This is a genomic window from Mesorhizobium sp. WSM4810 (assembly GCF_055811235.1).
In genome coordinates this window covers 54717-110523 of sequence record NZ_JBVVQV010000008.1, presented here as the reverse complement: position 1 = coordinate 110523, position 55807 = coordinate 54717, and the positions used below count along the sequence as shown (strand labels likewise).

Genomic DNA, 55807 nt, shown 5'->3' with positions numbered 1-55807 from the left:
GCGATAAGCATCGGGACAGACAGCACAGCGCATGGCGAACCGCAGAGACAGCCGCATCGAACCGAGCTTCGAGGGACCGCCACGGGCGAAATCCTCGGCCGGTTTTTCGGTGAGCGAGGAGGATCGCGTCGTGCCGAGCAACCGCAAGACCTCTGCAAAGCGCCAATCGGCCAGGACAAAAGCGTCGCGTCGAGGACGCGGCAAAAGCCGGCGCGGCCTGTTCGGCGTGCTCGGCCGGTTGGCCTACTGGTGCTTCGTTCTGGCCATCTGGGGCGGCATCGCCACCGCCGGCATCGTTGTCTATTACGGTGCGAAAATGCCGGCGGCCACCACCTGGGCCATTCCCGACCGCGCACCCAATATCAGGATCGTCTCCGTCGACGGAAAGCTGCTTGCCAATCGCGGCATGAGCGGCGGCGAAGCCGTCGGCCTGCATGAAATGTCGACCTATATTCCCGAAGCCGTCATCGCCATCGAAGATCGCCGCTTCTATTCGCATTTGGGCATCGACCCGATCGGTCTGTCCAGAGCCATGGTGGCCAACGTTGTCGGCGGGCGTTTTTCGCAGGGCGGTTCGACGCTGACCCAGCAATTGGCGAAAAACCTGTTCCTGACACCCGATCGCACGCTGGAACGCAAGGTGCAGGAAGTGCTTCTGGCGCTGTGGCTCGAGCACAAGCACACCAAGGACCAGATCCTCGAAATGTATCTCAACCGGGTCTATTTCGGCTCCGGCGCCTATGGTGTCGAAGCGGCCTCGCGCCGCTATTTCGGCAAGAGCGCGCGCGACGTCACGTTGCCGGAGGCCGCGCTCCTCGCCGGCCTGTTGAAAGCGCCGTCGCGACTGTCTCCGGCGCGTGACCCGAAGGCCGCCGAGCGGCGCTCGCAGCTTGTTCTCGCCGCCATGCGCGACGAAGGCAAGATCAGCGCCAAGGAACTGACCACGGCGATGAGCGCGCCGGCGTCGCGGGTGGCATCCTACTGGACGGGCTCGGAAAACTACGTCGCCGACGCCATCGTGGAAGAACTGCCCGACCTGATCGGCGACGTGCGCGGCGACATCATCGTCGACGCCACCGTCGACCTGACGCTGCAGAAGCTCGCCGAACAATCGATCCGCCGGCTGATCGACGGCAGCGGCAAAAAGCTCAATGCCAGCCAGGGCGTGCTGGTGTCGATCGACAATTCCGGCGCGGTACGCGCCATGGTCGGCGGCTATGATTATTCGACCAGCCAGTTCGACCGCGCCTCGGAGGCGCGCCGCCAGCCCGGCTCGGCGTTCAAGCCCTTTGTTTACATGGCGGCGCTGGAAGCCGGCCGCACGCCCGACAGCGTGCGCAATGACGCGCCGATCAAAATTGGCAAATGGACGCCCACCAATTACGGCGGCAAGTATTTCGGCAAGGTGACGCTGGCGAGGGCGCTGGCGAAGTCACTGAACTCGGTGGCCGCCCAGCTGACCATGGAAGTCGGGCCTGACGCGGTCGTCGAGGCGGCGCATCGCATGGGTGTCCAGTCCGACCTCACGGCCAACACCTCGATCGCGCTCGGCACCTCCGAAGTGACACCGCTGGAACTGACGTCGGCCTATGTCCCCTTCGCCAATGGCGGCTACCGGCCGGATGTCCATTTCATCCGCCGCGTGACGACAGCCGGCGGCAAGGTGCTCTACGACAACAATGGCGGCGCCCCGCGCGTCATCAAGCCCGAGATCGTCGGCATGATGAACTCTATGATGATGGGCACCGTTGAAATCGGCACTGCCAGGAAGGCGGCCTTTGCCTGGCCGGCCGCCGGCAAGACCGGCACCAGCCAGAATTCGCGCGACGCCTGGTTCATCGGCTATACCGCCAATCTCACCACCGGAGTCTGGTTCGGCAATGACGATGGCGGTCCGATGAAGAAGGTCACCGGCGGCGCGCTGCCGGCGCAGGCCTGGCATGAGTTCATGGTCGCCGCGCACGAAGGCGTGCCGGTGCGGCCGCTGCCCGGAACATGGCGGTCGACGCCTGCCGATACGATCGTGCAGGACGAATTACCGCCCAACACGGCGCAACCGGCGCCGGTGCCGTCCGCTTCGGTTGGCCAATCCGCGCCGTCCGCCCAAAAAGCGTCGCCGCCTCGCGCCGTGCGTCCCGCCGAAACGGTCGATGCCGGCGGCTTCGGCATGCCGGGCGGTGGCGGCACCACCGCATCGATCAAGCGCCCGGTGCCGCCCGCCGATGTCGGCGGCCCGGTCAAGAAGCGGCAGACCTCGATCCTCGACATCCTCACCGGCGGCTGACCCCTCGTCATCGTTGCCGTGTTCCGCTACATCTGCGGGTTAAAGAGAGATCGTGAATGGCCGAGACCGACACCAGAAAGACCATCGTGCTGACCGGCGCCAGCCGCGGCATCGGCCACGCTACGGTCAAGCGCTTTTCGCGCGAAGGCTGGCGCGTCATCACCTGCTCGCGCCAGGCCTTTGCCGACGACTGCCCGTGGCCGGCCGGTCCGGAAGACCACATCAAGGTCGATCTCGCCGACCAGGAGGATGTCGGCATCGCGATCTCGGAGATCCGCCATCGGCTGGAGGCGCATGGCGGCCAACTTCATGCGCTGGTCAACAATGCCGGTATCTCGCCGAAGCTCAAGGACGGCAACAGCCGCATGAATTCGATCGACACGCCGATGCATGTCTGGCGCGACGTGTTCCAGGTGAATTTCTTCGCGCCGATCATGCTGGCGCGGGGATTGTTCAGGGAATTGGCGTCGGCCAAGGGCTCGATCGTCAACGTCACTTCGATCGCCGGCACTCGCGTGCATCCCTTCGCCGGCACCGCCTATGCGACGTCGAAGGCGGCGCTCGGCTCGCTGACGCGCGAAATGGCGCATGATTTCGGCCCGCACGGCATCCGCGTCAACGCCATCGCACCTGGCGAGATCGACACCGCGATCCTGTCACCGGGCACGGAAAAGATCGTCGAGACGATTCCGCTGCGGCGGCTGGGCACCACGGCGGAAGTCGCCGACATCATCTTCTTCCTGTGCTCACAGCAGGCGTCCTATGTGACGGGCTCGGAAATCCACATCAATGGCGGCCAGCACGTGTGAGCTTTTGATCGATCGTTGAGGCTGCCCCTCATCCCCCTGCCGGGACCTTCTCCCGAAAAAAATGGGGAGAAGGGGCTTGACCGCAACGCTGGCGACCCCCTCTCCCCGTTCTTCACGGGGAGAGGGTAAGGGTAAGGGTAAGGGTAAGGGTAAGGGTAAGGGTAAGGGTAAGGGTAAGGGTAAGGGTGAGGGTGAGGGGCGGCGTAGGCTTAGGCTGCTGAAGGCTTTCGGTGCTGCCAAAACCTCTTCCACGATCCCGCGCGCGATCTCGCGCTCACCCATGATGACCGTGTCGGCTCCGAGCCCCTTGAGATGCTCGACCTCCGCATCGGAGTGGGCGCGGGCGATGACGTTGATCTTCGGGTTGGCGGCGCGGGCGCGCAGCACGATCTGTCCCGCCTCGAAGGCGTTGGGGATGGCGAGGATCAGCCGCTTCGCGCCCTTGGGATTGGCTGCGGCGAACACCTCGCTATTCGCCGCATTGCCGGATACGGTTTCGATGCCGTCGTCCTTGAGCTTCGCCAGCGTCTTGTCGGCATCCTCGATGACGAGGAAGGGCAGGGCGGCCTCCTTCAATGACGCGCCGACAAGGCTGCCGACACGGCCATAGCCGACCAGGATGGAGTGGCCGGTAAGCGCTGTGCTGGGCGGCGGGCCGTCCTCTTTCACCGGTGCCGCAACCGAAGCCAACTGGCTTGGCTCCGTCGCGGGGCCGATCGGCTTTGCCTCATCGAGCGGCGCCGTCTTGCCGGCGCGCCTCTCCAGCCATGGTTTCATCCAGTCGACGGCAAGGAACATCAGCGGGTTGAGGACGATCGACAGGATAGCACCGGCGAGGATGAGGTCGCGTCCTTGTTCGGGCAGCAGCTTCAGCCCGACGCCGAGCTCGGCCAGAATGAAGGAGAATTCGCCGATCTGGGCCAAGCTTGCCGAAATCATCAACGCGGTCGCGATCGGATAACGGAAGGCGACGACGATGACGAAGGCCGCCAGCGATTTGCCGATGACGATGATGGCCAGTGCCGCCAGGATAGGCCAGCCATTGCTGATCAGGCTGAACGGGTCGAACAGCATGCCGACCGAAACGAAGAACAGCACGGAGAACGCGTCGCGCAGCGGCAGCGATTCCTCGGCCGCCCGATGGCTGAGTTCGGATTCGCTCATGATCATGCCGGCAAAGAATGCGCCCAGCGCCAGCGAGACGCCGAATAGCTTGGCCGCGCCGAAGGCGACCCCGAGCGCGATGGCCAGCACCGCCAGCCGAAACAATTCACGCGACCCGGTATGGGCGACGTAGTGCAGGATCCAGGGGATGACCCGGCGGCCGACCACCAGCATAACCACGACAAAGGCCGCGACCTTGGCCAACGTCATGCCGACGATGCCCCAGACGCCGAAGCTCGCCGGCAGCGACCTGCTGTGGCTCTCCACTTGCTGCTGGCCACCCAGCACGCCGGCCAACGCCGGCAGCAATACCAGCGCCAGCACCATGGCCAGATCCTCGACAATCAGCCAGCCGACGGCGATGCGGCCGCGCTCGGTCTCGATCAGCCGCCGCTCCTGCAAGGCACGCAGCAGCACAACGGTCGAGGCGACGGAAAGCGCCAGCCCGAACACCAGCCCCCCGCCCATCGACCAGCCGAGCATCCAGGCAAGGCCGGCGCCGAGAGCCGTCGCGAAGCCGATCTGCACGATGGCGCCGGGCACGGCGATGGCGCGGACCGACAACAAGTCCTTCATGCAGGCCGACGCCGAACATCAACAGGATCACGCCGATTTCGGCCAGTTCATTGGCGAGGCCGGTATCGGCGACGAAGCCCGGCGTGTTCGGCCCGACCAGGACGCCGGCGACGAGGTAACCGACCAGCGGCGGGATGCGGAAGCGATTGGCAATTGCGCCGAAGACGAAAGCCAGCCCCAAACCGGCGACGATGGTGGCGATAAGCGGCGTGTCATGCGGCATTGTCTATGGAGCGCCTTTCAAAATTACGATGTCGGATATGCACCGCCCGAAGCAGCCGCCTTGCAATATGGCGGCCCGGATGGCCGCGCGGCAACCCGCAAATGCCATGGACCGACGACAAGGGTGGCAGAAGGCGGGTCGCCTCGGGCTGGCAATGGTCGCTGCTAAAAAGAGATGGCCTGCGCGCCTGATGCCCGATCAGGCGGCCTGCAGCAGGTTTTCGATGTCGACGATGGTGTGGTTGGTCAGCGTCTTGGGAATTTCCGCTGTGATTTTCTCGGCAACTTCCTTGTGCAGTTTTCGACGCATGTCACCCAGTACCTGCGGCGGTGCGATCAGCACCATCTCCTTGAAGGCGCCGCGATGCGCGAGCTTGTACAGCCGCTCGGCAACTTCGTCGGCGAAACGCTCCTTGCCGAGGCGATGCCAGTCAGTGTCCTCGACTGCGCTGCGGTGGACGGATGGGCCGTCGCTGTAGCGACCCGGGCGGTCCGAACCTTGCTCTCGCGTTGCCGGATTTTCCTGTTCCATCTCCTGCACGACCTGAAGGTCGGGATATTGGGTGTCGCCGCGGTTCTCGAGGAACAGTGCCTTCTCGCCGTCGGCGACCACGACCCACAGTCCGCGTTTCAGCTTGAGGTTGTTCACCGGAGCGCTCCTTTTTCTGTTTTTCATGGTTTTCCAGGCCCCGTCTCTGGAGCCATTGCCGCAGCTGGACAGCCAGGCTCGGATTCGCACAGGCAAACGCGCGCCGAGGCAGGAATGTTCCGATGACGACAAGCACGGCGAGCAAGCCAACCAACGGGGATGACGGTGCTCAGCGCATGTCGGCTTTAATCTACTAGATTGGTAGAATTTAGAAAAAAGTGTTTTGTAATATATCTCGCTTGTCGCTAGAACGGCCGCAGATCAAGGCTCGCAACAGCGGCTTGGATCCGCTCCACTCGTGGGTGTGGAATTTTTTTCTCCTGCCTCTGGTGCTTGCGGAAAAGCGATTGCTTCGCACGAAGCGATGCGCGAGTGCGTTCCTTCTGTTTTTTCGCGCCCGCGCGTAAAACCGACAGCGTATTCAGGATTCCGCTCGTATGCCGCAGGCCGCCGCCAAGCTCAACGCCTTTCCCGTCTTTATGCGGCTCGCTGGCGAAGCTGTGGCCATCGTCGGCGGCGGCGAGGAGGCTCTGGCCAAGGCGCGGCTGATCGGCCAGTCGAGCGCCGTCTTGCGCATCATAGCCGATGCCCCCGAGCATGATTTGCTGGCCTTCATCGCCGCGAATGGCGCCGTCCACATCGCTGCCGCCTATGAGGCCGCGCATCTCGAAAGCGCGGTGATGGTGTTTGCTGCCAGCGGCAACGAGGCGCTTGACCGCCGCGTTGCCGAGGATGCGCGCCGGCTGGGCATTCCGGTCAATGCCGTCGACCGGCCGGAGCTGTGCGATTTCTTCACCCCGGCGCTGGTCAACCGCGCGCCGGTCGCCATTGCCATCGGCACGGAAGGGGCCGGACCGGTGCTTGCCCAGATGCTGCGCAGCCGAATCGACCGCATGCTGTCGCCGTCGCTCGGGCCGCTTGCTTCGCTTGCTGCCTCGTTGCGCGGCACTGTTGAGAGATTGCTGCCGAAAGGCAATGCCCGCCGCCGCTTCTGGAGCGAGTTTTTCGGCGGCGCGCCGGCCCGCGCCATGGAGGCTGGCCAGCTTTCGCAGGCGCACGGTGCCGCCGTCGACCTGTTGCTTTCGAACGCGCCGGCATCGGGTCACATTGCCCTGGTTGGCGCGGGTCCCGGCGCCGAAGACCTGCTGACGCTGCGCGCCCACCGGCTGCTGATGGAAGCCGATGTCATCGTCCATGATGCGCTGGTGCCGGAGGCGATCGTCGCCATGGGCCGTCGCGACGCCGAGCGTCTGCCGGTAGGCAAACGCAAGGGCTGCCACACCAAGAGCCAGGCCGAGATCAATGCGCTGCTGATCGAGCTCGGCCGCGACGGCAAGCGCGTCGTGCGGCTGAAATCCGGCGATCCGCTGGTGTTCGGCCGGGCGGGCGAGGAAATGGCAGCGCTGCGCGATGCCGGCATCGCCTATGAGGTGGTTCCGGGCGTCACCGCGGCCTTCGCCGCCGCCGCCGATTTCGAGCTGCCGCTGACGCTGCGCGGCGTGTCGTCGTCGATGGTGTTCACCACCGGCCACGACCTCAAGGGAAATTCGCTGCCCGACTGGGCCAAGCTCGCCATTTCCGGCGCCACGGTCGCCGTCTATATGGGCCGCTCGGTCGCGGCCGAGGTTGCCGGCCGGCTGATCGAGGCCGGCCTGTCGCCGGATACGGCGGTCGCCGTGGTCGAGAATGCCAGCCTTGCCAACCGCCGCCGTTTCCACGGCACGCTCGCCGACCTGCCGTCGCTGGAGATTCGCGCCGACCTTACCGGTCCGGTCATGACCATCATCGGCGATGCGGTCGCCGGCGCCAATTTTGAACGTTCCGAGCCGCTGGCGGCACACAGGCATGAAGGCGCGGCCCAAACAGCCGCCGAAGGAGCTGATCGATGAAAGTTCTGACAGCAAACCGCCTCGCCGACGGCGAGGCCGTCTGGTACGCCAATGGCGGCTGGGCCGAGACCATCGACAATGCCGATATCGCCTATGACAAGGCGGCTGAAGACCGGCTGGAGGCGATCGGCGCCACGGCCTCTGCCAACAATGAAGTGGTCGACGTCAATCTGATCGACGTGACCGTCGCCAATGGTGTCGTCGAGCCGGTCCGGCTGCGCGAAAAGATCCGCGCCGCCGGCCCGACCAACCGCAACGACCTGGGCAAGCAGGCCCGCCCGGTAGCCGCCCGGGCGGCGTAAACGACCACATTGAAGACAACGGGCGGACGCGCCCGGAAAGACCAGACATGTACCGTTACGATGAGTTCGATCACGATTTCGTCCAGGCCCGCGTCGCCGAGTTCAGCGATCAGGTCGCGCGGCGGCTTGCCGGCGAGATCACCGAGGATCAGTTCCGGCCGCTGCGGCTGATGAATGGCGTCTACCTGCAGTTGCACGCCTACATGCTGCGCATCGCGGTGCCTTACGGCACGCTGAACAGCAAGCAGTTGCGCATGCTTGGCCACATCGCCCGCAAATACGACAAGGGCTACGGCCATTTCACGACGCGCCAGAACATCCAGTTCAACTGGCCGGCGCTGTCGGACATTCCGGCGATCCTGGCCGATCTGGCGAGCGTCGAGATGCACGCCATCCAGACCAGCGGCAACTGCATCCGCAACGTCACCGCCGACCATTTTGCCGGTGCCGCCGCCGACGAGGTGGCCGATCCGCGTCCTTATGCGGAAATCCTGCGCCAATGGTCGTCGGTGCATCCGGAATTCTCGTTCCTGCCGAGAAAATTCAAGATCGCGGTGACCGGCGCGGAGCGCGACCGCGCCGCCATCCAGACGCATGACATCGGCCTGCATTTGAAGAAGAACGCTGCCGGCGAACTCGGTTTCGCCGTCTATGTCGGCGGCGGCCAGGGCCGTACGCCGATGATCGCCAAGAAGATCCGCGACTTCCTGCCCGAGGCCGACCTTCTGTCCTATTGCACGGCGATCCTGCGCGTTTACAACCTCTACGGCCGCCGCGACAACAAATACAAGGCGCGCATCAAGATCCTCGTCCACGAGACCGGCGTCGAGGAGATCACCCGCCAGGTCGAGGCCGAATGGCAGGAGCTGAAGGATGCGGATCTAAAACTGCCGGAAGCCGACATCCGCGCCATCGATGCCTATTTCGCGCCGCCGGCGCTGGTCGATCGGCCGGAAGGCGACGAGGCCGTCAAGCTCGCCCGCCTCGATTCGAAGAGCTTTTCGGAGTGGCTCGACCAGAACGTGGTGACCCACCGTCACCCCGATTATGCCGCCGTGACCATCTCGCTCAAGGCCATTGGCGAAGCGCCGGGCGACGCCTCCGACAGCCAGATGGAAGCGGTCGCCGACCTTGCCGAAAAATATGCTTTCGACGAGCTGCGCGTCAGCCATGAGCAGAACCTGATCCTGCCGCATGTCGCGCGGGCCGACCTCAAGGCGGTCTATGACGCGCTGGTCGACATCGGACTGGCGACCGCCAATTCCAACCTGATATCAGACATCATCTCGTGCCCGGGCCTCGACTATTGCGCGCTGGCCACGGCGCGCTCGATTCCGGTGGCGCAGGAAATCTCGCGTCGTTTCGCTTCGCTCGAGCGTCAGCGCGAGATCGGCGAATTGAAGCTGAAGATTTCCGGCTGCATCAATGCCTGCGGCCATCACCATGTCGGCCATATCGGCATCCTCGGCGTCGAGAAGAAGGGCGCCGAACTCTACCAGGTCACGCTCGGCGGCTCGGCCGACGAGAACACCTCGGTCGGCGAGATCATCGGCCGCGGCTTCAGCTCGGCAGAGATCACCGACGCCATCGAGCAGATCGTCGAGACCTATCTCGGCCTCCGGCTCGACAGAAACGAAAAATTCATCGACGCCTACCGCCGTGTCGGTCCCGCGCCGTTCAAGGAGGCGCTCTATGCTGGCGAAGCCAAGGCCGCTTGATCGTATCGTCGACGTCGAGGCCGGCATCGCCGCCGAAGCGGCGGGGCTCGATGCGCTCTATGGTCATCTGAAGCCGCTGGAGATCATCGAGCGGTCGGCCCGGGAATTCTTTCAAGGTGAAATCGCCGCAGTTTCGTCGTTCGGGGCGGATTCTGCAGTGCTTCTGCACATGATCGCCAAGATCGACCGGACGCTGCCGGTCATCTTCCTCGACACCGGCAAGCACTTCGAGGAGACGCTTGGCTATCGCGACGCGCTGGTTGCCGATTTCGGGCTGACCGATATAAGGGTGATCATGCCCGAAGAAGCGGCGCTCGAACGGATCGATCCGGCCGGTAATCTGAACGAAACCGACACCGACGCCTGCTGCGAGGTCCGCAAGGTCGAGCCGCTGGCGCGCGGCGTCGAGCCGTTCCGCGCTTGGTTCACCGGCCGCAAGCGTTTTCAGGCGACGACGCGGGCATCTCTGCCGGTGTTCGAGGCGGTCGGATCGCGCATTCGCATCAATCCGCTGGCGCATTGGACGACATCAGACCAGGCTAACTATATGCGCGCGCATGCGCTGCGTGAGAATCCGCTGGTCGCCTATGGCTATCTCTCGATAGGCTGCTTCCCGTGCACGCAGCCGGTGCAGCCGGGCGAGGATGCACGCAGCGGCCGCTGGGTGGGGCACGCCAAGACAGAGTGCGGCATCCATTTGTCGGGGCTGGAGAAGTCGCTGACCGACGCATCGCTTTAGGGTATGTCGATATTCAGGTGAGGCTGGCCTGCGAATGGCGGCACGTACCCAAAGTACGCTCCGCTCCGGTTCTCGGAAGCCACCATTCTCGGCTCGGCCTGTCCTGAATCTCAACACACCCTCGAGCGTTTTCAACTTTAGAATTTGGGGACTTGGGGATTTCTCGATGAGTGAATCGATAGTGAAAAACACCACCCGCCTCTGGACCCCGACAGGTTTTAGCGAGGACGAGTGGAGCCATGCCGAGAGCGCCGACGCACTGTCCGGCAATGGCCGCTTCATCCTGCCGCTGCAGGTGTTTCTCGACCTCGATCCGGCGGTGCGCCGGTCGGCGAAGGAGCGCCTCGGCGTGCTGCTTCAGCCCGGCGATCAGCTCGAAAAGATCGCGGACCTGCTCGACCAGATATCGCTGGTGGCGCTGGCCTTCCCGGCTTTCAGTGACGGCCGCTCCTTCTCCAAGGGCGAACTGCTGCGCAGCCGCTACCGTTTCGAGGGCGCGGTCCGCGCCACCGGACAGGTTCTGGTCGACCAGCTTCCGCATATGCTGCGCCTCGGCTTCGACGAGTTCGAAGTATCAAATCCAGTGTTGCTGAAACGGCTCGAGGAAGGCCGCACCGGCGGTCTGCCGCTGTCCTACCAGCCGACCGTGAAGCCGGAGGCCAAAGGCCCCAAATATTCCTGGCGGCGGGTGCGCACCGGTTGATCTCCCCACCGAGCAAGTCGCATCTGGTCGGACCACTTTGCCGATTCAATCTTTTATTTTCGGCATCCGCCCCTTAAGATACGGCCTATTATTTCGTGATCCGAAATAAATTCGCCACCAAGGGAGGAACCGGGAATGGCTGGTAAGAAGATATTGATGCTCGTTGGCGAGTTCAGCGAGGAATACGAGATTTTCGTCTTTGAACAGGCCTTGCATGCGGTCGGCCACACCGTGCATGTCGTGTGTCCCGACAAGAAGGCAGGCGATATCCTGAAGACGTCGCTGCACGACTTCGAGGGTCACCAGACCTATACGGAAAAGCTCGGCCACGACTACATCCTCAACAAGACGTTTTCCGAGGTCAATCCGGCTGAATACGATGCCGTCTATGCGGCAGGCGGGCGCGGGCCGGAATATATCCGCATCGACAAGCGCGTGCAGGCGCTGGTGCGGCATTTCCACGAGACCGGCAAGCCGATCTTCACCATTTGCCACGGCGCCCAGATCCTGATGGCGGTCGACGGCGTGCTGCGTGGCAGGGAAGTCGCGGCGCTGCAGTATTGCGAGCCGGAAGTCACGCTCGCTGGCGGCACCTACATCGATGTCGCGCCGACCGGCGCCCATGTCGACGGCAATCTGGTGTCGGCCAAGGGCTGGCCGGGGCTGGCCGCCTTCATGCGCGAATGCCTGAAAGTGCTTGGCACCGAGATCCGCCACGGCGAGATCCTGATGCGCGACGAACGCCAGGCGGCTTGAGCCACACATTATAAAAGCCGCCGCACCTGTGGTGCGGCGGCTTTACAGCGCCGCGCGTTCGTTTTTGGGATGTGCTTTATGCAGTCATCCGCGCTTCGCGAAACGATACCAGCTTGCTGCGGCTCTCATCCCACAGCGCCAGCTTGACGCAGCGCAGGCTGTCGAGAAGCGTGACGCGGCCGATTTCGCGCAGTTCCGGATAGTCCCTCAGGACCTCCTGGAGCCGATAGCACGGCACCTTGGCGGAGAGGTGGTGCACGTGATGGACGCCGATATTGCCGGTGAACCAGTTCAGTACCGGCGGCAGGTCATAATAGGACGAGCCGTGCAGGGCCGCATGCTGGAACTCCCATTCGGAGTCCTTTGCCCACTCTGTCTCTTCGAACTGGTGCTGGACATAGAACAGCCAGATGCCGGCAGAACCGGCGAGAACGACGATGGGCAAATGGACGACCAGGAACGCTTCGAGACCGACGAACCAGACAAGGGCGGCGGCGGCGACCGCGATGGCCGCGTTGGTGGCCATCGACGACACCCAGGGCGTGAGGCCGCCTCGCATCATGCCGACTGGCAGTCTCTGTTCAAAGATGAAAAGCCAAATGGGGCCGAGGCCGAACATGACGAGCGGATGGCGGTAGAGGCGATAGGCAAGGCGGCCCCGCCAGGACATTTGCCGATATTCCGCGACAGTCAGCGTCCTGATGTCGCCCGTGCCGCGCTCATCGAGATTGCCGGCGCTGGCGTGATGGGTTGCGTGGGCACGCCGCCAGCAATCGTAAGGCGTCAAGGTCAGGATGCCCAGCCCGCGGCCGATCCAGTCGTCGGCGGTGCGATTGGCGAAGAACGAGCCGTGGCCGCAATCGTGCTGGATCATGAAGATCCGCACCAGAAAGCCGGCGGCCGGAAGGATGAGGATCAGACCCCACCAATGGCCATAGGCATAGGCAGCCGAGGACAGTGCCCACAGCGTGGCAAAGGGGATGAGGGTGATGGCAAGTTCGACGGCGCTGCGCCGCCTGTCAGGTTTCTTGTAGCGCGCCAGGATCTTCAACCAGGCACGCTTGCTGTTCGCTACAGCTTCGGGGGAAATCATGTTCATCAGGAAGCATAGACGGACCATTTCGTCGCCGCAAGCCAGGCATCACGCAAAGTTACTGCGGGTAATTGTCGCGCGACGCGCAAGCTGCGGCAAAAGGCATGCCAATGGCGCGCAGCGACAGGCGTGTGTGTTGTCTATCGCCGGTTGCCAGCGGCGGCTACGCTGCTTTCGATGCCGTCCAGGCGGTCAAGCAATTCCCTGAAACGATCGGGAATGTCGTTCTCCGTCCGGAACGCCGGCAACGCGCGCAGAAAGTGCATCGTTGCCTCGGTGCCGAACTGGCGCCTGATGCCGGCCGCCAGCCTTTCACGTCTTTCGTCATCGTTGGGGGCGCCATTCTTACGGTCGCCGTCGTTGCGGGTCGCCATCTCAAAATCCTGTGTCGGTTTCGAAACTCTTCCAGCAGACGAATGGTTCCCCTATCGCAGCATCTTGGCAAGCAAAGCCGGTGGTTACAGTAAAATTTGAATTAATATCGAAAGGTCTCCATGATGCGTCGTCAAAAGCGCGAGCGGCCTGTCCAGTATCGCTTGCCCCTTGATTTTTGGCCGCCAAACCTCGATATCGGGCACAAAATCCACATCATTTGAAATGACGGGAAACGGCGATGAGCGACCAGGCAAAAGACGAACGCGCGCCCGATGAAGCCGAGACGGCCGGGGCTGCCACCGAACACACGCAAGGCAGCGCCGACGGCGACTATGAAGCGCTTGTGCGGCTGCTGAAGGAAAACGACGAGTTGAAGGACCGCGCGCTCCGCGTCGCAGCCGAGATGGAGAATCTGCGCCGCCGTACCGCCCGTGACGTGCACGATGCACGCGCCTATGCGGTTGCCAATTTCGCCCGTGACATGCTGTCGGTATCGGACAATCTGCGCCGCGCACTGGATGCGATCCCGGCTGAGTCCAAGGCGTCAGGTGATGCCGGTTTGAAGTCACTGATCGAGGGCGTCGAGCTCACCGAGCGCGCCATGCTATCGGCGCTCGAGCGGCACGGAGTGAAGAAGCTCGAGCCGGAAGGCGAGAAATTCGACCCGAATTTCCATCAGGCGATGTTCGAGGTGCCCAATCCGGAGGTGCCGGCCAACACGGTGGTCCAGGTCGTGCAGCCAGGCTATTCGATCGGTGAGCGGGTGTTGCGGCCGGCCATGGTCGGCGTTGCCAAGGGCGGTCCCAAGCATGTGGCAAGCGAAGCGCCGGTCGAGCCAGGGCCGGTGAATGAGCAAGCTGAGAAGGATGCGTAAGTTAAGGGAATAGGGCAGTAGGAGCAGTAGGGGCAGTAGGGTAAAGGAGCCGTACCAATCGTACGGCTTCGTGCTATTCATACATCCCTATTCACCCGCTCTCCTACTCCGCTATGCCCTTGAACCCGATCGAGCTTCTCGACTATGCCGGTGTCGCCGTCTTCGCGGCGACCGGTGCGCTGGCCGCTTCGCGCAAGCAGCTCGACATCATCGGCTTTCTGTTCCTGGCCAGCGTCACCGGCATCGGCGGTGGCACGTTTCGTGACGTCATCCTCAATCTGCCGGTCTTCTGGGTTACCAACTCTGGCTATGTGCTGATCTGCGCGGTGGTGGCGATGCTTGTCTTTTTCGGGGCGCACCGTCTCGAATCCCGCTGGAAATTACTGCTCTGGCTCGACGCCGTCGGCCTCGCCGCGTTTTCGGTGATGGGTGCCGCCAAGGGCCTGGCCATCACCGGCTCGCCGGTCGTGTCCGTTGTTACCGGCGTGCTCACCGCCACGTTCGGCGGGATCTTGCGCGACCTGCTGGCCGGTGAGGCTTCGGTGCTCTTGAGACCAGAAATCTATGTCACCGCCGCCCTTGCGGGCGCCATCCTGTTTACAACAGGCGATCTCGCCGGACTGCCGCCGCTCGCCTCGGGCCTGGTGGGCTTCATAGCCGCTTTTTGCGTGCGTGGCGGCGCGCTTAAGTTCGGCTGGGCCTTTCCGTCCTACAAGAGCCGGCCCGGCCGGCGGCCGGAAGATATTCCGTGAAATGAGGGCGAGTAGCGAATAGGGACAACGATCCGCAGCGAATTGGCGGAACTCCCGCTACTCGCTACTCCCTATTCGCTACTCATTGGAATCTCAGGCGGCGAAGCGCTGGGCTTCCCCGCCATAATAGCTGACGTAGCGGGCGCCGATCTCCTTGACCGGCATCACCACGAACACGTCGACCGTCGAGAATTCGCGGTCGATGACGCAGCCGTCGCCGATGCGCGCGCCGACGCGCAGATAGCCCTTGACCAGCGGTGGCATCGCCGCGATCGCGGCCTTGGCGTTGACCGCCTCGATCGGCATCAAATCCATGGAACAGTAGCGGCCGGCGACGGCGCGCACGTCCCAGGCCGAATTCGTCCGGCAGTGATGGGCGAGATAGGTCAGCGCTTCGGCGTGTGCCGCCGGCACGGTGCCGGGGAACGAGGCGCAACCGGTCATCACGCCGATCCCATAGTGGTTGATATAGGCCCAGATACCTTGCCAGAGCGCCTCGATGGTGCGCTTCGAGCGGTATTCCGGCAAGACGCAGGAGCGGCCGAGCTCGAGGAAACGCTGGCCGGGATGGCGGGCGATAAGATTGGTCAGCTCAAACTCGCCCTCGGAATAGAAGCCGCCGGCCGCTGCCGCGATCTCCTGCCGCAACAGGCGGTAGGTGCCGACAATGCGGCGATGCTCGGGACCGGACAGCGAGGTGTCGAAGACCAGCAGATGATCACAGAGCGGATCAAAATGGTCGGCGTCGCGGCGGTCCTGCACCTGAAACAGGGTTTTCTTGGCGCCGAGCTCGTCATAGAACACCCGGTAGCGCACTTCCTGCGCGGCGGCGATCTCGGCCTCGTTGCGTGCGAGCCGCACTTCGAGGTTGCCGATACGGCCAAGCGCTTCGCCTTTTATGACAGCATCGACGTTGCGCCCGGTGAGCAAAGCACCCCTGGCGTTCGGCCGAGCGTCACATTCCGGCATAACTGTATGCACGAGTGATTCTCCTTCGAGCCATCCCTCTTGGCACGGGGATACGGCGTAGGTGCAACAGGATTGTGACAGTACCGTGATACGACCCTGCCGGCAATACTTCGTCGGCTGGGCAACCCTTCAACCGGCTATGTTCTGCAGGTAAGCCAGGCAAGGTCAGCCGGCGGATCAAGCGGCCACGTGACCCTCGACCGCATGGACAAGCGCGTCGGGGTCGAGCGGCTTGGTGACGAAGCCGCTGGCGCCATGGGCGAGCACTGCGTGGCGGGTCGTTTCCTGACTGTCCGCCGACAGCACCATGATCGGAACCGGCGACACGGCGGTTTCCTCCTCGTGCCGGCGGATGGCGGCGATCGCGTCCAGCCCGTCCATGACAGGCATGTGCAGGTCCATCAGCACCACGTCGAAGCGGTACTTGTGGTCGGTGCCGGTGATGGCCTCGACGGCGGCCTTGCCGTTGCCGACCAGTTTCACGCGATGCCCGGCCTTTAGCAGCGTGGCACGGGCAAGCATGGCGTTGATGTCGTTATCCTCGGCGATCAGCACGGACAGGCCCCGCCGCCGGCCGCCAATGGCGCGGGCGGTTGGTGCGCCGCGCTTTTCCGGCTGCGGCTGGGTGAGGGCAGGCACGCTGCTGGTCAAAAGCACGCGAAGCAACGTTTCGCCACGCACCGGCCTTGCCAGAAAGGTGGCGTAGCCGCTGGCGCGGAACTCGCCCAGCATGCCGCGGTCGGTTGGCGCGATCAGTGTGATCGCCTCGCAATCGGCAAAGCCGCTCTGGCGAAGGCGCTTGAGCAACCTGCCGTCGCCTTCCTCCATGGCCGCATCGACCAAAAGCGCGTCGCAGCCTTCGGCGAAGGACGCTGCCTGGGCGGCGGTGGTGGCCAGATCGACCTTGCCGCCATTGGCGCGGATGGTGCGGGCGATGGCGTCGGCCTCGATGGCGTTCTTCGACAGGATCACGGCGCGCCGCCCTGACAGCGCATCCCGACGGCTCTGCGGCGGCTCGGTGGCCGATATTGCAGGGATTTCGAAGACGAATTCCGAACCCTGGCCGAGCTGGCTCGACACCGAGATCGTGCCGCCCATGGCGATCACCAGGCGCCTGGAGATGGCAAGACCGAGCCCGGCGCCGCCATGCGCGCGAGTCGACGTGCCGTCAGCCTGTTCGAATTCCTCGAAGATGCGCTCCAGGTCGTCCTCGTGCAGGCCGGGACCGGTGTCGGTGACGGTGAAGCATATGCGGTCGGTGGTTTCGGTGCGGGCACGAGCGATGCTCACCAACACGCCGCCGCTGTCGGTGAACTTGATGGCGTTGCCGATGAGGTTGAGCAGCACCTGCCTGACTCTTCCAGGATCGGCTGATATCATCTGCGGCACGTCGGGTTCGACATGGCAGCCAAGGCCGATGTTCTTGGCGAAGGCACGCGCCGCCAGGAGTTCTACGATGTTGTCGGCGATCTCGCGCACCGACATTGGCTGCGGTTCGGGATCGAAGCGGCCGGCCTCGATCTTGGAATAGTCGAGCAGGTCCTCGATCAGCGCCAGCAGCGCGCTGGCCGAGGTCGAGATGGCGCCGACATAGGTCCGTTGTTGCGGCGAGAGCCCGGTGTCCGCCAGCAGCTTGGCCATGCCCATGATGCCGTTCATCGGCGTGCGGATCTCGTGGCTGACGGTGGCGAGGAAGCGCGATTTGGCCTGGCTTGCATATTCGGCTCGCTCGCGGGCGGTGATCAGCGACGTTTCGGCGTGCTTGCGGGCGGTAATGTCGCGGGCGATGGCGCGATGCGAGACAGCACCGCTCTCCTTGTCGCGCACGGACAGTTCGATCCATGAGAACCAGCGCGGGCCGCTCGGTGTTCTAATGGCGACGTCGGTGGAGCTCAGGCATTCATGATCGGAAAAAGCGGCATCGGGAACGATGCCGACGTCGATGCCGAGGTCGGCCAGGGCCTTGCCGGCAAGGTCGCGCTGGTCGGCTCCGACAAGCTCGGCGAAAACCTTGTTGGCATAGACGATGTGGCCGTCACGGTCGCGATGGACGACGAGATCGCCAAGCGCGTCGATCAACCCGCGAAAGCGTTCCTCGCTCTCCTGCATCTCCCACACGCGGTCGGCCAGGCTCTCAACCTCGGCGCGGCTGCGCGCTGCGGTCTCGCCAAGCAGCGCAACCGTGCGGCGCGCCGTGCGCCTGGCACGCAGATGCACGGCAAGGCCTGCCATGCCAGTCGACAAAAGCCCGACGGTGATGAAGATCGGCGCGCCGGTCAGATGCGACAGGCCCGCCAGCACGACGATGGCGACGAGCATCAGGAACGGCAGGCCTTCGCGATTGGCGGCGGGCAATTCAGGCGCCAGTGGCGGCGCCGCGATATGCTGCCGGCTTGGCGCCTCCGGGCCGATCCCGTCGACGCTTTCGGCGCTCTCTGTTTCTCTGATGCCGGATTCCGTGACCATGCGGAAACCCTTGCCAGACAGAGATTATGGAAAATTGCCGCGGATCGTTCGAATTTTAGCGGTCGCGCGGTTTTTGCCTCTCCGCTCCTGAAGCGCGTCGCGTTTGGCCGGCCTCATGCGAGGCGCTTCACCGCTGCACACCCTGGGTCATACTTTTGCTCGACATGCATTAAAAACCGGAGAAGGAAGAGCTCACATGTCCACCACCACGCGACCGCGGACCTTGCCCTCGACGATATCGTGCGCGGCGTCGATGATGCCATCGAAGCCAACGGTCGTGGACAGTTTGGCGAGCTTCTGGAGGTCGAGGTCCGTGCCGATGCGGCGCCACGCCTCCATGCGGACCGTTTTTGGCGCCATCACCGAATCGATGCCGAGCAGACAAACGCCGCGCAGGATGAACGGGGCGACGCTCGTCGGCAGATCCATGCCGCCGGCCAGGCCGCAGGCGGCGACGGCGCCGCCATAGGAGGTCATCGAAAGGACGTTGGCCAGGGTGTGACTGCCGACCGCGTCGACGCCGCCGGCCCAGCGTTCCTTGGCGAGCGGCTTTGCCGGCTGGGCAAGCTCGTCGCGCGAAATCACTTCCGAAGCACCCAGGTCGGTCAGGTATGGACTTTCAGCGCTGCGGCCGGTCGAGGCGGTGACGTGATAGCCGAGGCTGGACAGAATCGAAACCGCGACCGAGCCGACGCCGCCGGCCGCGCCCGTCACCACGACGGGGCCGCGTTCCGGCACGATGCCGTGCCGTTCCAGCGCGATAACGCAAAGCATGGCTGTGTAACCTGCCGTGCCGACCGCCATCGCATCATGCGGGCTCATGCCCTGGGGCAGCGGCACCAGCCAGTCGCCCCTGACACGGGCGCGCTCGGCATAGGCGCCAAAATGCGTCTCGCCGACGCCCCAGCCGTTCAATATGACCTTGTCCCCCGTGCGCCAGTCGGCATGGGAGGACGAGATCACGGTGCCGGCGAAATCAATGCCCGGCACCAGCGGCCAGCGGCGGATCACCGGCGCCTTGCCGGATATGGCGAGGCCGTCCTTGTAGTTCACCGTCGTCGCCTCGACGGCGACGGTGACGTCGCCTTCCATTAGGTCGGCTTCGGTAAGGTCGGTGATCGCGACCGACTGCTTCTTCTCGGCGTCGCGCGAAACGAGGATGGCTTTGAAGGTTTCGGGCATGTCTTCTCCTCGGGCTTCTTGAATGGGACACTGTATGGCGGCAGAAGGCCAGGTCAATCGCTTGAGGGCTTGGCCTCACGCCGCCAACCAATGAGTTCGTCGAGGACGACCACCACCGCGCCGACCGCGATGAAGGCGTCGGCGAGGTTGAAGATGGCGAAGGACCATATTGGGGTGTGAAACAGGATGTAGTCGATCACGTGACCATAGGTAACGCGGTCGAACAGATTGCCGAGCGCGCCGCCGACGATCAGCGCAAAGCCGATGCGCGTAAGCACGTGGCCGGGCGGAGTTCGGGCCGCGAGATAGAGCACGAAAGCGACGACGAAAGCGGCGATGACCACCAGGCCGGTGTCACCGAAGGACGAAAACATCGAGAAGGCGATGCCGGTGTTGTAGGTGCGATACAATGCCAGGAACGGGACAAGATCGACCTTTTCCTGAAAAGGGAGGCCGGTCTCGACCAGATATTTCACCCACTGGTCGAGCGTCACCGCGGCGGCGACCAGCACGACGTAGGGCAACCAGGATTTTGCCGTTGGGGATTTCACCATTCGGGATGTCACGGTCAGGCGCCCTCCGGGGCAAGTTTCAGCGCGCCGCGCCGGATCTCGAACAGCATGATGCCGGTGGCCACCGCGAGATTGAGCGAATCGGCCCGACCGGACTGTGGAATCCGCAGCAATCTGTCGCAGCTTTCGGCCAGGCTTTCGGGCAGGCCCTGCTGTTCGTTGCCCATCATCAGCAGCACCGGGCCTTTGGAAAAGTCGACCGAACGGTAATCGACCGCACCCTTCAGATGTGTGCCGGCAACCAGGCCAGGAAAGCTTTTTCGCCACGCAAGGAAGGCTTCCGGCGTCGCCTTGGCGACCGGCACGGCGAAGATCGAACCCATCGTGGCGCGCACGGTCTCGACGGAAAAAGGATCGGTGGTCTCGCCGACCAGGATGATGCCCTTGGCGCCAACGGCATCGACGGTGCGGATGACGGTACCGAGATTGCCGGGATCGCGCACGCGGTCCAGCGCCACCCAGACATCGCCGTCTTGAGCGCGGATGTCCTTCAGCGGCAGGAACTTTTGCGAAAAGACGCCGACCACCATTTGCGGGTTGTCGCGGCGGGTGATGGCGACGAGCACTTTTTCCGAAACTTCGAGCACGGTGCCGCCGGCGGCAACCGTGCGTGCCGCGACCTTTTCGACCGCCGCGTTGCCGCGTCCGGCTTTGGCGAAGACCAGCGTCCGGATCGACCACCCGAGGTCGAGCGCGTCGATGACCAGCTTCAGCCCCTCGGCCATGAATGCGTTCTGCTGGTCGCGGTATTTCTTCAGCGAGAGCGCCTTGATGTCCTTGATCAACGGATTGGCAAGGCTGGTGACTTCCTTCACCTGCCCTGGCGCGCCGGCGTGCCGCTCGCTCATTCAGGCCACCCAGCGCGAAAACAGCGAGGTGGACAGCGCCCGGCCGGCGGATTTCTCGCGGATAATCAGTTCGCCGGATTCGACCGTGCCGCCCATGCCGGCAAAAGTGTCGCGCATCAAGGCATGGATGGCGAAGAAGGAAGCGCGGATCGAATAGGCGGTCAGCACGACAGCGAGCGGCTTCGGCGTCAGGACCGAGCGGCAGAGGTCGGTCAGAGCAGGCAGATCCTCGAACAATTGCCAGACCTCGCCCCTAGGGCCACGGCCATAGGCGGGCGGATCGAACAGGACGATGTCGTAACGGCTGCCACGGCGCTCCTCGCGCTCGGCGAATTTTAGGGCGTCGTCGACGATCCAACGGATCGGCTTTTGCGACAGGCCCGCCATCTCCTGGTTCTCCCTGGCCCAGCCGATCGCCTTCTTGGAAGCATCGACATGGGTGACCTCGGCGCCGGCGCGCGCCGCCACCAGCGAGGCAAGGCCGGTATAGCCGAACAGATTCAGCACTTTGACCGGCCGCTTTGCCGCCGCGATCAGCCCGGCCATGTGATCCCAGTGCGAGGCCTGCTCGGGGAACACGCCGACATGGCGAAACGAGGTGAAGCGGCCGAGATAATCGATGCCGTCATGCTTCATTGGCCAGGTTTCGCCGAACGGCGTCCTGGGGAAACGCCAGCGGCCGATGCCTTCCTCGTCGGTGTCGCCGGTGAAAATGGCGTCGGCGCGGTCCCAGTCCTTGGTCGGCAACGCTTTTTGCCAGATCGCCTGGCCTTCAGGCCGAACGATGCGATAGGGGCCGTACTGCTCGAGCTTCTGTCCGGCACCGCTGTCGAGCAACGCGTAGTCGGCGTTGGGCGCGACTTCGAGGATCAGCGGCAGGTGTTCGGCGGGCAGGGCGCCGTCGCGGCGGGAAAGGACGCGCGGCGCGGCTATCGGCTCGGTGCGGTGCGATGCTGTGCCGCTTCCGCGCGGTTCCGCCCCGCCCTTTGCGAGCTGATGCGAGCGGCTGTCGCGGCGTTTGTCGCGAAAAGGTTTCAAGAAGAGCATCTCCTGGGCGACGTGGCCCGCTTCTGCCACAGCACATTCACCGGCGCAATAAACGCAGTCGCTGGACATTCGCGAAACGGTCAGCCGCGCTTGATGAATAGCAGGGCGGCAACCAGCGATACGAAGCCGACGGCCTTGAAGCCGGCGACGATCATATGGCCGGTTTCCCAACGCAGCCGGATCGCTTCGAAATTCTCCGGAATCGGCCCAGGCACCCAGGTGGCCAGAATATCGTTCGCCGGCTTGACGAGAGCAAACCACATCGCAAGAGACACCGCATAGAGTACGGCAGCGGCCAACGCGTACCAGAACGCCGGTCGGTCATTGCGCAGCATCCAAGCGAGCAGTCCCGGACAGCCGATCGCGGCCAGGTCCAGTGGCGCGCCAATGACGGCAAACAGCTGGAACTGGGCGTTGAAGACAGTGGCCTCGCGCCAGAGAGAAGGCGACCACTTCGTCAGCCGAGGAGCCGATTCCAGGACATGGGCGAAGGATGGTCCAAGGCTGAGCGCCGCGACAACGGCGGCCAAGATGGACCAGAACAACAGGAACCCGCGTATCTCCATAACGCCCGAACAACGGGGTGACGCCGGAGACGTTCCCCGTCGGAAGGGAGTAAGGGAGTAGGGGAGTAGGGCATAAAGCAGTAAGTGAATAGGGAAAGATGGCTTGCACGAAGCCGATCCAATGGTACGACTCCCCCTACTCCCCTAACTTCCCCATCGCCTTGTACACCGCAATGCCGGCGGCGAGGTCTTCGAGGGCTGCGCCGACCGATTTGAACAGCGTGATCTCACCGGGGCTCTGCCGGCCCTTCTTCTGGTCGCGTGCCAATTCATGCAGGTCGGCGACGATGGCTTGCGCCTCCAGCACGCCCGAGGCCAGCGGCTGGACGATGTCGCCCGCTTCCTTGGTGGCGCCGGCCCGGGTGTCGACGTAGACGCGGGCGCGCGCAATCGCATCGTCGTCGCTTTCGCGCATGGCCGGCGTGAAGCCGCCGACCAGATCGACATGGGTCCCCGGCTTCAACAGCGCGCCCTTGATCAGCGGCGTGGTCGTGATCGTCGCCGACGAAACGATGTCGGCCTGGCCGAGTTCGGCGTCGAGATCGCTCGCGGCGGTGGCCGCAAAGCCCTCGGCGCGCAATTCCGCCGCAACCTTTTCTGCATTGGCGGGCGTGCGGTTCCAGATGCGGATGACGGTGATCGGCCGCACCGCGCAATGCGCCCTGGCGAGGAACGGCGACAGCGCGCCGGCGCCGACCACCAGCAGCCGCGAAGCGTCCTCGCGGGCCAGATAGGAGGCTGCCAGCGCCGAGGCGCAGGCCGTGCGCCACTGCGTCAGCCGCTGGCCGTCGATCATGGCTTCAGGCTCGCCGGTCGCACCGTCGAGCAGGAGGTAAAGCCCCATCACAGCGGGTTTGCCCACGGCGTTGTTGTCGGGCGACACGGTGACGATCTTGACGCCGATATGGCCGCCTGCCGACGAGCCGGCGGCTTTGAAGTCGGTCCAGGCCGGCATCAGGAGCAGGGTCGAGGCCGCGCCGTCGGGCCGTTCGACCGTATGGTGGTGCCTGACCGGCTGTACCGCGCCATCGCGAAAAGCCGCGCGCAGCGTTTCGACCAGGCCGGGAAAGGTCAGCGCCTGATCGACCTCGGCCGCCGAAATGCTCAGCATAAGAAACTCCGTCGAGAGAAATACGCCTGACGCATGACCGCGAAATCAGAAGCGATTTTCTGCAAAGATCATGCGCAATCAAAAATGGTACAGCGTCCTTTGCGCGCCCAAAAAGGACGCGCGGCGGTTCCGGCTCAGCCCGTCGGCTTCGGCAAGGAGGGGCCTTGTTGCGCGGCCGGTGCCCGGCTGACCGCCTGGCGCAAGTTCTCGGCCTCGACGCCGCGCTGGCGCGCCAGCTTGCGATAGCGGCCCTGCTTGATCCAGGTCGCCAGGCTGCCGACGATCATGCCGATGGCGAGGGCCAGGAACAGGAAGATGAAAAGCGGCAGCGTCATCGTCAGCGCCGGATTGCCGGGGTTGAATGGGTCCAGGGTGAAGGCAACCGGATCGCGGTTGGCGACCGCCAGCGCAATCAGAATGACGGCCAGCGGCACGAAGACCACGATGAGCATGAAACGATTGAACATAGAATTTCCTGTCGAAGGCGGGCTCTACCAAAGGCCGGGCCTCCTGAAAAGGCCGGCATGGCGCATGAGCCCGCGCGGCGCTTATTTGCCGCTGTTCAGCCTTTCACGCAATTCCTTGCCGGTCTTGAAGGACGGCACCCATTTCTCCTCGACCTCGACGGATTCGCCGGTACGCGGATTGCGGCCGGTGCGGGCGGGGCGGTTTTTCACCGAGAAAGCGCCGAAACCGCGCAGTTCGACCCGGTTGCCTTCGGCAAGCGCGTCGGTGATCTCGTCGAAAATCGCGCCGACAATGTTTTCAACGTCACGCAGGAAAAGGTGCGGGTTGCGTGTGGCGATGATCTGCACAAGTTCGGATTTGATCATGAGAAGGCTCCCCGTGAAAACACTGCGGTCAAATTATGAGGATGATTTTATTTGCTTTTTCACTCGTCTCAAGGGTGCCAGACGGAAACCAGACCGTCAAGAAACAAGCGATCGGCACCAAGTTCGTGAATGATGTCGCCGCCATAGTCGGGCAGGCCGAGCGCACTGCCGATGGTTCGTGCCATCGCCTTCGAGAACAGGAAGCCGCCGCTTTCCGCGTCCTTCCACTCCACCACCTTGAGCTTGGCGTCGATGCCCTTGGTTGCGAGCCAGTCGATCGCTTCGGTCTCGCCGCCGACCGCGTCGACCAATTTGTTGGCAACGGCCTGCCGGCCGGTGAAGATCGATCCGTCCGCCAGCGCCAGCGCCTCCGGTTTGGTCATCTTGCGGCGTTCGGCGACGATGCCGACGAACCAGTCGTAGCTGTCGAGAATGAGCTTGCGGACCATGGTGCGCTCGTCGTCATTGGTCGGCTTGAAAGGCGACGGCGAAGCTTTCAACGGCGACGATTTCACTTCCTCGAGCTTGACGCCGAGTTTGTTCATAAGGCCGCTGACGTCCGGATACTGGATCAGCACGCCTATCGAGCCGACAATCGACGATTTGCGCGCGACGATATGATCGGTCGCGGTGGCGATCATATAGCCCGCCGATGCGGCCAGCGTGCCGACCTGGGCCACCACCGGCTTCTCGGCGGCCAGCTCGCGCACTGCCTCGTAGATCGATTCGCCGCCGACGGTGGTGCCGCCAGGTGAATCGATCGCCAGGATCACAGCTTTCACCCTGGAGGATTGACGGATGGCGTCCAGCTGCTTGATCAGGTCTTCGTCTTCGGTGATGGTGCCCTCGATCTTGACCTTGGCGATATGGTCGACCGCCGCGCCAGTGAAGTCATCGCCGTAAATCCAGGTCGAAAAGGCAATCAGCCCGGCTGCTGCGACGACAAGCGCTGCAACGCGCCAGAATGTCAGCTTGCGACGCAAGCGGCGGCGGTCGATCAGGTCGTCGGCTCTCAGTACCATGGTCAGCCTCATAGTCGGTGGGGAGCAGATGCTTTTAAAGCAACCGCCCGCGCCCGGCTACCGATTCCTGACGAGCTTGCGCCAAAGACAAGCTCTCGACGCTGGCGAGCCGGCGTTTCGAGAGAACATAAAAGACCAATCCACAGCCCCTAACGCTGTCCGCCCGTATCTGGTATGACGTGCAAGTTGTGCCGGTTTCATTTTCGTTTGTGCAACAGCAACCGTCACACTTTTGCGGTTTTCCTCCGCTTGTGCTTGCTTGAGGGCGCCGGCATCCCACCTATAGGGGTGCTTGGCGGCAGGGGTTTAGAAGAAAGCAGTTATGTTAGCGCGACCGATCGAACCGACCAACACCGAGACGGAGTTGGCTTCCCCGGACGTAGGCCCGGCGCGAGTCGACGCCTTCGGCATCGCCCAGCGCCATTCGCGCCGCGTGCGTATCTTGAAGCTGGCGGTGCCGCTGGCCGCTGCCGCGATCGCGGTCGCCGTCCCGGTCTATTCCTATCTCGTGGCACCTGGCTCAATCCAGGTCCAGGCCGACGCCAGCGCGTTCGCCAACGGCAAGCTGGTGATGGCCCACCCCAAGCTCAACGGGTTCACCAAGCAGAAACTGCCCTATTCCATGACGGCTTTGCGCGCCATACAGGACGTGAGCCAGCAAGGTATCATCAATCTGGAAGGCATCGACGCCAAGCTGCCGATATCAACCGACAATGTGGCGGCCATCAATGCCCCGCACGGTAGCTTCAATCGCGATGGCAACACGATGAGCCTGACCAGCGATGTCACCATAACCACCACAGATGGCCTGGCGGCAAAGTTCAAATCGGTCTTTCTCGACATGGGCAAAGGCACTATGAAGACGAACGATCCGGTCGACGTCAGCCGTGGCGGGTCGCGGATTACCGCGGATTCGATGTTCGTCCAGGACAACGGCAAGATCGTGGTCTTCGAGAACAGAGTGCGTGTCAACATCGATCCCGCCAGCTTGAAGGCGGCAGAGGCAATGAGCGGAGAATCCAATGCGGTTCAGTAGTTCGACACGGCTCGTGGCCGCGGCTTCGGCGTTGCCGGCCGTAGGGCTGGCCGCCCTGGGGCTGGCTTTGGGGCTGGCTTTGGGGGCGGCGCCGGCTCTGGCGCAGTCCAGGACCACCAGCCAGCTGTCGGGCCTCAAACTGTCCGGCGACAAGCCCATCCAGATCGAAAGCGACAAGCTCGAGGTCCGCCAGGCGGACAGCGTCGCCGTGTTCACCGGCAATGTAAACGTCGTCCAGGGTCCGACCTTGCTCAAGGCCGGCAAGATGACGGTCTATTACGTCAAGGACCCGGACGCTGCCGCCAAGGGTGAGCAGGCCTCGGGTGCCGCGATGACCGGCTCGGCCGACATCGACCGTCTGGAGGTCGCCAACAAGGTCTATATCAAATCGGACGACCAGGTCGCCACGGGCGACAGCGGCACCTTCGACATGAAGACGGAAGTGCTGGTGCTTTCAGGCAGCAAAGTCGTGCTCTCGCAAGGCGACAATGTACTGGTCGGCTGCAAGCTGACCGTGCAGATGAAGAGCGGTCTGGCCCAGGTCGACCCCTGCGGCGGTGGACGCGTCATGATGTCGATCACGCCGCCGAAGTCGGGAGCGGCGAACCCCTGATGGTCGACGTAGCATCGCTGTTGGCGCGTCTTCCAGGACGCGCCGCCAGCAAACTTGCGGCACCGGCCGCGATTAGCCTCGATCAGGTAAAATTCAAGGGAACCCTGATCGCCAAAGGGCTGACCAAGAGCTACAAGGGCCGCAAGGTGGTCAGCGGCGTGACGATCGGCGTGCGCGCCGGTGAGGCGGTCGGGCTGCTCGGTCCCAACGGCGCCGGCAAGACCACCTGCTTCTACATGGTCACCGGCCTGGTGCCGGTCGACGAAGGCACGATCGAAATCGACGGCTTCGATGTCACCTCTATGCCTATGTACCGCCGCGCCCGCCTTGGCATCGGCTACCTTCCGCAGGAGGCGTCGATCTTTCGCGGCTTGAGCGTCGAGCAAAACATCCGTGCCGTGCTCGAAGTGGTCGAGAAGAGCCGCAAGGAACGCGAACGTATTCTCGACGAACTGCTCGAGGAGTTTCACATCAGCCATCTGCGCAAGGCCCCGTCGCTGTCGCTTTCCGGCGGCGAGCGGCGGCGCCTTGAAATCGCGCGCGCCCTGGCGACCCGCCCCGCATACATGCTGCTCGACGAGCCTTTCGCCGGCATCGATCCGATCGCCGTCGCCGACATCCAGCAACTCGTGCGCCATCTGACGGCGCGCGGCATCGGCGTGCTCATCACCGATCACAATGTCCGCGAGACGCTCGGCCTGATCGACCGCGCCTACATCATCCATGCCGGCCAGGTGTTGACCCATGGCCGGGCCGACGAAGTGGTCGCAAACCCGGATGTGCGGCGGCTTTATCTCGGTGAGGGGTTTACACTCTAAAGCGCATCGCGTTTGACCTCACGCGACGCGCTTTAGGTTGTTGTTTGGCATGTCGTCATCGCAAAACCGCTGCACACTTTTGTGCGACATGCATTAAGCGTGAAAATTTCTGTCCAGACGCGGTTTTTGACGCGAGACAGAGCTTTTTCTTCGATTTCTCGTCGGAATACGCACGGACAGGCGAGTTTTGATCGCCGTCGCCTTGACAAGCAAAAGCCGGGCCAGTTTCTATGCCGAACTCCTTCCGGCAGTCCGGATGCGTAGACAGGGCGTTTGAAACCGAACCATGGCGTTGGCGGCAAAACTACAGCTACGACAGTCCCAGTCGCTGGTGATGACGCCGCAACTCATGCAGTCGATACGGCTGCTGCAGTTCACCCACATCGAGCTGGAACGCTTCATCGACGACGAGATCGAGCGCAATCCTTTGCTCGAGCGCGCCGAGCCGCAAGACGATGCCGTCAGCGACCAGGCGCAGAAGATCGATGCCGCACCGGAAACGGCCACCGCCGGCGACTGGTTCGAGAAGGAAACGGCGTGGAGCGCCGAGGCGATCTCGGAAAAGCTCGATACTTCGCTGGAAAACCTGTTTCCAGACGACCCCGGTACCAGCGAGCGGCTCGGTCCCGACCTGACGGCCCAGTGGAAATCGGCATCCGGCAACGGTTCCGCATCCTCTTCCGACGGTTTTGACGTCGGAGACATGGCGGCCGGAGCCATCACGCTGCGCGAGCATGTCGCCGAGCAGGTCGCGCTTGCCTTCGCCGACCCGGCAGCACGCCTGATCGCCAGCGAACTGGCCGATGGCCTCGACGAGGCCGGCTACATGCGCGCCGACATGGCTGAGATCGCCACCCGTCTCGGCACCGACAGAGCGGCGGTGGCAAATGCGCTCGCGGTCTGCCAGACATTCGAGCCCACCGGCCTCTTTGCCCGCGACCTTGCCGAATGCCTGTCGCTGCAGCTTGCCGTCCGCGACCGTCTCGACCCTGCGATGAAGGCTTTGATTGCCAATCTCGAACTCCTGGCCCGGCGCGATTTCCAGACCCTGAAACGGATTTGTGGGGTCGATGAGGAGGATCTGCTCGACATGCTGGCCGAGATACGTGCGCTCGATCCGCGCCCGGGGATGGCGTTTTCGGGCGGCGCCAGCGACGCGATCATCGCCGATGTCGAAGTGCGTGCGGCCAATGACGGGAGCTGGGTGATCGAACTCAACCCCGAAACGCTGCCGCGCGTGCTGGTCGACCATATCTATTTCGCTCGGGTTTCGCCGCATGCGAAAAATCAGACGGAAAAGGACTTCCTGGCGGAGTGCCTGCAAAACGCCAATTGGCTGACGCGCAGCCTCGATCAGCGGGCGAAGACTATCCTCAAGGTTGCCTCAGAAATCGTGCGCCAGCAGGACGCCTTCCTCGTCCATGGCGTGCGTCACCTGAGGCCGCTCAACCTGCGCACGGTGGCCGACGCCATCGGCATGCACGAATCGACCGTCAGCCGGGTCACCGCCAACAAATACATGCTGACGCCGCGCGGCGTGTTCGAACTGCGCTATTTCTTCACCGCCTCGATCGCTTCGTCGGGTGGCGGTGACGCGCATTCGTCTGAAGCGGTGCGCGACCGCATCAAGCAGTTGATCGACGAGGAGAAACCTACCGACGTGCTTTCCGACGACGCGATTGTGGATATGTTGCGGGAAAGCGGCGTCGATATCGCCAGGCGCACGGTCGCCAAGTATCGGGAGGGCATGAATATTCCCTCGTCGGTGCAGCGGCGGCGTGAAAAACGCGCTTTGGCCAGCGCCGGACGCTGATCTCTGACTGAATTTTCGACAGCTTTCGCACTTCATTGACAAGCCGCAATGAAGTGGCTAGAAGCCCGCCCGCATGGGACGGGCTACTGCCCGCATGCGGATGGTCCGTCACGACGTTGGCCACGGGACGGTCAAGAAGGCGGCTTGTGATCAATCGGAAAAGTTCGGATTTAAAATCGGCGCAAGTGACGCCGCAAAGCTTGTGCGCTCAGACCACGGGTATAAACTCGGGACAGTTTGAAGCCTGAGCAAGGAAGGTCAGTATTCAGATGACGCTGCGCATATCAGGAAAACACATGGATATCGGCGATGCGTTCCGTACGCGCATCAACGACCGTGTCGGAGAGGTGATCGGGAAATATTTCGATCGGGGCTTTTCTGGGCAAATTGTAGTCGTCAAATCGGGATCGCGCTACACGGCCGATTGCATGATCCGGCTGGATTCCGGCGCTTCGCTGCAGGCGACCGGTGAAGCGCAGGACCCGACGCTCGCTTTCGAGGCGGCGGCGGATCGCCTCGAGACCCGCCTTCGCCGCTACAAGCGTCGGCTGAAGTCGCATAATTCAGGCAACGCCAATGGCGAACCCACCGACGTCGCCTATACGGTGATGGCGCCGCTTGCCGACGATGACGAGGAAATGCCGGAGAATTTCGCGCCAGCCATCGTCGCCGAATCAACCATGACGCTGCGGACCATGTCGGTGGCGTCAGCCGTGATCGAACTCGACACCAAGGACAGCCCGGTCCTCGTCTTCCGCAACGCCGGAAACGAGCATCTCAATATCGTCTATCGTCGGCCGGACGGAAACATCGGCTGGATCGACCCGTCTACGACCAAGGTCGCGCAGGGCTAACGGCCAAGGCCGCACTGGGCTGACGGCCAAGGCCGCACTGGGATAAGGCACCAGCCGCACGCGAGAGTGAGGGCTGGCGACGGCAGGCGAACAAGGGATTTCAAGTATGGACCTGAGCGATCTTATCAACGTTCCGGCAATCTTGCCGGCGTTGAAGGCGAACTCCAAGAAGCAACTGCTGCAAATGCTGTCCGAAAGGGCGGCGGCGATTGCCGGCATTCCGGAACGGGAGGTGTTCGACACCATCCTGCAGCGTGAACGGCTGGGCTCGACCGGTGTCGGCAACGGCATTGCCATTCCGCATGGCAAGCTGGCCGGGGTGAAGCGGATCGCCGGGGTTTTCGCCCGGCTGGAGACGCCGGTCGATTTCGAGGCGCTGGACGACCAGCCGGTCGATCTGGTGTTCCTGCTTTTGGCGCCCGAAGGCGCCGGCGCCGACCATCTCAAGGCGCTGTCGCGCATTGCGCGGGTGCTGCGCGACGCCGACACGGTGGCCAAGATCAGGGGCACCCGCGACGCCGCCGCGATCCATGCGCTTTTATCGGATACACAAGCCTCGCACGCGGCCTGAGTTTTTTCGATCAGTTCGGTTAAAGGGCCGCCGCGAGCGGCCCTGTCCGTTCTAACCAGATCGCTGCGCCGTCTTGTTAGTGGATCGCGACTTAGTGGATCGCGACGGGGGTCAGGTCGTTTTCCAGGGCGCCGGCCAGCGCCCGCTCGCGAGCGTCGGAAAGCAGGATCGGCTGGCCGTTGGCGGCAAACAGGGCCCACAGTTCCAGCCCGGGCGCGATTTCGCCGAGGCCCGGGAAACGGCCGCGCAGATCGTCGCTCGAGATTTTCCTGAGATAGGCGACCGAGCCTTCGCCGAGATGGGCGAACTCGCCGCTGGTCATGATAAGATTTTCGTCAGTTCTGGTCATTTAAGCCTCCGTGCTGCGAGGACCCCGTTCAAGGCCGCCTCGCATGAGAGCAATCGGTAAAAATCAGTCTTTCACCGATATGTTTATTTTCCGTACCAGCCGTTCGGACTCGGGCCGATCGAGATCGATCGACAAAAGACCGTTCTTCAGCTCAGCCGCGATCACCCGCATGCCGTCGGCCAGCACGAAACAGCGCTGGAACTGGCGCGCGGCAATGCCGCGGTGCAGAAATTCGCGCTCGGTGTCATCGTTCTGACGGCCGCGCACGACCAACTGGTTCTCCTCCGTGGTCACATCGAGATCGTTTTCGGCGAAACCGGCGACAGCGAGTGTGATACGCAGCCTTTCGGCCTTGCCGTCGGCACCGCTGAGGCGCTCGATGTTGTAGGGAGGGTAGCTGTCACCTGACTTCGCCAGACGCTCCAGGGTCTTTTCCATGGCGTCGAAACCCAGGAGAAGCGGGCTGGAAAAAGGCGTCATTCGACTCATGTTACACTGTCCTCTCAAGAGCGACATAAAGCGGAAAAACCCGGATGGCATTTTTCCCGATGGTCTTGATATGGTCCGCCCGGCGGTCGAGTTCAAGCCGTCAAAAGCCCCGCCCAAAAAGACTCCCTAAACAAGGAATTGAAATGCCCCAATCTCGCAAGATCATCATCGACACGGATCCCGGCCAGGATGATGCCGTCGCCATATTGCTGGCGCTCGGCAGCGCCGAGCTGGAGATCGTCGGCATGACCGCCGTCGCCGGCAACGTGCCGCTGAGACTCACCGAAAAGAATGCACGCAAGATCTGCGAGCTGGCCGGCCGGCCTGACATCAAGGTCTATGCCGGCGCCATCCGGCCGCTGGCGCGCGAACTGGTAACCGCCGAGGAGGTGCACGGCGAGACCGGGCTCAACGGACCGCAATTGCCCGAACCAACCATGGAGCTGCAGGCCCAGTACGCAGTCGATTTCATCGTCGAGACGCTGATGAAGGAAGAGAGCGGCACGATCACCCTGTGCGCACTCGGCCCGCTCACCAACATAGCGCTGGCGCTGATCCGCGAGCCGAACATTGCGCCGCGCATCAAGGAAATCGTGCTGATGGGCGGCGGCTTCTTCGAAGGCGGCAACGTCACCCCGACCTCCGAATTCAACATCTATGTCGACCCGCATGCCGCCGATGTCGTATTCAAATCCGGCATTCCGATCGTCATGATGCCGCTCGACGTCACCCACAAGGCGCTGACCACGGCCAAGCGCACCCAAGCCTACCGCAAGCTCGGCACCAGGGTCGGCACGGCCACGGCGGAGATGCTGGAATTCTTCGAACGATTCGACGAAGAGAAATACGGCACCGACGGCGGTCCGCTGCATGACCCTTGCGTCATCGCCTATCTATTGAAACCCGAGCTGTTCAGGGGCCGCAACTGCAACGTCGCTGTGGAAACCGCCTCGGAACTCACCATGGGCATGACCGTGATCGACTGGTGGGGCGTGACCAAACGGCCGAGCAACGCCATGGTGATGCGCGACATCGACCACGATGCGTTGTTCGCGCTGCTGCTGGAAAGGCTGGGCCGGCTTTAGGGCCGCTTCCTTCTCCCCTTGTGGGGCCTTGTGGCCCGAAGGGCGGGCGAGGCCCGTGACTCGCCCCGGGCGGGGGATCGGCGTGCAGCGCCGAGACGGTTGAGGGTGTTGGCCGGAGCGCTGTTGGTGCCAAGCTGGAACACCCCTCATCCGGCCGCGGAGCCTGTCCTCGGGCTTGCCGGAGGCAAGACCCGTGGGCGGCTACCTTCTCCCACGAGGGGAGAAGGAAAAGAGTGCCGCTCACTTCGCCTTTGAAAACGCCAGCCACAGCCCGCCGCCGACCAGAAAGCTGCCGCTTATCCGCGACAGCAGCTTGACGCGGCCGGCCGAAAGCAGGCGTCCGGCGCGGCCGGCGGCCAGCGCGTAGGTCGAATCCGATACGGCGGCAAAGATCATGGCGGTGAGACCCATGACGCCGATCTGCAACCCATAGTTGCCGTCAGGGGCGATGAACTGCGGAAAGAAGGCGCCGAAGAACACCAGCGTCTTGGGATTGCTGATCGCCACCAGCAGGCCCTGCAGGAAGAAGCCGCCGCGCGGTGTCTTTACCGATCCGTCGGCGTTCAGCTTGCCCTTGGAGCGGAACATCTGCACACCCATCCAGATCAGATACGCGGCACCGATCAGCCTGACCCATTCGAACCAATGGCCCATTCCCGCGATCAGCGAGGTCAATCCGATGCCGACAATGGCGATCATGATCGCCAGTCCGGCCTGTGTGCCAGCGACGTTGGCGAGGCCGGCGCGAGAGCCATGGCGGATGCTGTTGGCGATGATCAGCGTGACCGTCGGTCCGGGTACCAGGATGATGACAAGGCAGGCGACGAGATAGGTGGCATAGAGTTCCAGCGACATGGTTTCCTCAACAGTATGCGGCTTTGCGACACGGCTGACCGCGATCAATGCATGACAGTAACGCGGCTGCAAGCCGGCAGGAGATGTCGCCGGCAACCTTGACCTGGATTATTTTAGGCTCCAGCCAGCCACGGCAGCGTCGTCTCGTAGGCTGCCGCCGCTCTCAGCACGGCCATGTCACCGCGCGGCCGCCCGATCAATTGCATGCCCATCGGCCTGCCGCTGCCATCGAAGCCGGCCGGTACACTGACCGCCGGGCAGCCGCCCAGCGTGGCGAGCGCTGACACCTGCATCCAGCGGTGATAGCTGTCCATGGCACGCCCGGCCACTTGGGTCGGCCAGTGGGTGAGCACATCGAAGGGAAAAACCTGGGCGGTTGGCAGCGCGATCAGGTCGAAGCGGTCGAAGAGTGACAGCAACGTTCGATGCCAGGACGAGCGCCTCACCGTGGCGGCGTGGATCTGCGGCGCCGTGAGTTGCAGCGCCTGTTCCACCTCCCACACGGCCTCCGGCTTCAGAAGAGCGCGTTTCAAGGGATCGTCGTAATGCGCCTTGAGCGCACAACCGCTGCTCGCCTGGCGCAGCGTCACGAAGGCCTGCCACAGCGCTTCGAAATCGAAATCCGGCACCAGCGCTTCGGTCTGAAAGGATGCCGCGGCGATCCGGCCGAGAGCGGCCTCGCAAAGACTAAGGATGCCGGGTTCGACCGGCAGATGACCACCGAGATCGCCGAGCCAGGCGATGCGGCCGCCGGCCGTCGGCGTTTGCAGTCCCTGCAGGAAGCAGCCCTGTTTGTGATGCGAGAGCGGCGCGCGAGGGTCGTAGCCAGCCTGCTCGTCGAGCAGCAACGCCATGTCGCGAACGTTGCGGCCCATCGGCCCTTCGACGCCCATCTGGGCGTGGAAGACGTCAAGCTCGGGGCCGGCCGGGACAAGTCCCTGCGACGGACGGAAGCCATAGACGTTGTTGTAGGCGGCCGGGCTGCGCAGCGAGCCGCCAAAGTCGCTGCCATCGGCGACAGGCACCATGTCGAGCGCCAGTGCGACCGCCGCGCCGCCGCTCGAACCGCCGGCGGTCAAGGCCGGGTCGAAAGCATTGAGTGTCGAACCGAACACCGTGTTGTAGGTGTTGGAGCCCAGGCCGAATTCGGGAACGTTGGTCTTGCCGATGATGATGGCGCCGGCCTTGCGGATGCGCTCGACGAAGAAATCGTCTTCCTGCGGCACGAAATCGGCGAAGATCGGCGAGCCGAAGCTGGTCCTGAGGCCCTTGGTCTGCGCGAGATCCTTGATGGCGATCGGCAGACCGAACAGCGGTCCGGCATGCCCAGCATGCGCCAGATGGGCGTCTGCCCTGTCGGCCTCGCGCAAGATGTCGGCACGGTCGCGCAGCGAGACGATGGCGTTGACCAGCGGGTTTACCGCGTCGATCCGGTCGAGGAATGCCGTCGCCACCTCGCGCACCGACAACCGCCTGCGCCCGATCGCCTCGGCAAGATCCACGGCGGACAGGCGGCAGATATTGCCGGCAGGCGGCACGGCGTGTTTTGTGGCCGGACGCATGGCTCTCACCTGGCTGGCGTGTTTTGGAGCGCCGCCTCGACGTCCTTCGCTAGTGGGATCGCCGGCTGGGCGCCGGGCTTCAGGCAAGCGAGCGAACCAGCGGCTGCAGCACGGGCGAGCGCCTGGTCGAGCGGCAGGCCCGATGACAGCCCGGCGGCGAAATAGCCGCAGAACGTGTCGCCAGCGCCGACCGTATCGACCGGAGTGATGTTAAACGCCGGAACCATCAGGAGATCGGCTGGCGTGGCGGCCAGAACGCCGTCACCGCCGAGCGTGACGACTATTGTGCGACCGGTCGTCCCCGCGAAATCGCGCATCCGCGCCGGGCGATCGCGGCCGCTCAGCGACAGCGCCTCGCCATAGAGGTCGAATTCGGTTTCGTTGGCGACGACATAATCGGCCTTGCCGAGGAAGGCGGCCGCCTCTGCGCGGAACGGTGCCGTGTTGAGCACGGTAACCGCGCCTGCCGCCCGTGCTGCGTCCAGTGCTGCATCGACAGTCTGCAGCGGGATCTCCTGCTGCAGGAGCACGACATCGCCCTTCTTCATGAAAGCCTTGGAGAGGTCGCCTGTGACGACCGAATCATTGGCGCCCGGCACCACCGCAATGACATTCTCGCCGTCGTCGGCGACCATGATCAAGGCCGTGCCGGTCGAGGCGAAGGTTTCACCGACACCGGACAGGTCGATCTTGCCGTCCCGCAACAGCGCCAGCGCTTCGGTGGCGAAATTGTCCTTGCCGACCGCGCCGACCATGCGCACCTTGGCGCCGGCACGCGCGGCGGCCAGCGCCTGGTTGGCGCCCTTGCCGCCGGGTGCGGTGGCGAAACCGGAGCCACGGACCGTCTCGCCCGGTGCGGGCAAGCGGTCGACATTGGCGATAAGGTCGAGGTTGATCGAGCCGACAACGATTATCAAGTGGTGCCTCCCTGCTGACTGCGGGAAGCTACTCCGTAAGGCCGCCGCTTGCCAGACCGCGCGATCTAATCGCGTCAGGTTTGAACGCGCTTCTCAGCGCAACTCCAGGCGTCGGCGGTGCCGACATCGACAATTGGCGCGCGATTTCAGGATCCGACCTGTCCCGCTTCCCAGCCAAGGATGGCGCGTTTGCGCGTCAGGCCCCAGTGGTAGCCTGTGAGCGCGCCGGACTTGCCGAGAGCCCGGTGGCACGGCACCACGAAGGACATCGGATTGGCGCCGACCGCGGCACCCACCGCCCGGCTGGCGCTCGGTGCGCCGATGCCGGCGGCGATCGAGGAATAGGTGCAGGCCTTGCCCATCGGGATGCGCAGCAGGGCCTCCCAGACGCGGACCTGGAAGTCGGTGCCGATCAAGACGACGCGCAGCGGCTGGTCGGCGCGCCACAGTGCCGGGTCGAAGATGCGCGCCGCATAGGGCGCCGTCGCGGCCATGTCCTCGACATAGTTTGCGTTCGGCCAGCGGCCGGACATGTCGGCAAAGGCTGCGCGCTCGTCGCCGGCATCGCTGAAGGCGAGGCCGGCAAGCCCACGATCTGTGACCATAATCAGGGCGATGCCGAAAGGCGAGATATGATAGCCGCAGCGGATCGTCAGCCCGGCGCCGCGCGTCTTGTAGTCGCCCGGCGACATCGCCTCGTGGGTGACGAAAAGGTCGTGCAACCGGCCGGGGCCTGACATGCCGACCTCGAAAGAAGCCTCGAGCAGCGGCATGCCGGAATCGAGCAGTTTGCGCGCATGGTCGAGCGTGACCGCCTGCAGAAACGCCTTGGGCGACAGGCCGGCCCAGCGAGTGAAGAGCTTCTGCAACCCGGTCGGTGTCTCGCCGACTTCCTCCGCCAATATCTCGAGCGACGGCTGGTCACGATAGTCAAGGCTGATCTTCTCGATCGCGCGCCGAACAACTTCGTAGTCACCGCCTTCGGGTGTGATGTCTTTCTTCAGAATAGCTGTCTGTGCGTTCATCGGGCCATCTCCTTGATCGTGAATATCGTCCTTCGCGGCTCCGATCACCACCCGAAACTTGCCTTCTCGTCATGTGCATCCAGATAGATCTGGCTTGAGGAAGGAGCCGACGAGGGTTGGCAAAAAGGTGCATTCCAGCAGGGAGAAGTAGACGCTGCCGATTACCGTTCTTGGCCGATTGCCGGTTTATGAGGCACCGCAGAACCGGTTCGCGAACGAGGCGGTTCGCTCACATTCAGCGCGCTTTCGCGGTCGCCAGGGCGCGCGAAAAGGCTGACGCAAAGCTCTCGCGGTCATCGGGATTGAGGAAGCCGCCGATCGGCACATTCTGGCCTTGTGCTTCCACCGCCATCCTGGTGATGCCGATTTCGGCGTGGCGGGCGACCGAAAAACGCGCCCAAAACGGATTGAAGCGATGTGCTTCCGATTTGCCTGATGGCGCGGTCTTGCGGATATCGAGGCTGGTGCGCGAGACCGACACTTCCTCACGGGCGCGGGCGGCACGATAATTGGCGCGAAAGGCGATGTAGACGGCGATGACGTCGAGACCCAGGAAGCCGAACACCGGCCAGGCGCCGCGCGACAGGAAAAACGCTCCGGTGACCAACGAGCCGAACAGCAGAGCGCCCATCAGGATGGCAAAGCCGGTTTTGCCCAGCGAGCGATGCGGTATCAGCAACGCCTGGAAGAATGGCTCGTCGGCCTGATATGAGGCGTTTGTGTCGCTCATGCCGGGATATTATAGGAAAGGGATGACGAGCCCCAAGTCCAAAAATTCCGCTACACCCAAAAATGAACTGCTCCCCGGCCGACGCGACGGTGCGAACGCCAAACCGCGTGCCCGGCCGGTGCGGTCCGATTCGCGCTACAGCCCGGCCGAAGTGCACGAGATTTTCCGACGCTTTTCCGTTCAGCGGCCCGAGCCGAAGGGCGAGCTCGAACACATCAACGCCTTCACGCTGCTGGTGGCGGTGGTGCTTTCGGCACAGGCGACCGATGTCGGGGTCAACAAGGCGACGCGGGCGCTGTTCAAGGTCGCCGACACGCCGCAAAAGATGCTGGCTCTCGGCGAAACCAAGGTCGGCGACTATATCCGCACCGTTGGGCTCTGGCGCAACAAGGCCAAGAACGTCATCGCGCTGTCGGAGGCGCTGATCCGCGATCATGGTGGCGAGGTGCCCGACGACCGCGATCAATTGGTCAAGCTGCCGGGCGTCGGGCGCAAGACCGCCAATGTCGTGCTCAACATGGCCTTCGGCCAGCACACCATGGCGGTCGACACGCATATCTTTCGCATCGGCAACCGGCTGCGGCTGGCGCCCGGCAAGACGCCGGAACAGGTCGAGCAGGGGCTGTTGAGGATCATTCCGGACGAATACATGCGCCATGCGCATCACTGGCTGATCCTGCATGGCCGCTATGTCTGCAAGGCGCGCAAACCGGATTGCCCGATCTGTGTCATCGCCGACATCTGCAAGGCCGAGGAGAAGACGAATGATGTTCCGGCGCCGCTGGTCGAAATTGCGCCGCTCGAACCGGTAAGCGAAATTCAGTAGCCGTAGCCGCGCGCCATCGCCGCGGCAAAGACCGGGATCAGCAGGAAGATCAAGGCTTCGGCGCGGACATAAGTTCGAACGGATGCAAGTTGTGCCGCCGGCACTTGAAAGCCGGGACTGGCCGAGGCCTGCCTGCTCCAGGACGCAAAGCGGACCGTCGGGACGATCGACAGCAGGCCGACGGTGACGAAGGCCACCATCTTTGCCCAGAACGCCCAGTTGTAGACGTAGAATTCCCAACCCTTCAGGCCGTAGATGACGCGTCCGATGCCGACAACGATGATCAGCATGGCGATGATGCCATAATGGCGATCGATGCCGACAAGCCGCCGAAGCGTCGCGGCGGGCAGATCGCCGCGGATCAGGACAAATTCGGCGCCGATGATGCCGGCCAGTGAAAACACCAGCAGATGATGAAAGATGGCAAGCAGAAGATCGGTGGTATCCATGCCCTTTTCCCTCCGTCGGACGGCACAGCGGACGTGAATCAATTCATGCGAAGGGTAGCATCGTTCGGCAAGATTGCCATGCCGGAGCTGGAGTTCGCGACTACGTTGACGTCAAATCCTGACAGCCTAAATTTTGACCATGTCCAGACTGAAACGCGCCTTGAACCCAATGCCGGACGACATCCGAACCGCTTTGACAAAGCAGGGTTTGATGGCGGCCTATGATGACAGACCGGATTATCAGAAGAACGACTATCTCGGCTGGATCGCTCGTGCCAAACGCCCCGAGACAAGACACAAGCGGCTCGACCAGATGCTGGACGAATTGAAGCGTGGCGGCGTCTACATGAACATGCCGTGGCGCGGCTGAAATCGCGCTTGTCAGGTCACAGTTTCCCGCGGTCGAAGCGCCTCGACCTCGTTTCTCGCGCTGGAAGATGATCTGCCCTGTCCTGGCTCTTGTTGGACATTTGGGCGACATGCATGAGGCACCGGCAAAGAAACACTTTGAATTTGCGCATGATCGTTTCGGAGGCGGTTTTTCGGCGATCATGCGCCGCGAGGCAGAGTTATGGGAAATCCAGGAGCAGCCAGTGCACCGGTCATCGAGACGAAGCGAACCATCTTGCGGCCACACCAGCTCGATGATTTCGATGCCTATGTTGCCATGTGGGCCGATCCGGACGTCACCCGCTTCATCGGCGGCAAGCCGCGCACGCGCGAGGAAAGCTGGATGCGCTTCCTGCGTCATGCCGGCCTGTGGTCGCTGCTGGGCTACGGCTTCTGGGCGATCGAGGACAAGGCATCCGGCCGTTTCATCGGCGAGGCCGGTTTCCACGATCTGAAGCGCGACATGGTGCCGTCGATCGAAGGCGTTCCTGAAGCCGGTTGGGCGCTGGCCCCGAGCGCACATGGCCAAGGGTTCGCCAGCGAAGTCGTCGGACGGGCTCTCGCCTGGGGCGACGAGGCATTCGGGCGTGCAAGGACTGTCTGCATCATCGATCCGGAAAACTCCGCTTCGCTGAGCGTCGCGGCCAAATGCGGCTACAGCGAAGTGTTGCGGACCACCTATCACGACGACGCGACGATCCTGCTGGAACGGCAGCCCTAGGGGGTTGCGGCCTGTCATCCGGTGGTTCTGATCGGGCCGAATCGAGGCTTTCTAGGCCTGCCGCTTCAGCACCGGGCCTTCCGCTTCGGCCTTTAGGGCCGCCTGTTCGAGCATCGAGGCGTCTTCGCCGAAAGCGCGGGTGGCGCGCGCGGCCGCCTCGATCAGCGGATTTTTCATGCGCTGCAGAAAGGCCGCGTCGACGCGCGTGCTCGGGCCGGACAGCGTCAACGCACCGAGCAGGATGTGCCCCGGCCCGAACACTGGTGCCGAGACGCCCGCCGTCTCGGGGTCGCGATCGCCGACCGACAAACAATGGTAGGTTTTGCGGATCGTCTCGTATGGTTCGCCCTGCTGACCGGAAAACGCCGCAAGCACGCGGCCGCCTGTGCCGGCCAGCAGGGGCAGCACGTCGCCTTCCCGGATGGTGTAGCGGATGGGATGCTTGGACTCGACGCGGTAAAGACAGGTGCGCACGTCGCCCGAACGGACATAGAAAGCGACGCTTTCCCAGCTTCGCTCGGCCAGATCGCGCATGATCGGCAGCAGGATGTCGATCGCCACCACCGAACGCTGGTATAGGGCGCCCAGCCGAAAGGTGGCAGGGCCGACACGGTAGCGGCCGTCGTCGAGACGCTCCAGCAATTGCCCGCGCAGCAACGAGTTCGCCAGCCTCAGGATCGTGCTCTTGTAGAGGCCGGTGCGCGCCGCGATTTCGGCCAGGCTGAGCGAGTGCTCGGCAGCAGCGAAAGCGTCGAGGATGGCGATCGCACGATCGAGCGCGGCAACGCCGTTGGTCGACGCAGGCTTGGATTGTGTTACGGTTGTCCGCTTGACCACGTCGTTGCGTTCCCAGTTGGACAGAAGGGCCGATCGGAACAATTGTGCCGCATCCGGAAAGTTCTGTCCAGCAGAATGCCATTCCGGTTGACAGAACGATGCAAAGACTGCATGAATTTTTGTCGAGCGGGTCTGAATTCAGGCTACGTTGCTGGCAGGCACCGGAGGAGGTGTCGTGATTGGAGGAACCCCATGCTGAACAGACGCAGATTTTTAACGAGCACCGCCGCTGCCGGCGCCGCCGGTTTCGCAGCGTTGCATCTCTCGCCCGCTTTCGCGCAGGACGCACCGCAGATCCAGATCTTTGTGCCGGCAGCGCCCGGCGGCGGCTGGGACCAGACGGCGCGCACGATGGACCAGGTGCTGCGCAGTGAGAGGCTGATCTCCGGTTCGCAGATCACCAATGTCGGCGGCGCCGGCGGCACAGTCGGCCTGCCGCAATTCATCAGCCAGTGGAACGGCAAGGGCAATTCGCTGATGGTTGCCGGCATGGTCATGGTTGGCGCCATCATCGCCAACAAATCGGCCAATAATCTCACCGAGGTCACGCCGATCGCCCGCCTCACCGGCGAATTCGAGGCGCTGGTGGTGCCGGCGGCTTCGCCGTTCAAGACAGCAGCGGATTTCGTCGCCGCCCTCAAGGCCGATCCGACCAAAGTGCCGGTGGCTGGCGGTTCGGCCGGCGGCTCGGACCACATATTGTTCGGCCTTATCGCCAAGACGGCCGGTGTTCCGGCAGCCAACCTCTCCTACGTGCCGTTCGCCGGCGGCGGCGAGGCATTGTCGGCGCTTCTCGGCAACCAGGTCGCGGCCGGCATCTCCGGCTACGGCGAGTTCTCCGAACAGGTCAAGGCAGGCGCGCTTCGGCTGCTTGCCATTTCCGCGGACAAGCGCCAGGAAGGCATCGACGCACCGACGATGAAGGAAGCCGGCATCGATGTTGAACTGTTCAACTGGCGCGGCGTCTTCGCACCGCCGGGCGTTTCCGACGCCGACAAGGCGGCGATGATCACGCTGGTCGAGACGATGGCCAAAAGCGAAGCCTGGGCCACCGAATGCAAAAACCGCAACTGGACGCAGATCCTGCTCACCGGCGACGACTACGCGAAATTTCTCACCGAAGACACGGCTAGGATCGCAGCCATCCTCAAGGACCTCGGCCTTGCCTGATGTCCCCGGAGAGGGGCGGTCTGCACTGCCCCTTTCCGATGTTCGCCAGCCGCATGGACATACGATCCGGCGCGAGTGAAACTGCGATGAGGTCGGCCGTGGGAGACCGGCTATCCAGGGAGGATGATCATGAGCACCAGCGACCAGCAGGCGGCGCGGCCGCGCCTTGCCGTGCCCGAATTGCTGATCGGCATCGGGCTTCTTGCCTGCGCCGGCGCAGTGGCCTGGCAGACTCTGTCGATTCCGGTGTCGCCGCTCTACTCCAAGGTCGGCCCGACCGTCTTCCCCTACATCACCATGGTCGGCATGACGATCCTTTCCCTGCTGCTGATCGTCGCCGCACTGCGGGGCGGCTGGCAGCCGGAAGAAGAAAAGGAAACCCCGACCGACTGGAAGGCGATGGGCATCGTCGCCGTCGGACTGGTCGCGAATCTTGTTCTGATCCAGCCGCTTGGCTTCACCGCAGCCTCGGTGATCATGTTCGTTCTCATCTGCCACGGATTCGGCAGCAGACATCCGCTCCGTGACGTGCTGCTCGGCCTGATCCTGGCGCTTGCCGCCTATTTCGGCTTCGCCAGGGCGCTCGGCGTCAACATCGGCGCCGGCTTCATCGAGAACCAGCTGAACACGGGTCTCGATTCGATTATCCGTATGTTGAGAGGCTGAAGCCATGGAAACGCTTGGCCATCTCGCGCACGGATTTTCGGTCGCTTTCACGCCGGTCAATCTCATGTGGTGCCTGCTCGGTACGACACTGGGGACAGCGATCGGTGTGCTGCCCGGCCTCGGACCGGCACTGACCATCGCGCTGCTTTTGCCGATCACCTACCAGGTGGCGCCGGAAGCGTCCTTCATCCTGTTTGCCGGCATCTATTACGGCGCCATGTATGGCGGTTCGACGACATCGATCCTGCTCAACACGCCGGGTGAAAGCGCGACCATCGTCACTGCGCTGGAAGGCAACAGGATGGCCCGTTCCGGCCGCGGCGGCGCGGCACTTGCCACTTCGGCGATCGGCTCCTTCGTCGCCGGTACACTCGGCACGCTGGGCGTCGCCTTCCTGGCCCCGGTCGTCGTCAAATTCGCCCTGTCTTTCGGCCCGGCCGAATATTTCTCGCTGATGGTGCTGGCCTTCATCACGGTTTCGGCGGTGCTCGGCTCGTCGTCGGTTCGTGGCCTGACCAGCCTGTTCATCGGCTTCGTCATCGGCATGATCGGCGTCGACCTGCAGACCGGGCAACCGCGCTTCACCTTCGGCATGAGCCAATTGCTCGATGGCGTCGACGTGATCGTCGTCGCCGTCGGCCTCTTTGCGGTCGGCGAGACGTTCTACATGGCCTCGCGCCGCTATGCCGGCAAGGACGAGATCGTGCCGCTGAAGGGCTCGCTCTATATGACGGCGGCCGAATGGGCACGCTCGTGGAAGGCTTGGCTGCGCGGCGCCCTGCTCGGCTTCCCGATCGGCGCGCTGCCGGCCGGCGGCGCCGAAATCCCGACCTTTCTGTCCTATGCAATCGAGAAAAAGCTCTCCAAACACAAGGAGGAGTTCGGCACAGTCGGCGCCATCGAAGGCGTTGCCGGGCCGGAAGCCGCCAACAACGCATCGGCCGCCGGCGTGCTGGTGCCGATGCTGACGCTTGGGTTGCCGACCTCGGCGACGGCCGCGATCATGCTGTCGGCCTTCCAAAGCTATGGCATCAATCCCGGGCCGATGCTGTTCATGACGCAGGCCAATCTGGTCTGGGGGCTGATCGCCAGCCTGTTCATCGCCAACATCATTCTCGTCATCCTCAACCTGCCGCTGATCGGGTTGTGGGTGCGGCTGCTGAAAATCCCGGCGCCGCAGCTCTATGCCGGCATCCTGGTGTTCGCCACGGTCGGCACCTACGGTATTTCTCAATCGCCGACCGACCTCGTGATCCTCTATCTGCTCGGCGGGGCCGGGTTCCTGATGCGGCGCTTCGATTTTCCAACGGCGCCGGTCATCATCGGCATGATCCTCTGGCCGCTCGCCGAAACGCAGTTCCGCCGCGCGATGACCATCTCGAACGGCGACTGGTCGGTGTTCTACAAACATCCGCTGTCGCTGACACTGCTGACGCTGGCGTTCATCGGGCTGATCGGGCCGCATGTCTACGCTTACATCGAACGCCGCCGCATGCGTGGACCGGAACACGTGCCGGGCGATGCCTGACCTGATTGTGACATCATGACCGATCTGCTGTCCGGCATCCGCGTCCTCGACCTGACCAATGTTCTGGCTGGCCCCTACTGTGCCTATCAGCTGGCGCTGCTCGGGGCCGATGTGATCAAGGTCGAGGCGCCGCAAGGCGGCGATCTGGCGCGCCAGCTCGGCGGCTCGCCGGAACTCAACAGCACCGGCATGGGCGCTTCGTTCCTGGCGCAGAACGCCGGCAAACGATCGGTGGTGCTCGATCTCAAGAAAGAGGCCGATCGCGAACGCTTCCTCGATCTGGTCGCCTCCGCCGACGCGCTGGTCGAGAATTTCCGCCCCGGCGTGATGGATCGGCTGGGGCTCGGCTATGCCAGGCTGAAAGAGGTCCGCCCCAGTCTTGTCTATTGCGCAATTTCGGGCTTCGGCCAGACCGGGCCGATGCGCGACAATCCGGCCTACGACCAGATCATCCAGGGTCTTTCGGGCATCATGAGCATCACCGGCACAGCGCAGACCGCGCCGCTGCGTGTCGGATACCCCGTCGCCGACACGCTGGGTGGGCTGGTCGGGGCGTTCGCCATCACGGCGGCACTTGTGAAGCAGAAGACGACAGGCGAGGGCGCTTTCCTCGACGTGTCGATGCTCGAATGCACGCTTTCCGCGCTGGGCTGGCCGGTCTCCAACTATCTGACGGCAGGCGTCGAGCCGCAGCCGATGGGCAACGAGAACATGACGGCGGCACCTTCCGGCACGTTTCGCACCGGCGACGGTCTGCTCAACATCGCCGCCAACAAGCAGGAGCAGTTCGTCACGCTCTGCCGGCTGGTCGGGCTGCCGGAGCTGGCGTCGGACCCGCGCTTTGCCGAGCGCGAGACGCGCAAGCGCAACCGCATCGCCTTGAAGGCGCTGATCGAGGATGCCCTGGCGAACAGCTCGGCCGCGGCCTGGGAGGAGACGCTCAATCGCGCAGGCGTGCCGGCGGGCAGGGTGCTGACGATCCCGCAGGTGCTGGCCGAGCAGCAAGTGATCGAGCGCGACATGACCACCCGTTTCGATAGCATGCCGAACATCGACCGACCGCTGACCGTCGTGCGCGGCGGGTTCATGGTCGATGGTGCAGCACCGTTGCCGACCAAGCCGCCGCCGGCGCTGGGCGAGCATATGGACGAGGTGTTTGCCAGTCTGCCGCCGCGCGTCAAGAAAAGGGCGCAGGCATGAGCGACGCGAGAACATGAGCAACGTTGAGAAAAAAACCGGCCGCGAGCGCGGTGAGGAATGGTGGCAGACCGATATCATCGAAATGCGCCCTGGCGTGATCCGGCTGCGTGGCTATGAGATCCAGGACCTGATCGGCCGCGTCAGCTTTCCGGCGATGATCTGGCTGATGCTGCGCGGCGAACTGCCTGGCGAGGAGCAGGCGGCGCTGCTCGGTATCGCGCTGGGGGCGGCCGTCGACCACGGGCCGCAGGCGCCGTCGATCGCCATTGCCCGCATGGCGGCCACCTGCGGCGTCGGCATCAACAGCGCCATGGCTTCAGCCATCAATGTGCTTGGCGACGTGCATGGCGGCGCCGGCGAGCAGGCGCTTGCCTTCTACGGCGACATCGCCGCGGCACTGGACGCAGGCGTGACGCTTGCCGATGCCGTCGCGTCGCGGCTCGATCGCTTCTTCGCCGAGGAAAAATCCTATGTGCCGGGGCTCGGCCATCGCTTCCACCCGGTCGATCCGCGGGCGCCGCGTCTCATCGAGCTGACCCGCGATTTTGCCGCGCGCGGCGTCGTCAGCGGACGTTTCGCCGACATCGCCGAGGCTGTTGAGGCCGAGGTCGCGCGGCGCAAGGGCAAGAAGATCCCGCTCAACATCGACGGCGCCACCGCCGTCATCTATGGCGAGCTCGGCTTTCCGCCGCCGCTGACACGTGGCCTTTTCGTGCTGTCGCGCTCGGTCGGCGTCTTGGCGCATGCGTGGGAACAGTCGCAACAGAGCGACCGCAACAAAGGACCACTGCCGCGCGAATGGTTGTGGGCCTATACCGGCACGCCGGTCCGGTCTTTCCCTCAGGGAGAGGACGACGCCAAATGAGACCTTGGTTCAAGTTCGCCAGCGGGCGCTGGCTGGGGAATTTTCAAGTTCTTCAGCAGCGTTGAAAGTTCGGGCTCGTCGATAAGCACGGCTGCGTCTTCCGGCGCCAGCCATGCCCGCTGCCGCCTTTTGGCTTCCTGCCAGTTGGCCAGTTCCTCCGTCACCGCCAGCAGGTAGACGGTGACGTCGACGCGGACGAAGCGGTTCGTCAGCCGCTTCCAGTAGGAATAGGTGCCGGCCGGCTGCTTCAGCGTCTTGCCGAGGACGCCGGCTTCCTCCCGCGCTTCGATGGTGGCTGCCTTGCGCCCACTCTTGCCCTTCATCGGCCAGCCCTTGGGCACGATAAAGCGCCTTGTCGATATCGAGGTGACCAGCATCACCTCGACGCCGCCATGCCTGCCCAGCCGAAAGGGAATTGCCGCGACCTGGCGGATCCGCTCGCCCTTCCTCGCCTTGCGCACGACCTTCTTCTTGGTGGCTGCCATTGCCGACGATCCAATCAGGGCAGTGCCCAAGCGCAAAGGCACGTTGCGAAATCAAAACCGCCTTTGATGCTACTTTAAGTAGAGCGGCGTTCAAGCATATCAGCTAAATAAATGAAAACGCCGGGCCATCAGCGGCAGACGCTGATGAAGCGGCTGCCCGATCGCCGCAACTGGCAAGTAGGCGCCATCTGCGGCACATCTGGCCGTTGCGGCACGACCACGCGATCCTGGGCACGGAACTGCTGTTGCTGCTGCTGAAATTGCTGCCGTCGCAGCCTGTTCTCCAGCATCTGCAATTCGCCTTGCAGGACCACGGTTTTGCGATTGGCGGGAGCGACGTTCTGCGCGGAGACAGCCGCGCCCGACAGCATCGCTGTTGCCAGGGTTGCCGACATCAAGATCGTCGAAAGGCGAAGCGGCGACATCCATCCATTCCCTTACGAAACAGAACCTTGCGATTATATAGGGCGTTTGTCTGATGATGCCATGGATTAAAACCCCACGCCGGAGCGGAATTGGCTGACTAGCCAGTCAGGGCGCAAAGCCCGTCGACCGATGTGTGCTGGCAAAGGGCACCAATACGAGGCCGACGACAAGAAGCTGGAGGGCATCCTGCAGTTCCATGCCTTTCAGGCCTGGATTGGATAATTTGAACCGCAACATCGCACAGTTGAAAATCGCGGCACGGGCGGCGCTGCGTTCCCCGGAGCCTTTGGCCACGGCACGGCGATAGCCCAGCTGCGCGACTATTCGCGGAATGCGCGGCTGATCTGGTCGGTCAATGGCTTCATCAGAAACGAGATGACGGTGCGATCGGTCGTGCGCATGAACGCCTCCACCGGCATGCCCGGCTTGAGGCTTTCCGGATCCAACGAGCCAAGCTTGCCTTCGTCAAGCCTGATCCGCACGCTGTAGTAGGATAGTCCGTTCCGCTCGTCTTCGACGAGGTCGGGAGAAACCGTTGCTACATGTCCTTCGAGTTCCGGCGTGACCTGCTGGCTGAACGCCGACAGCCGCAGATGGACAAGCTGGCCGGGCTGGACCTGATCGATGTCTTGAGGCGCGATGCGTGCGTCCACAGTCAATTCGTCAGCGGTCGGGACAATCATCATAATTGGCTCGCCGGTCGTGACGACGCCGCCGACCGTATGGATCGCAAGCTGATGCACCCGTCCGTTCTGGGGTGAACGAATATCGGTCTGTCTAAGCAATTCCTCCGCGGCGATCTTTCGCTCTGCCAATTCTGTGGTTCGAGCCTCCGTTTCGCGTAATTCTTTCGCGACCTCGCTGCGCCAATCCTGCTGGATCTGGATGATGGCCATTTCTGTTTCGCTGATTCTGCCGTTCGCTTCGGCTATCGCAGCGACGAGTTGGCCGCGCCCTCCCTCGATCTGAGCCTCGCCCCGCTCCAGGTCCAGGAGTCGCGACCGCTGGACGAGTTTCTTTTCCCAAAGGCCCCTGACGCCCTTGATCTCGTCGCGGACCAACGCAATCTCGTGCTCCTTGGCCGCCCTTTGTGCCTCGAGGCCCGCTATCTCCTCCTTGAGCTGGCTCACCCGTTGCCTGCGTTGCTCGATTTGGGCACGGTAAGCTCCCCGGCGCAAAGCGAAAAGTTTCTGCTCCCCGCCGATCACACGCGCCACATGTCCAACAGAGGAGCGGCTGGTGAGATCCTCGGAAAAGGCTATCGCCTCGGCACCCTCACGCTCCGCTGTGAGGCGTGCCTCCCGCGCCGAGAGTTCGTCCAGGGTATTGGTTATGACGGCGAGATTGGCGCGTGTAAGCGTGTCGTCGAGACGGAGCAAAATATCGCCTGCTCTGACTTCATCGCCGTTGCGCACGTTGATCTCACCCACAACGCCGCCACTTGGATGCTGAACCGCCTTGACGTTGGATTCCACTGCGATATGGCCGGTAGCGATGACGGCGCCTGACAATTCCGTCGTTGCGGCCCATGCACCAAGGCCGCCGACAAGCAGCGCCACGGTTGCGGCGCCAAGAAGCATATACCGGCGAAGGGATAAGTCGTTCTGCGTCGGCTGCGATCGCACATCGGTAGGGAGGTTAGCCCGAACGAACAGCAGCCCGCCGATTTTGCCCTTGACGCCGGCCAGATGGCTCGCTCCGGCACGAATATGCGGAATCATCCCCCTCACGCCGTTACGCGCGCCAAAGAACGATCGATCATGAAATAACGTCATCCTGATGCCTTTTCCTCCGGGGCAACTGCTTGAAGCGTTCCCACGGAGGCACTCCGCGTCGTGCCCCCGACGACCAGATCCCTCGCCCCAAATGCGTGCTGACGGCCGGAGTCGAGAACAAGTAAAAGGTCCACTGCCGCCAGGGCGCTTGGACGATGGGCGATGACGACAACCACGCCGTGCCGCTGTTTGACTGCAAGGATCGCCTGGGTCAAAGCCTGCTCGCCTCCAGCGTCCAGATTCGAGTTCGGTTCATCCAAAACAACGAGGAAAGGATCACCATAAAGCGCGCGGGCCAGTCCGATGCGCTGCCGCTGTCCTGCTGAAAGCGATGCGCCGCCCTCGCCGATCTCGGTCTGATATCCGCGAGGCAAGCGCAGGATCATTTCGTGCATGCCCGCGGTCTTGGCCGCCGCGATAATGGTTGCCGGATCCGGAGAAGGATCAAAGCGGGCAATGTTTTGAGCAATGGTACCTGCGAAAAGTTCGACATCTTGCGGCAGATACCCGATGTGCCCCCCCAGTGCCTCAGCCGGCCACTGTTCGATGGCGGCGCCGTCCAGGCGGATTTTGCCGCGCGCTGCCGGCCAGACGCCGACGAGCGCCCGCGCCAGTGACGATTTGCCCGATGCACTCGGACCGATGACACCGAGCGCGGAGCCGGCGCTCAGCGAAAACGTAATGTCCTGTACAACAAAACGGCGCTCGCCTGGCGGAACGACGCCGATCCCTTCAACCGAGAGTTCGGTCCGCGGCGGCGGCAGCTGCAAGCGATCCTCTGTGGCGGGGAACTCCCTGAAAAGTTCGCTCAGCCGATGCCAGCCTTGTCTAGCGGCAAGAAAGTTCTTCCAGTGCGCAATTGCGAGTTCGACTGGCGCCAGCGCTCGCGCGGTGAGAATAGAACTTGCGATGATGATGCCAGGCGTGGCTTCCTGGCCGATCACCAAATACGCTCCGATCGCGAGAACGACTGATTGCAGCAGCATCCTAAAGCCGCGGGAGAGCGCGCCGAATGAACCCGTGACATCGCTGGCGCGCATCTGCGCCCGCCTGTATTTGCCGTTTGCTTCCGCCCAGCGCGAGGCCACCGTGGATCTCATGCCCATCGCTTCGAGCACCTCGGCATTGCGGATGCTTGCCAGTGCGATATTGCTGCGCGCTCCGGCATATCCAGACATTTCAGTTGCTGGATGGCGGACAGTTTTCTCCGTGAGCACGGTCAATGCCAAAAGCAGGATCGCCCCAATCAGCGCAGCCAGGCCGAGCCAAGGATGGAAGGCAAAACAGAGCGCGAGATAAAGCGGCATCCACGGCAGGTCGAAAAGAGTGGCGGGACCACCGCTGGCCAGGAAACCGCCGATTTGATCGAGATCGCGCACCGGCTGCATGCCCTCGCCCGAACGGCCTCTGGCCAAGGGCAATTGCGACATCACGCGGTAGGTCCGCTCACTCAGGCGCTCGTCGAGTCCGCTGCCGATACGCGCCAGCACCCGGCCGCGGATCGCGTCGAGTGCACTTTGAAAAACATATAGAATCGAAATCAGCAGGACCAGAGCCACCAGCGTCGGCACGCTACGGCTGGGCAGGACCCTGTCGTAGACCTGCAGCATAAACACCGAGCCGGACAACATCAGCACGTTGATAAGGCCGCTGAAAGCCGCCACCGCCAAAAAGGCGCGCCGGAAATGCGCCAGGCAGGCAGCCAATTCGGACTTCGCCCTCGGCGGGCGGAGCTTCTCTGAACCAGATTGTGACATTGATGTCCCCTCGATCAACCGCATGCGTCAGCAGGCGATGCGGGCCCATAACTGCAGGCCCGCATCGTCCGGCATTGGCTACGCGGCCTGATCGGCGATCACGCTGTTGTTATGCGCAGACAGTTGCTCGATGAGTTTCGCAGCCAGCGCGTCGGCATCGCCCGCTTGCGTATGTGCATACTCTGCCCAATCAAAAGCCGGTCTCGGATCGCCCGCATTTGCTAGCGCGGTCGACGCATTGTCCCGGACCTGCTCGATAGCGTCGTCGAGTTGGCCCCGAGCGTTCCCGAGTTGTGGAAACACGATGTTATCGCCGTCAAGCGCCACCTGTGCACCACTCTCCTTAGCCGTGCCAGGCGTTCCTTCAGCCTCCTCATGTTCGGCCAGGGTCTGGTCAGACCGGAAGTTTACGCCCTGTTTGCCGAAGAAGGTTGCAAGCCACTGGGAGCCAGAATTCGGCTGCCCAGAATCCGGCGGCGTTGTCGGGGCCGGTTCAGCTTGCGCCGTTGGTGTCGGGGCCGGCTCAGCTTGCGCCGTTGGCGTTGGTTCCTGCTGCGGCGCCGGATCGGAAACTGCCGCCGGTTCATCCTGAACGGCAGCGACGGCTCCCTGCTTCGGATCGACGAGATCGAGTTTGACGTTCTTGCTCCCGACAGAGACGGTGCGCGTCGAAGCTTCGATGCCCGCCCCCGAGAAGGTTACTGTGTAGGTGCCGGGCTTGAGCGCGAGGTCGTAGCCGCCGGCGCCCATGGTCTTCGTCGTAAACGTCGCGCCCGTCGAACTCTTCGCTGTGATGGTGAGACCGGATAGACCTTCACCGGGATCGTAGAACCTATCCCCGTCCTTGTCGTCGATCGCCACACCGGTCAGGAACAGGTCTGATCCGGTCTTGGCGAAATTCTCCGCCACGAAACCGCTGGAGCGCCCCTGGTAATCGCCAACCTCGAATCCAAGACCTACCTCGCGGAAGTTCCCGTTGAGGATGTTGGCACGATGACCCGGGGAGTTCATCAGGTTGTTGTGCAGGAGCAGAATCTCGTCATTGTAGCCCGTCGGTGACCTGGTCGTAGCCCATGCGATGTTCTCTCCTGTCGCCCAGGAGCCCGTTAGGGTGTAGCCGGCAGCCTTCATACGCTGGGTGGGCGAGGACCCTCCCGACCCCGTGTGAGAAAAGGTGTCGGTTGCAAGCATCCATCTGCTGTGCCCCTCAGCCGCCTCGCTGAGATCATTATCGAAGGCCAGCGGCTGCACGCCGGCCTTAGCCCTCTCCGCGTTGATAAGTTCAAGTAGATATTGTTCATGTGCGCTATGTTGCGGCATTAGATCGTCGCTCCACTGTTTCGTTTTTGGACGGTCCCGCCAAGCTGTAGAATTTCCCAATCACGCTTGGTAAAAGCCGACTGTGGCTAACCTGCGGCAAGCAGCTGTTAACCATGATTTTGTTAAAGAGAATTTGTGGGGATGCGATAACACGAAATTTCATATTGTAATGCAACCAGCAAGTGTGACATTCAATTATGCGCGTTCTCGCGATGCGCGACGTGCGCGCCAGGCCGTGACGAGTTGAGAGTGGCGGCCGCGGCTATGCCGCCGGCAAGAGGTCGGGCTCTCGTCCTTTACCCGCATGCCGCCGGCATCCAGATCGGGACGGCGCCCGGTCCGGTCCCGAACGCCTCGCGTCGACCATTGCCATTAACCGAAGGTTGTTCGCCGATCTTGGACATCAGGGACCCGTGTGGCCGGGCCGTCTCGATCGCTGTCAAGATCGTTAAACGAAAAGCTGATCAAGTCGGCTTCGCCGTGCAACCGGGACGCTTGGTTGTGGAGCGCTGGATCAGCTGCAACAGGCGGCTGATGGTAGACGCGCGCCCCGCAGTGGGGTTAGACGGGCCCGCCCGCGGCCCTCGCTTCAGTCGACTTCGCGCAGGCGGTATCCTACGCCGGTTTCGGTGGTGATGTAACGCGGCTGGTCGGGCGTTTTCTCGATCTTTTGCCTGAGCTGCCGCACATAGACCCTGAGATACTGCACGTCGGTCGAATCGCCCCAGACCTGCTTCAAAAGAAACTGGTGGGTGAGAACCTTGCCGGCGTGCTGCACGAGGATGCGCAGGATGTCGTACTCCTTCGGCGAGAGCTTTATCTCCCTGTCCTCGATCATGACGATGCGCTTCACCAGATCGACCGTGAGATCGCCGGTGTGGAAGACCGGCTTCTCGCCTTGCTGCTGGAACTTGTGGCGGAGCGCCACGCGGATGCGCGCGACAAGCTCGTTCATGCCGAACGGCTTGGTGATATAGTCGTCGGCGCCGAGATCAAGTGCCGAGACGATGCCGGCCTCGTCGGTGCGGCTGGAAAGGATGACGACGGGAACATCCAGGCCGTCGTCCCGCCATTTGCGCAGCAATTCGTGACCGCCCATGCCGGGCAGGCCGAGATCGAGCAGGATCAGGTCCGGCTTTTCCGTCTCCACGAGTTCGATCGCCGTCTTGGCGTTCGGCGCCTCGCTGATCGCATAGCCCTGGCTGCCAAGGCCGACGCGGAGCAGCTTGCGGATCGGCGGTTCGTCATCGACGACCAAAATCCTGACGTCCAGGTTCGTCATGGCAAGTTCGTCATGGCAGGTCATCCATGCCGGGGTCGCCCACATGTTGGTCTGCCGCTACCGGCATCCTGATGGTAAAAACCGCACCCGGGCGGTCGGTCCTGTTGGCCGCCGAAATGGTCCCGCCCATCGCCTCGATGAAGCCACGGCAGATCGAGAGCCCGAGCCCGGTGCCGGCACGGACCTGATCGCCCTTGCGCACCCGGTGGAACGTGTCGAAAATGCGCTCCAGATCCGCTGGCGGAACGCCTGGCCCCTCGTCCATGATCTGCAGCATGACGGAACCATTGTCGGCCCAGCCCTGCAGGCGGATCGTCGAAGCTGGCGGGGCAAATTTAGCGGCATTGTCGAGGAGATTGAACAGCGCTTGCTCGAACAGGACGGGGTCGACCCTCAGCATCGGCAGATCCGTGGGAATGTCCATTTCGGTCTTGTGTTCGCCGATGATTTTTCTGGCTCGATGCAAGGCGGTGCCGACAATGTCGCCGACATAGTGGAACGCGTAGTTCGGCTCCATCGCACCGGATTCGATCTTGGTCATGTCAAGCAGATTGGCGATGAAGCGGTTCAGCCGCTCCGATTCGTCGAGCACGGTCGACAGCAGGTCCGCCCGGTCCGTTTCGGGAAGCGCCGGCGCAAATTCCCGCAATGTGCCGGCGGCGCCCATGATTGCGGCAAGCGGCGTTTTCAGGTCATGGGAAATCGAGGTCAGCAGCGCCGAGCGCAGGCGGTCCGCCTCGGCCTCGAGCCTGGCCCGGTCGACGTCGGCAACAAGCTGGATGCGCTCGATCGCGACCGCCGCCTGATCCGCGAGCGCGTCGAGCAGGCGCTTCTGTTCGGGGGTCAGCAACGGGCCTTGCTTGTCATTGTCGAGGCCGACGACGCCGACCGCGGTGCGACCGGTCCGCAACGGCAGATACAGGCGTCTTGCTCCGGAAGCGTGTCTGCGCCGCGGCCTGCGGGGCGATCGTGCTCCCAGGCCCAACGGGCGGCCGCGATGTCGGCCTCGGCCAGCGTGTCGTCGGGTGGGTAACCGGCCTTGACGGTGATCGTGCCGTCTTCCGGCAGCAGCAGCACCACGCGCAGCTTCAGCATCGAGGCGATCTGGAAGGCAGTCGCCCAGAGCACGTCGTCTAGCGTGCCGGCGCCGGCGAGCTTCTTCGAGAAAAGATAGATATCTTCCGTGGCGCGTGCCCGCGCGCGGGCAGCGACCGCCTGTCGCTGCACCCGCGCTGTCAGATTGCTGGCAATGACCGCAACAACCAGGAAGGCAGCCAGCGCCACGATGCTCTCCGGGTCCTGGATCGTCAGCGTGTAGCGTGGTTCCAGGAAGAAAAAGTTGAAGGCAATGGCGCTGATGAGGCAGGCATACAAAGCCGGCCAGAGACCGCCGGTCACCGCCGACGTCAGAACCCCGATGAGAAAGATGATCGCCAGATTGCGGACGTCGAGGAACTGGTGGAGAAGGACCGCGAAGGCGAGCGAGCCAGCAACATAGGCCGTGGCCTTGAGATAGGGCCAGATATCGAATTGCCACTGCTCGTCCGCCACCTTTACGGTCCGTGACGTCGCCTCGTCGTTGCGTTCGTTTCCCGAAATGACATGGACGCTGATGTCGCCGGCATTGCGGATGAGATCATAAGTGAGCGAGCCTTCGATCAATTCCCGCCAGCGCGAACGGGTCGGCCTGCCGATCACGATATGGGTGAAGTTGTTGGCGGTCGCATGGCGAACGATGTCCTGCGCGACGTTCTGGCCTGGAATGGTCGTTACTTCGGCGCCAAGCTGCTCGGCAAGGCGCAGCAGCGTCGCGAGCCGATCCTTTTCCTCCTCGGACATGGCGGCTGAACGAGGGGTATCGACATGAAGCGC

General features: G+C 63.3%; 55 protein-coding genes and 2 pseudogenes (1 of these 57 running past the window's edge). 25 read left to right on the top strand and 32 right to left on the bottom strand.

Features of this window, described 5'->3' with window-relative positions; genetic code table 11:
• Positions 1-31 precede the first annotated feature (31 nt).
• Positions 32-2284: a transglycosylase domain-containing protein gene (locus AC0L3O_RS14515; RefSeq protein ID WP_473615882.1), complete on the top strand. Its 2253-nt coding sequence runs from the start codon at positions 32-34 to the stop codon at positions 2282-2284.
• A 56-nt stretch (positions 2285-2340) separates the two neighbouring features.
• Entirely contained in the window at positions 2341-3093 is a 753-nt protein-coding gene (locus tag AC0L3O_RS14510) for an SDR family NAD(P)-dependent oxidoreductase (RefSeq protein WP_065010150.1), read from the top strand.
• Between the two features lie 165 nt (positions 3094-3258).
• Here the strand turns inward: AC0L3O_RS14510 and AC0L3O_RS14505 are convergent.
• A pseudogene (locus AC0L3O_RS14505) lies at positions 3259-5056 on the bottom strand (cation:proton antiporter domain-containing protein); the annotation flags it as partial.
• Positions 5057-5254: 198 nt separating this feature from the next.
• Positions 5255-5704 (bottom strand): baeRF12 domain-containing protein, encoded by a 450-nt coding sequence (locus AC0L3O_RS14500; RefSeq protein WP_027153079.1) that lies wholly within the window; start codon positions 5702-5704, stop codon positions 5255-5257.
• Positions 5705-6141: 437 nt separating this feature from the next.
• On the opposite strand from AC0L3O_RS14500, the gene cysG reads away from it, so the two are divergent.
• The 6 genes from cysG (at position 6142) to AC0L3O_RS14470 (ending at position 11811) form a co-directional block, all read left to right on the top strand.
• Complete coding sequence (cysG, locus tag AC0L3O_RS14495) at positions 6142-7593, top strand: siroheme synthase CysG (protein WP_473535417.1); 1452 nt, start codon at positions 6142-6144, stop codon at positions 7591-7593.
• Complete coding sequence (locus AC0L3O_RS14490; RefSeq protein WP_128173485.1) at positions 7590-7895, top strand: DUF2849 domain-containing protein; 306 nt, start codon at positions 7590-7592, stop codon at positions 7893-7895. Before cysG ends, AC0L3O_RS14490 begins: the two co-directional genes overlap by 4 nt.
• Positions 7896-7942: 47 nt before the next feature.
• Entirely contained in the window at positions 7943-9613 is a 1671-nt protein-coding gene (locus AC0L3O_RS14485; protein ID WP_473535415.1) for a nitrite/sulfite reductase, read from the top strand.
• The gene (locus AC0L3O_RS14480) at positions 9588-10352 is read left to right on the top strand and encodes a phosphoadenylyl-sulfate reductase (RefSeq protein ID WP_473535414.1); all 765 of its coding nucleotides are present in this window, start codon (positions 9588-9590) and stop codon (positions 10350-10352) included. The genes AC0L3O_RS14485 and AC0L3O_RS14480 overlap by 26 nt, the downstream gene beginning before the upstream one ends.
• A 166-nt stretch (positions 10353-10518) precedes the next feature.
• The gene (locus AC0L3O_RS14475) at positions 10519-11055 is read left to right on the top strand and encodes a DUF934 domain-containing protein (RefSeq protein WP_473535413.1); all 537 of its coding nucleotides are present in this window, start codon (positions 10519-10521) and stop codon (positions 11053-11055) included.
• A gap of 135 nt (positions 11056-11190) precedes the next feature.
• Complete coding sequence (locus tag AC0L3O_RS14470) at positions 11191-11811, top strand: DJ-1/PfpI family protein (protein WP_473535412.1); 621 nt, start codon at positions 11191-11193, stop codon at positions 11809-11811.
• 76 nt (positions 11812-11887) lie between these two features.
• On the opposite strand, the gene AC0L3O_RS14465 is transcribed toward AC0L3O_RS14470, so the two are convergent.
• Positions 11888-12910 carry a fatty acid desaturase gene (locus AC0L3O_RS14465; RefSeq protein ID WP_128171074.1) on the bottom strand — a complete coding sequence of 341 codons (1023 nt, stop codon included), beginning with the start codon at positions 12908-12910 and terminating at the stop codon, positions 11888-11890.
• 134 nt (positions 12911-13044) lie between these two features.
• Positions 13045-13278, bottom strand: a complete 234-nt coding sequence (locus AC0L3O_RS14460; protein WP_287230102.1) for a hypothetical protein — start codon at positions 13276-13278, stop codon at positions 13045-13047.
• Positions 13279-13517: 239 nt separating this feature from the next.
• Between AC0L3O_RS14460 and grpE the strand changes: the two genes are divergently transcribed.
• A complete protein-coding gene (grpE, locus tag AC0L3O_RS14455) occupies positions 13518-14153 on the top strand; it encodes a nucleotide exchange factor GrpE (RefSeq protein WP_091595557.1) in 636 nt (211 codons plus the stop codon).
• A gap of 119 nt (positions 14154-14272) precedes the next feature.
• On the top strand, positions 14273-14905 hold the full coding sequence (locus AC0L3O_RS14450; protein WP_023797432.1) for a trimeric intracellular cation channel family protein: 633 nt from the start codon (positions 14273-14275) through the stop codon (positions 14903-14905).
• 93 nt (positions 14906-14998) lie between these two features.
• Here the strand turns inward: AC0L3O_RS14450 and olsB are convergent, their stop codons facing one another.
• The 11 genes from olsB to sppA form a co-directional block, all read right to left on the bottom strand.
• Positions 14999-15886 (bottom strand): l-ornithine N(alpha)-acyltransferase, encoded by an 888-nt coding sequence (olsB, locus tag AC0L3O_RS14445; RefSeq protein WP_084833614.1) that lies wholly within the window; start codon positions 15884-15886, stop codon positions 14999-15001.
• A gap of 165 nt (positions 15887-16051) precedes the next feature.
• Positions 16052-18340 carry an ATP-binding protein gene (locus AC0L3O_RS14440; RefSeq protein WP_473615881.1) on the bottom strand — a complete coding sequence of 763 codons (2289 nt, stop codon included), beginning with the start codon at positions 18338-18340 and terminating at the stop codon, positions 16052-16054.
• Positions 18341-18532: 192 nt separating this feature from the next.
• Positions 18533-19522 carry an acrylyl-CoA reductase (NADPH) gene (gene acuI / locus AC0L3O_RS14435; RefSeq protein ID WP_473615880.1) on the bottom strand — a complete coding sequence of 330 codons (990 nt, stop codon included), beginning with the start codon at positions 19520-19522 and terminating at the stop codon, positions 18533-18535.
• Between the two features lie 53 nt (positions 19523-19575).
• Positions 19576-20076: a signal peptidase II gene (lspA, locus tag AC0L3O_RS14430; RefSeq protein ID WP_031254192.1), complete on the bottom strand. Its 501-nt coding sequence runs from the start codon at positions 20074-20076 to the stop codon at positions 19576-19578.
• 14 nt (positions 20077-20090) lie between these two features.
• Positions 20091-20942, bottom strand: coding sequence for a TrmH family RNA methyltransferase (locus AC0L3O_RS14425; protein ID WP_023797437.1), 852 nt, complete (start codon positions 20940-20942; stop codon positions 20091-20093).
• Positions 20943-21980, bottom strand: a complete 1038-nt coding sequence (locus AC0L3O_RS14420; RefSeq protein WP_473615879.1) for an RsmD family RNA methyltransferase — start codon at positions 21978-21980, stop codon at positions 20943-20945.
• An 89-nt stretch (positions 21981-22069) separates the two neighbouring features.
• A complete protein-coding gene (locus AC0L3O_RS14415) occupies positions 22070-22555 on the bottom strand; it encodes a DUF1772 domain-containing protein (RefSeq protein WP_287064736.1) in 486 nt (161 codons plus the stop codon).
• Between the two features lie 136 nt (positions 22556-22691).
• On the bottom strand, positions 22692-23666 hold the full coding sequence (lhpI, locus tag AC0L3O_RS14410; RefSeq protein ID WP_473535408.1) for a bifunctional Delta(1)-pyrroline-2-carboxylate/Delta(1)-piperideine-2-carboxylate reductase: 975 nt from the start codon (positions 23664-23666) through the stop codon (positions 22692-22694).
• Positions 23667-23800: 134 nt separating this feature from the next.
• Positions 23801-24133, bottom strand: coding sequence for a LapA family protein (locus tag AC0L3O_RS14405; RefSeq protein ID WP_027153064.1), 333 nt, complete (start codon positions 24131-24133; stop codon positions 23801-23803).
• Between the two features lie 81 nt (positions 24134-24214).
• Positions 24215-24499, bottom strand: coding sequence for an integration host factor subunit beta (locus tag AC0L3O_RS14400; RefSeq protein ID WP_473535407.1), 285 nt, complete (start codon positions 24497-24499; stop codon positions 24215-24217).
• Positions 24500-24567: 68 nt separating this feature from the next.
• Positions 24568-25521 (bottom strand): signal peptide peptidase SppA, encoded by a 954-nt coding sequence (sppA, locus tag AC0L3O_RS14395; RefSeq protein ID WP_128171126.1) that lies wholly within the window; start codon positions 25519-25521, stop codon positions 24568-24570.
• Between the two features lie 322 nt (positions 25522-25843).
• On the opposite strand from sppA, the gene lptC reads away from it, so the two are divergent.
• The 6 genes from lptC (at position 25844) to ptsN (ending at position 31226) form a co-directional block, all read left to right on the top strand.
• Positions 25844-26557 (top strand): LPS export ABC transporter periplasmic protein LptC, encoded by a 714-nt coding sequence (gene lptC, locus AC0L3O_RS14390; protein WP_128247354.1) that lies wholly within the window; start codon positions 25844-25846, stop codon positions 26555-26557.
• Complete coding sequence (locus tag AC0L3O_RS14385; RefSeq protein ID WP_128173492.1) at positions 26544-27170, top strand: LptA/OstA family protein; 627 nt, start codon at positions 26544-26546, stop codon at positions 27168-27170. The genes lptC and AC0L3O_RS14385 overlap by 14 nt, the downstream gene beginning before the upstream one ends.
• On the top strand, positions 27170-27988 hold the full coding sequence (gene lptB, locus AC0L3O_RS14380) for an LPS export ABC transporter ATP-binding protein (protein WP_287230420.1): 819 nt from the start codon (positions 27170-27172) through the stop codon (positions 27986-27988). The genes AC0L3O_RS14385 and lptB overlap by 1 nt, the downstream gene beginning before the upstream one ends.
• A gap of 286 nt (positions 27989-28274) precedes the next feature.
• Positions 28275-29801, top strand: a complete 1527-nt coding sequence (gene rpoN / locus AC0L3O_RS14375) for an RNA polymerase factor sigma-54 (protein WP_128173493.1) — start codon at positions 28275-28277, stop codon at positions 29799-29801.
• Between the two features lie 269 nt (positions 29802-30070).
• Positions 30071-30655, top strand: coding sequence for a ribosome hibernation-promoting factor, HPF/YfiA family (hpf, locus tag AC0L3O_RS14370; protein ID WP_023797447.1), 585 nt, complete (start codon positions 30071-30073; stop codon positions 30653-30655).
• Positions 30656-30761: 106 nt separating this feature from the next.
• Positions 30762-31226 carry a PTS IIA-like nitrogen regulatory protein PtsN gene (gene ptsN / locus AC0L3O_RS14365; protein WP_023797448.1) on the top strand — a complete coding sequence of 155 codons (465 nt, stop codon included), beginning with the start codon at positions 30762-30764 and terminating at the stop codon, positions 31224-31226.
• A 91-nt stretch (positions 31227-31317) separates the two neighbouring features.
• Here ptsN and AC0L3O_RS14360 read toward each other — a convergent pair whose 3' ends face one another.
• Both AC0L3O_RS14360 and AC0L3O_RS14355 read right to left on the bottom strand, forming a co-directional pair.
• The gene (locus tag AC0L3O_RS14360; protein WP_023797449.1) at positions 31318-31575 is read right to left on the bottom strand and encodes a BQ00720 family protein; all 258 of its coding nucleotides are present in this window, start codon (positions 31573-31575) and stop codon (positions 31318-31320) included.
• A 63-nt stretch (positions 31576-31638) separates the two neighbouring features.
• Complete coding sequence (locus AC0L3O_RS14355; protein ID WP_023797450.1) at positions 31639-32064, bottom strand: Hsp20 family protein; 426 nt, start codon at positions 32062-32064, stop codon at positions 31639-31641.
• Between the two features lie 143 nt (positions 32065-32207).
• Here AC0L3O_RS14355 and AC0L3O_RS14350 point away from each other — a divergent pair, with 143 nt between their 5' ends.
• The gene (locus tag AC0L3O_RS14350) at positions 32208-33149 is read left to right on the top strand and encodes a nucleoside hydrolase (RefSeq protein WP_023797452.1); all 942 of its coding nucleotides are present in this window, start codon (positions 32208-32210) and stop codon (positions 33147-33149) included.
• 240 nt (positions 33150-33389) lie between these two features.
• On the opposite strand, the gene AC0L3O_RS14345 is transcribed toward AC0L3O_RS14350, so the two are convergent.
• The 5 genes from AC0L3O_RS14345 to AC0L3O_RS14325 all read right to left on the bottom strand — a co-directional run bounded on the left by AC0L3O_RS14345 (position 33390) and on the right by AC0L3O_RS14325 (position 38238).
• The gene (locus AC0L3O_RS14345; RefSeq protein ID WP_128173494.1) at positions 33390-34004 is read right to left on the bottom strand and encodes a LysE family translocator; all 615 of its coding nucleotides are present in this window, start codon (positions 34002-34004) and stop codon (positions 33390-33392) included.
• Positions 34005-34117: 113 nt separating this feature from the next.
• A complete protein-coding gene (locus AC0L3O_RS14340) occupies positions 34118-35566 on the bottom strand; it encodes an amidase (RefSeq protein ID WP_473535405.1) in 1449 nt (482 codons plus the stop codon).
• Between the two features lie 5 nt (positions 35567-35571).
• Positions 35572-36483, bottom strand: a complete 912-nt coding sequence (locus AC0L3O_RS14335; RefSeq protein ID WP_473532022.1) for a ribokinase — start codon at positions 36481-36483, stop codon at positions 35572-35574.
• Between the two features lie 146 nt (positions 36484-36629).
• The gene (locus AC0L3O_RS14330) at positions 36630-37508 is read right to left on the bottom strand and encodes a methylated-DNA--[protein]-cysteine S-methyltransferase (protein WP_473535404.1); all 879 of its coding nucleotides are present in this window, start codon (positions 37506-37508) and stop codon (positions 36630-36632) included.
• Positions 37509-37743: 235 nt separating this feature from the next.
• Positions 37744-38238: a DUF2244 domain-containing protein gene (locus tag AC0L3O_RS14325; protein WP_023797457.1), complete on the bottom strand. Its 495-nt coding sequence runs from the start codon at positions 38236-38238 to the stop codon at positions 37744-37746.
• A gap of 22 nt (positions 38239-38260) precedes the next feature.
• On the opposite strand from AC0L3O_RS14325, the gene nth reads away from it, so the two are divergent.
• Complete coding sequence (gene nth, locus AC0L3O_RS14320; protein ID WP_473535403.1) at positions 38261-39064, top strand: endonuclease III; 804 nt, start codon at positions 38261-38263, stop codon at positions 39062-39064.
• Here the strand turns inward: nth and AC0L3O_RS14315 are convergent.
• Positions 39058-39513, bottom strand: a complete 456-nt coding sequence (locus AC0L3O_RS14315) for a DUF2214 family protein (RefSeq protein ID WP_128169894.1) — start codon at positions 39511-39513, stop codon at positions 39058-39060. The genes nth and AC0L3O_RS14315 overlap by 7 nt on opposite strands.
• Positions 39514-39652: 139 nt before the next feature.
• Here AC0L3O_RS14315 and AC0L3O_RS14310 point away from each other — a divergent pair, with 139 nt between their 5' ends.
• Complete coding sequence (locus AC0L3O_RS14310) at positions 39653-39883, top strand: YdeI/OmpD-associated family protein (RefSeq protein WP_287319468.1); 231 nt, start codon at positions 39653-39655, stop codon at positions 39881-39883.
• Positions 39884-40084: 201 nt separating this feature from the next.
• Entirely contained in the window at positions 40085-40624 is a 540-nt protein-coding gene (locus AC0L3O_RS14305) for a GNAT family N-acetyltransferase (RefSeq protein ID WP_128169895.1), read from the top strand.
• 51 nt (positions 40625-40675) lie between these two features.
• On the opposite strand, the gene AC0L3O_RS14300 is transcribed toward AC0L3O_RS14305, so the two are convergent.
• Entirely contained in the window at positions 40676-41461 is a 786-nt protein-coding gene (locus tag AC0L3O_RS14300) for an IclR family transcriptional regulator (protein WP_128169896.1), read from the bottom strand.
• Positions 41462-41653: 192 nt separating this feature from the next.
• On the opposite strand from AC0L3O_RS14300, the gene AC0L3O_RS14295 reads away from it, so the two are divergent.
• The 5 genes from AC0L3O_RS14295 (at position 41654) to AC0L3O_RS14275 (ending at position 46890) form a co-directional block, all read left to right on the top strand.
• A complete protein-coding gene (locus tag AC0L3O_RS14295; protein WP_473532021.1) occupies positions 41654-42631 on the top strand; it encodes a Bug family tripartite tricarboxylate transporter substrate binding protein in 978 nt (325 codons plus the stop codon).
• Positions 42632-42760: 129 nt separating this feature from the next.
• Positions 42761-43297 carry a tripartite tricarboxylate transporter TctB family protein gene (locus tag AC0L3O_RS14290; RefSeq protein WP_023797463.1) on the top strand — a complete coding sequence of 179 codons (537 nt, stop codon included), beginning with the start codon at positions 42761-42763 and terminating at the stop codon, positions 43295-43297.
• A gap of 4 nt (positions 43298-43301) precedes the next feature.
• Positions 43302-44825, top strand: a complete 1524-nt coding sequence (locus tag AC0L3O_RS14285) for a tripartite tricarboxylate transporter permease (RefSeq protein WP_091595598.1) — start codon at positions 43302-43304, stop codon at positions 44823-44825.
• Between the two features lie 15 nt (positions 44826-44840).
• Positions 44841-46025 carry a CaiB/BaiF CoA transferase family protein gene (locus AC0L3O_RS14280; protein ID WP_287196178.1) on the top strand — a complete coding sequence of 395 codons (1185 nt, stop codon included), beginning with the start codon at positions 44841-44843 and terminating at the stop codon, positions 46023-46025.
• A gap of 13 nt (positions 46026-46038) precedes the next feature.
• Complete coding sequence (locus AC0L3O_RS14275) at positions 46039-46890, top strand: citryl-CoA lyase (RefSeq protein WP_473615877.1); 852 nt, start codon at positions 46039-46041, stop codon at positions 46888-46890.
• Here the strand turns inward: AC0L3O_RS14275 and AC0L3O_RS14270 are convergent.
• The 8 genes and pseudogenes from AC0L3O_RS14270 to AC0L3O_RS14235 all read right to left on the bottom strand — a co-directional run.
• Positions 46866-47375, bottom strand: coding sequence for an NUDIX hydrolase (locus AC0L3O_RS14270; RefSeq protein WP_128173503.1), 510 nt, complete (start codon positions 47373-47375; stop codon positions 46866-46868). The two genes, AC0L3O_RS14275 and AC0L3O_RS14270, sit on opposite strands and share 25 nt — an antisense overlap.
• A 128-nt stretch (positions 47376-47503) precedes the next feature.
• Positions 47504-47746: a hypothetical protein gene (locus tag AC0L3O_RS14265; RefSeq protein WP_473615876.1), complete on the bottom strand. Its 243-nt coding sequence runs from the start codon at positions 47744-47746 to the stop codon at positions 47504-47506.
• A 160-nt stretch (positions 47747-47906) separates the two neighbouring features.
• Positions 47907-48095 (bottom strand): hypothetical protein, encoded by a 189-nt coding sequence (locus tag AC0L3O_RS14260; RefSeq protein WP_031254200.1) that lies wholly within the window; start codon positions 48093-48095, stop codon positions 47907-47909.
• Between the two features lie 26 nt (positions 48096-48121).
• On the bottom strand, positions 48122-49576 hold the full coding sequence (locus AC0L3O_RS14255; protein ID WP_473535401.1) for an HlyD family type I secretion periplasmic adaptor subunit: 1455 nt from the start codon (positions 49574-49576) through the stop codon (positions 48122-48124).
• A complete protein-coding gene (locus AC0L3O_RS14250; protein ID WP_473535400.1) occupies positions 49573-51333 on the bottom strand; it encodes a type I secretion system permease/ATPase in 1761 nt (586 codons plus the stop codon). The genes AC0L3O_RS14255 and AC0L3O_RS14250 overlap by 4 nt, the downstream gene beginning before the upstream one ends.
• 78 nt (positions 51334-51411) lie before the next feature.
• Positions 51412-52653 carry a CAP domain-containing protein gene (locus tag AC0L3O_RS14245; protein WP_473535399.1) on the bottom strand — a complete coding sequence of 414 codons (1242 nt, stop codon included), beginning with the start codon at positions 52651-52653 and terminating at the stop codon, positions 51412-51414.
• Between the two features lie 589 nt (positions 52654-53242).
• Positions 53243-53935, bottom strand: a complete 693-nt coding sequence (locus tag AC0L3O_RS14240) for a response regulator transcription factor (protein ID WP_077379451.1) — start codon at positions 53933-53935, stop codon at positions 53243-53245.
• Positions 53936-53945: 10 nt separating this feature from the next.
• Positions 53946-55807, bottom strand: a pseudogene (locus AC0L3O_RS14235) (DUF4118 domain-containing protein) (it continues 855 nt past the right edge of the window).

Excerpts from the sequence above, each read along its gene's own strand:
- AC0L3O_RS14330 (WP_473535404.1), bottom strand. The coding sequence starts at position 37,508 with ATGAACGCACAGACAGCTATTCTGAAGAAAGACATCACACCCGAAGGC.
- AC0L3O_RS14310 (WP_287319468.1), top strand. The coding sequence starts at position 39,653 with ATGTCCAGACTGAAACGCGCCTTGAACCCAATGCCGGACGACATCCGA.
- lspA (WP_031254192.1), bottom strand. The coding sequence starts at position 20,076 with ATGGTGAAATCCCCAACGGCAAAATCCTGGTTGCCCTACGTCGTGCTG.
- AC0L3O_RS14280 (WP_287196178.1), top strand. The coding sequence starts at position 44,841 with ATGACCGATCTGCTGTCCGGCATCCGCGTCCTCGACCTGACCAATGTT.
- sppA (WP_128171126.1), bottom strand. The coding sequence starts at position 25,521 with ATGGTACTGAGAGCCGACGACCTGATCGACCGCCGCCGCTTGCGTCGC.
- AC0L3O_RS14415 (WP_287064736.1), bottom strand. The coding sequence starts at position 22,555 with ATGGAGATACGCGGGTTCCTGTTGTTCTGGTCCATCTTGGCCGCCGTT.
- AC0L3O_RS14265 (WP_473615876.1), bottom strand. The coding sequence starts at position 47,746 with ATGCTGTCGGGCGCGGCTGTCTCCGCGCAGAACGTCGCTCCCGCCAAT.
- AC0L3O_RS14245 (WP_473535399.1), bottom strand. The coding sequence starts at position 52,653 with ATGCCGCAACATAGCGCACATGAACAATATCTACTTGAACTTATCAAC.
- AC0L3O_RS14315 (WP_128169894.1), bottom strand. The coding sequence starts at position 39,513 with ATGGATACCACCGATCTTCTGCTTGCCATCTTTCATCATCTGCTGGTG.
- AC0L3O_RS14385 (WP_128173492.1), top strand. The coding sequence starts at position 26,544 with ATGCGGTTCAGTAGTTCGACACGGCTCGTGGCCGCGGCTTCGGCGTTG.
- AC0L3O_RS14510 (WP_065010150.1), top strand. The coding sequence starts at position 2,341 with ATGGCCGAGACCGACACCAGAAAGACCATCGTGCTGACCGGCGCCAGC.
- AC0L3O_RS14485 (WP_473535415.1), top strand. The coding sequence starts at position 7,943 with ATGTACCGTTACGATGAGTTCGATCACGATTTCGTCCAGGCCCGCGTC.
- AC0L3O_RS14305 (WP_128169895.1), top strand. The coding sequence starts at position 40,085 with ATGGGAAATCCAGGAGCAGCCAGTGCACCGGTCATCGAGACGAAGCGA.
- cysG (WP_473535417.1), top strand. The coding sequence starts at position 6,142 with ATGCCGCAGGCCGCCGCCAAGCTCAACGCCTTTCCCGTCTTTATGCGG.
- acuI (WP_473615880.1), bottom strand. The coding sequence starts at position 19,522 with ATGCCCGAAACCTTCAAAGCCATCCTCGTTTCGCGCGACGCCGAGAAG.
- AC0L3O_RS14425 (WP_023797437.1), bottom strand. The coding sequence starts at position 20,942 with ATGAGCGAGCGGCACGCCGGCGCGCCAGGGCAGGTGAAGGAAGTCACC.
- AC0L3O_RS14515 (WP_473615882.1), top strand. The coding sequence starts at position 32 with ATGGCGAACCGCAGAGACAGCCGCATCGAACCGAGCTTCGAGGGACCG.
- AC0L3O_RS14480 (WP_473535414.1), top strand. The coding sequence starts at position 9,588 with ATGCTGGCGAAGCCAAGGCCGCTTGATCGTATCGTCGACGTCGAGGCC.
- rpoN (WP_128173493.1), top strand. The coding sequence starts at position 28,275 with ATGGCGTTGGCGGCAAAACTACAGCTACGACAGTCCCAGTCGCTGGTG.
- AC0L3O_RS14250 (WP_473535400.1), bottom strand. The coding sequence starts at position 51,333 with ATGTCACAATCTGGTTCAGAGAAGCTCCGCCCGCCGAGGGCGAAGTCC.
- lptB (WP_287230420.1), top strand. The coding sequence starts at position 27,170 with ATGGTCGACGTAGCATCGCTGTTGGCGCGTCTTCCAGGACGCGCCGCC.
- AC0L3O_RS14400 (WP_473535407.1), bottom strand. The coding sequence starts at position 24,499 with ATGATCAAATCCGAACTTGTGCAGATCATCGCCACACGCAACCCGCAC.
- AC0L3O_RS14285 (WP_091595598.1), top strand. The coding sequence starts at position 43,302 with ATGGAAACGCTTGGCCATCTCGCGCACGGATTTTCGGTCGCTTTCACG.
- AC0L3O_RS14275 (WP_473615877.1), top strand. The coding sequence starts at position 46,039 with ATGAGCAACGTTGAGAAAAAAACCGGCCGCGAGCGCGGTGAGGAATGG.
- AC0L3O_RS14340 (WP_473535405.1), bottom strand. The coding sequence starts at position 35,566 with ATGCGTCCGGCCACAAAACACGCCGTGCCGCCTGCCGGCAATATCTGC.
- lhpI (WP_473535408.1), bottom strand. The coding sequence starts at position 23,666 with ATGCTGAGCATTTCGGCGGCCGAGGTCGATCAGGCGCTGACCTTTCCC.
- AC0L3O_RS14255 (WP_473535401.1), bottom strand. The coding sequence starts at position 49,576 with ATGACGTTATTTCATGATCGATCGTTCTTTGGCGCGCGTAACGGCGTG.
- ptsN (WP_023797448.1), top strand. The coding sequence starts at position 30,762 with ATGGACCTGAGCGATCTTATCAACGTTCCGGCAATCTTGCCGGCGTTG.
- AC0L3O_RS14355 (WP_023797450.1), bottom strand. The coding sequence starts at position 32,064 with ATGAGTCGAATGACGCCTTTTTCCAGCCCGCTTCTCCTGGGTTTCGAC.
- AC0L3O_RS14460 (WP_287230102.1), bottom strand. The coding sequence starts at position 13,278 with ATGGCGACCCGCAACGACGGCGACCGTAAGAATGGCGCCCCCAACGAT.
- AC0L3O_RS14475 (WP_473535413.1), top strand. The coding sequence starts at position 10,519 with ATGAGTGAATCGATAGTGAAAAACACCACCCGCCTCTGGACCCCGACA.
- AC0L3O_RS14405 (WP_027153064.1), bottom strand. The coding sequence starts at position 24,133 with ATGTTCAATCGTTTCATGCTCATCGTGGTCTTCGTGCCGCTGGCCGTC.
- AC0L3O_RS14470 (WP_473535412.1), top strand. The coding sequence starts at position 11,191 with ATGGCTGGTAAGAAGATATTGATGCTCGTTGGCGAGTTCAGCGAGGAA.
- AC0L3O_RS14360 (WP_023797449.1), bottom strand. The coding sequence starts at position 31,575 with ATGACCAGAACTGACGAAAATCTTATCATGACCAGCGGCGAGTTCGCC.
- AC0L3O_RS14490 (WP_128173485.1), top strand. The coding sequence starts at position 7,590 with ATGAAAGTTCTGACAGCAAACCGCCTCGCCGACGGCGAGGCCGTCTGG.
- AC0L3O_RS14465 (WP_128171074.1), bottom strand. The coding sequence starts at position 12,910 with ATGAACATGATTTCCCCCGAAGCTGTAGCGAACAGCAAGCGTGCCTGG.
- AC0L3O_RS14350 (WP_023797452.1), top strand. The coding sequence starts at position 32,208 with ATGCCCCAATCTCGCAAGATCATCATCGACACGGATCCCGGCCAGGAT.
- hpf (WP_023797447.1), top strand. The coding sequence starts at position 30,071 with ATGACGCTGCGCATATCAGGAAAACACATGGATATCGGCGATGCGTTC.
- AC0L3O_RS14295 (WP_473532021.1), top strand. The coding sequence starts at position 41,654 with ATGCTGAACAGACGCAGATTTTTAACGAGCACCGCCGCTGCCGGCGCC.
- AC0L3O_RS14240 (WP_077379451.1), bottom strand. The coding sequence starts at position 53,935 with ATGACGAACCTGGACGTCAGGATTTTGGTCGTCGATGACGAACCGCCG.
- lptC (WP_128247354.1), top strand. The coding sequence starts at position 25,844 with ATGTTAGCGCGACCGATCGAACCGACCAACACCGAGACGGAGTTGGCT.
- AC0L3O_RS14290 (WP_023797463.1), top strand. The coding sequence starts at position 42,761 with ATGAGCACCAGCGACCAGCAGGCGGCGCGGCCGCGCCTTGCCGTGCCC.
- AC0L3O_RS14440 (WP_473615881.1), bottom strand. The coding sequence starts at position 18,340 with ATGGTCACGGAATCCGGCATCAGAGAAACAGAGAGCGCCGAAAGCGTC.
- grpE (WP_091595557.1), top strand. The coding sequence starts at position 13,518 with ATGAGCGACCAGGCAAAAGACGAACGCGCGCCCGATGAAGCCGAGACG.
- AC0L3O_RS14345 (WP_128173494.1), bottom strand. The coding sequence starts at position 34,004 with ATGTCGCTGGAACTCTATGCCACCTATCTCGTCGCCTGCCTTGTCATC.
- AC0L3O_RS14270 (WP_128173503.1), bottom strand. The coding sequence starts at position 47,375 with ATGGCAGCCACCAAGAAGAAGGTCGTGCGCAAGGCGAGGAAGGGCGAG.
- AC0L3O_RS14325 (WP_023797457.1), bottom strand. The coding sequence starts at position 38,238 with ATGAGCGACACAAACGCCTCATATCAGGCCGACGAGCCATTCTTCCAG.
- nth (WP_473535403.1), top strand. The coding sequence starts at position 38,261 with ATGACGAGCCCCAAGTCCAAAAATTCCGCTACACCCAAAAATGAACTG.